The organism is Tsukamurella strandjordii (genome assembly GCF_039525985.1).
Classification (GTDB): Bacteria; Actinomycetota; Actinomycetes; order Mycobacteriales; family Mycobacteriaceae; genus Tsukamurella; species Tsukamurella strandjordii.
In genome coordinates this window covers 1-54347 of record NZ_BAAAII010000002.1, presented here as the reverse complement: position 1 = coordinate 54347, position 54347 = coordinate 1, and the positions used below count along the sequence as shown (strand labels likewise).

The 54347-nt window shown below is 68.6% G+C and carries 64 protein-coding genes, 2 tRNA genes and 1 pseudogene (1 of these 67 running past the window's edge); 38 read left to right on the top strand and 29 right to left on the bottom strand.

Annotated features, from left to right (window positions below; translation table 11 throughout):
- Both ABD108_RS01025 and ABD108_RS01020 read left to right on the top strand, forming a co-directional pair.
- On the top strand, positions 1 to 605 hold the final stretch of the coding sequence (locus ABD108_RS01025; protein ID WP_343929004.1) for a GNAT family N-acetyltransferase. The gene continues 634 nt to the left of window position 1, outside the view; 605 of the gene's 1239 nt are visible here — the last part of the coding sequence; its start codon lies off the left edge, out of view; its stop codon occupies positions 603 to 605.
- Complete coding sequence (locus ABD108_RS01020) at positions 605 to 1015, top strand: hypothetical protein (protein ID WP_343929003.1); 411 nt, start codon at positions 605 to 607, stop codon at positions 1013 to 1015. Before ABD108_RS01025 ends, ABD108_RS01020 begins: the two co-directional genes overlap by 1 nt.
- 27 nt (positions 1016 to 1042) lie before the next feature.
- On the opposite strand, the gene ABD108_RS01015 is transcribed toward ABD108_RS01020, so the two are convergent.
- The 6 genes from ABD108_RS01015 to ABD108_RS00990 all read right to left on the bottom strand — a co-directional run bounded on the left by ABD108_RS01015 (position 1043) and on the right by ABD108_RS00990 (position 7214).
- On the bottom strand, positions 1043 to 2125 hold the full coding sequence (locus ABD108_RS01015; protein WP_343929002.1) for an MFS transporter: 1083 nt from the start codon (positions 2123 to 2125) through the stop codon (positions 1043 to 1045).
- A 4-nt stretch (positions 2126 to 2129) separates the two neighbouring features.
- On the bottom strand, positions 2130 to 2387 hold the full coding sequence (locus ABD108_RS01010) for a hypothetical protein (protein ID WP_343929001.1): 258 nt from the start codon (positions 2385 to 2387) through the stop codon (positions 2130 to 2132).
- Positions 2388 to 2573: 186 nt separating this feature from the next.
- Positions 2574 to 3851: a sulfate adenylyltransferase subunit 1 gene (locus ABD108_RS01005; RefSeq protein WP_220655961.1), complete on the bottom strand. Its 1278-nt coding sequence runs from the start codon at positions 3849 to 3851 to the stop codon at positions 2574 to 2576.
- Positions 3851 to 4795 (bottom strand): sulfate adenylyltransferase subunit CysD, encoded by a 945-nt coding sequence (cysD, locus tag ABD108_RS01000; protein WP_425579753.1) that lies wholly within the window; start codon positions 4793 to 4795, stop codon positions 3851 to 3853. Before cysD ends, ABD108_RS01005 begins: the two co-directional genes overlap by 1 nt.
- The gene (locus ABD108_RS00995) at positions 4774 to 5496 is read right to left on the bottom strand and encodes a phosphoadenylyl-sulfate reductase (protein ID WP_343929000.1); all 723 of its coding nucleotides are present in this window, start codon (positions 5494 to 5496) and stop codon (positions 4774 to 4776) included. Before ABD108_RS00995 ends, cysD begins: the two co-directional genes overlap by 22 nt.
- Positions 5493 to 7214 (bottom strand): nitrite/sulfite reductase, encoded by a 1722-nt coding sequence (locus tag ABD108_RS00990; RefSeq protein WP_343928999.1) that lies wholly within the window; start codon positions 7212 to 7214, stop codon positions 5493 to 5495. Before ABD108_RS00990 ends, ABD108_RS00995 begins: the two co-directional genes overlap by 4 nt.
- Before the next feature lie 273 nt (positions 7215 to 7487).
- Here ABD108_RS00990 and hemW point away from each other — a divergent pair, with 273 nt between their 5' ends.
- The gene (hemW, locus tag ABD108_RS00985; protein WP_305111739.1) at positions 7488 to 8663 is read left to right on the top strand and encodes a radical SAM family heme chaperone HemW; all 1176 of its coding nucleotides are present in this window, start codon (positions 7488 to 7490) and stop codon (positions 8661 to 8663) included.
- Between the two features lie 3 nt (positions 8664 to 8666).
- Here hemW and ABD108_RS00980 read toward each other — a convergent pair whose 3' ends face one another.
- From ABD108_RS00980 to ABD108_RS00970, 3 genes are all read right to left on the bottom strand, one after another.
- Positions 8667 to 9404 (bottom strand): SIMPL domain-containing protein, encoded by a 738-nt coding sequence (locus ABD108_RS00980; RefSeq protein ID WP_343928998.1) that lies wholly within the window; start codon positions 9402 to 9404, stop codon positions 8667 to 8669.
- A gap of 63 nt (positions 9405 to 9467) precedes the next feature.
- Positions 9468 to 10094: an SIMPL domain-containing protein gene (locus ABD108_RS00975; protein ID WP_343928997.1), complete on the bottom strand. Its 627-nt coding sequence runs from the start codon at positions 10092 to 10094 to the stop codon at positions 9468 to 9470.
- A gap of 12 nt (positions 10095 to 10106) precedes the next feature.
- The gene (locus ABD108_RS00970) at positions 10107 to 10460 is read right to left on the bottom strand and encodes a type II toxin-antitoxin system VapB family antitoxin (protein WP_220655954.1); all 354 of its coding nucleotides are present in this window, start codon (positions 10458 to 10460) and stop codon (positions 10107 to 10109) included.
- A gap of 69 nt (positions 10461 to 10529) precedes the next feature.
- Between ABD108_RS00970 and hrcA the strand changes: the two genes are divergently transcribed.
- From hrcA to era, 10 genes are all read left to right on the top strand, one after another.
- Positions 10530 to 11564 (top strand): heat-inducible transcriptional repressor HrcA, encoded by a 1035-nt coding sequence (gene hrcA / locus ABD108_RS00965; RefSeq protein ID WP_343928996.1) that lies wholly within the window; start codon positions 10530 to 10532, stop codon positions 11562 to 11564.
- A gap of 114 nt (positions 11565 to 11678) precedes the next feature.
- Positions 11679 to 12848 (top strand): molecular chaperone DnaJ, encoded by a 1170-nt coding sequence (gene dnaJ, locus ABD108_RS00960; protein ID WP_220655952.1) that lies wholly within the window; start codon positions 11679 to 11681, stop codon positions 12846 to 12848.
- A 6-nt stretch (positions 12849 to 12854) separates the two neighbouring features.
- The gene (locus tag ABD108_RS00955) at positions 12855 to 13613 is read left to right on the top strand and encodes a 16S rRNA (uracil(1498)-N(3))-methyltransferase (protein ID WP_220655951.1); all 759 of its coding nucleotides are present in this window, start codon (positions 12855 to 12857) and stop codon (positions 13611 to 13613) included.
- Positions 13614 to 13639: 26 nt separating this feature from the next.
- Complete coding sequence (locus tag ABD108_RS00950) at positions 13640 to 14356, top strand: alpha/beta hydrolase family protein (protein ID WP_305111736.1); 717 nt, start codon at positions 13640 to 13642, stop codon at positions 14354 to 14356.
- A 68-nt stretch (positions 14357 to 14424) separates the two neighbouring features.
- Positions 14425 to 14865, top strand: a complete 441-nt coding sequence (locus ABD108_RS00945; RefSeq protein ID WP_343928995.1) for a hypothetical protein — start codon at positions 14425 to 14427, stop codon at positions 14863 to 14865.
- 75 nt (positions 14866 to 14940) lie between these two features.
- Entirely contained in the window at positions 14941 to 16026 is a 1086-nt protein-coding gene (locus ABD108_RS00940; RefSeq protein WP_305111963.1) for a PhoH family protein, read from the top strand.
- Positions 16023 to 16562 (top strand): rRNA maturation RNase YbeY, encoded by a 540-nt coding sequence (gene ybeY, locus ABD108_RS00935; protein WP_343928994.1) that lies wholly within the window; start codon positions 16023 to 16025, stop codon positions 16560 to 16562. Before ABD108_RS00940 ends, ybeY begins: the two co-directional genes overlap by 4 nt.
- Before the next feature lie 3 nt (positions 16563 to 16565).
- Positions 16566 to 17876 carry a hemolysin family protein gene (locus ABD108_RS00930; RefSeq protein ID WP_220655946.1) on the top strand — a complete coding sequence of 437 codons (1311 nt, stop codon included), beginning with the start codon at positions 16566 to 16568 and terminating at the stop codon, positions 17874 to 17876.
- 50 nt (positions 17877 to 17926) lie between these two features.
- Positions 17927 to 18196 (top strand): cytidine/deoxycytidylate deaminase family protein, encoded by a 270-nt coding sequence (locus ABD108_RS00925; protein ID WP_255585710.1) that lies wholly within the window; start codon positions 17927 to 17929, stop codon positions 18194 to 18196.
- Positions 18193 to 19158: a GTPase Era gene (gene era, locus ABD108_RS00920; RefSeq protein ID WP_343928993.1), complete on the top strand. Its 966-nt coding sequence runs from the start codon at positions 18193 to 18195 to the stop codon at positions 19156 to 19158. The genes ABD108_RS00925 and era overlap by 4 nt, the downstream gene beginning before the upstream one ends.
- Here the strand turns inward: era and ABD108_RS00915 are convergent.
- Together ABD108_RS00915 and ABD108_RS00910 are read right to left on the bottom strand one after the other, a co-directional pair.
- On the bottom strand, positions 19155 to 20072 hold the full coding sequence (locus ABD108_RS00915) for a hypothetical protein (protein ID WP_343928992.1): 918 nt from the start codon (positions 20070 to 20072) through the stop codon (positions 19155 to 19157). The genes era and ABD108_RS00915 overlap by 4 nt on opposite strands.
- Positions 20073 to 20115: 43 nt before the next feature.
- Positions 20116 to 20829: a hypothetical protein gene (locus ABD108_RS00910; RefSeq protein WP_343928991.1), complete on the bottom strand. Its 714-nt coding sequence runs from the start codon at positions 20827 to 20829 to the stop codon at positions 20116 to 20118.
- 62 nt (positions 20830 to 20891) lie between these two features.
- Here ABD108_RS00910 and recO point away from each other — a divergent pair, with 62 nt between their 5' ends.
- The 3 genes from recO to ABD108_RS00895 are packed head-to-tail and all read left to right on the top strand — an operon-like array spanning position 20892 to position 22889.
- Positions 20892 to 21695: a DNA repair protein RecO gene (recO, locus tag ABD108_RS00905; protein WP_305111732.1), complete on the top strand. Its 804-nt coding sequence runs from the start codon at positions 20892 to 20894 to the stop codon at positions 21693 to 21695.
- A complete protein-coding gene (locus tag ABD108_RS00900) occupies positions 21673 to 22485 on the top strand; it encodes an isoprenyl transferase (protein ID WP_220655941.1) in 813 nt (270 codons plus the stop codon). Before recO ends, ABD108_RS00900 begins: the two co-directional genes overlap by 23 nt.
- Positions 22482 to 22889, top strand: a complete 408-nt coding sequence (locus ABD108_RS00895; protein WP_220655940.1) for a hypothetical protein — start codon at positions 22482 to 22484, stop codon at positions 22887 to 22889. Before ABD108_RS00900 ends, ABD108_RS00895 begins: the two co-directional genes overlap by 4 nt.
- Position 22890: 1 nt before the next feature.
- Here the strand turns inward: ABD108_RS00895 and ABD108_RS00890 are convergent, their stop codons facing one another.
- The 4 genes from ABD108_RS00890 to ABD108_RS00875 are packed head-to-tail and all read right to left on the bottom strand — an operon-like array spanning position 22891 to position 25550.
- Entirely contained in the window at positions 22891 to 23646 is a 756-nt protein-coding gene (locus tag ABD108_RS00890) for a class I SAM-dependent methyltransferase (RefSeq protein ID WP_343928990.1), read from the bottom strand.
- On the bottom strand, positions 23643 to 24638 hold the full coding sequence (locus tag ABD108_RS00885) for a zinc-binding dehydrogenase (RefSeq protein WP_305111729.1): 996 nt from the start codon (positions 24636 to 24638) through the stop codon (positions 23643 to 23645). Before ABD108_RS00885 ends, ABD108_RS00890 begins: the two co-directional genes overlap by 4 nt.
- Before the next feature lie 27 nt (positions 24639 to 24665).
- Positions 24666 to 25088 carry an organic hydroperoxide resistance protein gene (locus ABD108_RS00880; protein ID WP_305111962.1) on the bottom strand — a complete coding sequence of 141 codons (423 nt, stop codon included), beginning with the start codon at positions 25086 to 25088 and terminating at the stop codon, positions 24666 to 24668.
- Between the two features lie 36 nt (positions 25089 to 25124).
- Entirely contained in the window at positions 25125 to 25550 is a 426-nt protein-coding gene (locus ABD108_RS00875; RefSeq protein ID WP_220655936.1) for a MarR family winged helix-turn-helix transcriptional regulator, read from the bottom strand.
- 208 nt (positions 25551 to 25758) lie between these two features.
- Between ABD108_RS00875 and ABD108_RS00870 the strand changes: the two genes are divergently transcribed.
- From ABD108_RS00870 to ABD108_RS00850, 5 genes are read left to right on the top strand one after another with little or no spacing between them, the layout of a single operon-like run.
- Positions 25759 to 27021, top strand: a complete 1263-nt coding sequence (locus ABD108_RS00870; RefSeq protein WP_343928989.1) for an alkane 1-monooxygenase — start codon at positions 25759 to 25761, stop codon at positions 27019 to 27021.
- Entirely contained in the window at positions 27018 to 27179 is a 162-nt protein-coding gene (locus ABD108_RS00865) for a rubredoxin (RefSeq protein WP_220655934.1), read from the top strand. The genes ABD108_RS00870 and ABD108_RS00865 overlap by 4 nt, the downstream gene beginning before the upstream one ends.
- Positions 27180 to 27199: 20 nt before the next feature.
- The gene (locus ABD108_RS00860) at positions 27200 to 27388 is read left to right on the top strand and encodes a rubredoxin (RefSeq protein ID WP_068529986.1); all 189 of its coding nucleotides are present in this window, start codon (positions 27200 to 27202) and stop codon (positions 27386 to 27388) included.
- Complete coding sequence (locus tag ABD108_RS00855; RefSeq protein ID WP_343928988.1) at positions 27385 to 28566, top strand: NAD(P)/FAD-dependent oxidoreductase; 1182 nt, start codon at positions 27385 to 27387, stop codon at positions 28564 to 28566. The genes ABD108_RS00860 and ABD108_RS00855 overlap by 4 nt, the downstream gene beginning before the upstream one ends.
- A complete protein-coding gene (locus ABD108_RS00850; RefSeq protein ID WP_220655932.1) occupies positions 28563 to 29171 on the top strand; it encodes a TetR/AcrR family transcriptional regulator in 609 nt (202 codons plus the stop codon). Before ABD108_RS00855 ends, ABD108_RS00850 begins: the two co-directional genes overlap by 4 nt.
- Positions 29172 to 29177: 6 nt before the next feature.
- On the opposite strand, the gene ABD108_RS00845 is transcribed toward ABD108_RS00850, so the two are convergent.
- Together ABD108_RS00845 and ABD108_RS00840 are read right to left on the bottom strand one after the other, a co-directional pair.
- Complete coding sequence (locus tag ABD108_RS00845) at positions 29178 to 29594, bottom strand: Fur family transcriptional regulator (protein WP_220655931.1); 417 nt, start codon at positions 29592 to 29594, stop codon at positions 29178 to 29180.
- Positions 29591 to 29932, bottom strand: coding sequence for an ArsR/SmtB family transcription factor (locus ABD108_RS00840; RefSeq protein WP_220658412.1), 342 nt, complete (start codon positions 29930 to 29932; stop codon positions 29591 to 29593). The genes ABD108_RS00845 and ABD108_RS00840 overlap by 4 nt, the downstream gene beginning before the upstream one ends.
- A gap of 158 nt (positions 29933 to 30090) precedes the next feature.
- Here ABD108_RS00840 and ABD108_RS00835 point away from each other — a divergent pair, with 158 nt between their 5' ends.
- Positions 30091 to 31494 carry a glycine--tRNA ligase gene (locus ABD108_RS00835; protein WP_425579752.1) on the top strand — a complete coding sequence of 468 codons (1404 nt, stop codon included), beginning with the start codon at positions 30091 to 30093 and terminating at the stop codon, positions 31492 to 31494.
- Positions 31495 to 31526: 32 nt separating this feature from the next.
- Here ABD108_RS00835 and ABD108_RS00830 read toward each other — a convergent pair whose 3' ends face one another.
- The 6 genes from ABD108_RS00830 to ABD108_RS00805 all read right to left on the bottom strand — a co-directional run bounded on the left by ABD108_RS00830 (position 31527) and on the right by ABD108_RS00805 (position 35760).
- On the bottom strand, positions 31527 to 32771 hold the full coding sequence (locus ABD108_RS00830) for a hypothetical protein (protein WP_343928986.1): 1245 nt from the start codon (positions 32769 to 32771) through the stop codon (positions 31527 to 31529).
- 51 nt (positions 32772 to 32822) lie between these two features.
- Positions 32823 to 33521, bottom strand: coding sequence for a DUF3558 family protein (locus ABD108_RS00825; RefSeq protein WP_343928985.1), 699 nt, complete (start codon positions 33519 to 33521; stop codon positions 32823 to 32825).
- 6 nt (positions 33522 to 33527) lie between these two features.
- Entirely contained in the window at positions 33528 to 34196 is a 669-nt protein-coding gene (locus ABD108_RS00820; RefSeq protein ID WP_425579762.1) for a DUF3558 domain-containing protein, read from the bottom strand.
- A gap of 36 nt (positions 34197 to 34232) precedes the next feature.
- Complete coding sequence (locus ABD108_RS00815; RefSeq protein WP_220655928.1) at positions 34233 to 34865, bottom strand: DUF3558 family protein; 633 nt, start codon at positions 34863 to 34865, stop codon at positions 34233 to 34235.
- Positions 34866 to 35252, bottom strand: a complete 387-nt coding sequence (locus ABD108_RS00810; RefSeq protein WP_220655927.1) for a hypothetical protein — start codon at positions 35250 to 35252, stop codon at positions 34866 to 34868. It abuts the gene before it with no gap.
- Between the two features lie 76 nt (positions 35253 to 35328).
- Positions 35329 to 35760 (bottom strand): lipoprotein LpqH, encoded by a 432-nt coding sequence (locus ABD108_RS00805; protein ID WP_305111713.1) that lies wholly within the window; start codon positions 35758 to 35760, stop codon positions 35329 to 35331.
- A 32-nt stretch (positions 35761 to 35792) separates the two neighbouring features.
- Here ABD108_RS00805 and ABD108_RS00800 point away from each other — a divergent pair, with 32 nt between their 5' ends.
- The 3 genes from ABD108_RS00800 to dnaG are packed head-to-tail and all read left to right on the top strand — an operon-like array spanning position 35793 to position 39555.
- Positions 35793 to 36272, top strand: coding sequence for a cold-shock protein (locus tag ABD108_RS00800; protein WP_305111711.1), 480 nt, complete (start codon positions 35793 to 35795; stop codon positions 36270 to 36272).
- 3 nt (positions 36273 to 36275) lie between these two features.
- Positions 36276 to 37592 carry a deoxyguanosinetriphosphate triphosphohydrolase gene (locus ABD108_RS00795; protein ID WP_220655924.1) on the top strand — a complete coding sequence of 439 codons (1317 nt, stop codon included), beginning with the start codon at positions 36276 to 36278 and terminating at the stop codon, positions 37590 to 37592.
- A gap of 34 nt (positions 37593 to 37626) precedes the next feature.
- The gene (gene dnaG, locus ABD108_RS00790) at positions 37627 to 39555 is read left to right on the top strand and encodes a DNA primase (RefSeq protein ID WP_220655923.1); all 1929 of its coding nucleotides are present in this window, start codon (positions 37627 to 37629) and stop codon (positions 39553 to 39555) included.
- 7 nt (positions 39556 to 39562) lie between these two features.
- Here dnaG and ABD108_RS00785 read toward each other — a convergent pair whose 3' ends face one another.
- Positions 39563 to 39805 carry a hypothetical protein gene (locus ABD108_RS00785; RefSeq protein ID WP_343928983.1) on the bottom strand — a complete coding sequence of 81 codons (243 nt, stop codon included), beginning with the start codon at positions 39803 to 39805 and terminating at the stop codon, positions 39563 to 39565.
- 33 nt (positions 39806 to 39838) lie between these two features.
- On the opposite strand from ABD108_RS00785, the gene ABD108_RS00780 reads away from it, so the two are divergent.
- Positions 39839 to 40582, top strand: coding sequence for a YggS family pyridoxal phosphate-dependent enzyme (locus ABD108_RS00780; protein ID WP_343928982.1), 744 nt, complete (start codon positions 39839 to 39841; stop codon positions 40580 to 40582).
- Here the strand turns inward: ABD108_RS00780 and ABD108_RS00775 are convergent.
- A complete protein-coding gene (locus ABD108_RS00775; RefSeq protein ID WP_343928981.1) occupies positions 40579 to 41745 on the bottom strand; it encodes a macrolide family glycosyltransferase in 1167 nt (388 codons plus the stop codon). The two genes, ABD108_RS00780 and ABD108_RS00775, sit on opposite strands and share 4 nt — an antisense overlap.
- Positions 41746 to 41934: 189 nt before the next feature.
- Between ABD108_RS00775 and ABD108_RS00770 the strand changes: the two genes are divergently transcribed.
- A tRNA-Ile gene (locus ABD108_RS00770) sits at positions 41935 to 42008 on the top strand.
- A 5-nt stretch (positions 42009 to 42013) separates the two neighbouring features.
- Here the strand turns inward: ABD108_RS00770 and ABD108_RS00765 are convergent.
- Positions 42014 to 42367 (bottom strand): hemophore-related protein, encoded by a 354-nt coding sequence (locus ABD108_RS00765; RefSeq protein WP_220655919.1) that lies wholly within the window; start codon positions 42365 to 42367, stop codon positions 42014 to 42016.
- Positions 42368 to 42683: 316 nt separating this feature from the next.
- Between ABD108_RS00765 and ABD108_RS00760 the strand changes: the two genes are divergently transcribed.
- From ABD108_RS00760 to ABD108_RS00730, 7 genes are all read left to right on the top strand, one after another.
- Positions 42684 to 42869: a hypothetical protein gene (locus ABD108_RS00760; protein ID WP_220655918.1), complete on the top strand. Its 186-nt coding sequence runs from the start codon at positions 42684 to 42686 to the stop codon at positions 42867 to 42869.
- A gap of 59 nt (positions 42870 to 42928) precedes the next feature.
- Positions 42929 to 43756: an adenylate/guanylate cyclase domain-containing protein gene (locus ABD108_RS00755; RefSeq protein WP_305111664.1), complete on the top strand. Its 828-nt coding sequence runs from the start codon at positions 42929 to 42931 to the stop codon at positions 43754 to 43756.
- A gap of 143 nt (positions 43757 to 43899) precedes the next feature.
- Positions 43900 to 45474, top strand: a complete 1575-nt coding sequence (locus tag ABD108_RS00750; protein WP_220655916.1) for a hypothetical protein — start codon at positions 43900 to 43902, stop codon at positions 45472 to 45474.
- A 91-nt stretch (positions 45475 to 45565) separates the two neighbouring features.
- Positions 45566 to 45638, top strand: a tRNA-Asn gene (locus tag ABD108_RS00745).
- A gap of 281 nt (positions 45639 to 45919) precedes the next feature.
- On the top strand, positions 45920 to 46489 hold the full coding sequence (locus ABD108_RS00740; protein WP_343928980.1) for a TetR/AcrR family transcriptional regulator: 570 nt from the start codon (positions 45920 to 45922) through the stop codon (positions 46487 to 46489).
- Entirely contained in the window at positions 46486 to 47478 is a 993-nt protein-coding gene (locus tag ABD108_RS00735) for an NADP-dependent oxidoreductase (RefSeq protein WP_343928979.1), read from the top strand. Before ABD108_RS00740 ends, ABD108_RS00735 begins: the two co-directional genes overlap by 4 nt.
- 95 nt (positions 47479 to 47573) lie before the next feature.
- Positions 47574 to 48422, top strand: coding sequence for an alpha/beta fold hydrolase (locus tag ABD108_RS00730; protein WP_343928978.1), 849 nt, complete (start codon positions 47574 to 47576; stop codon positions 48420 to 48422).
- Between the two features lie 134 nt (positions 48423 to 48556).
- On the opposite strand, the gene ABD108_RS00725 is transcribed toward ABD108_RS00730, so the two are convergent.
- On the bottom strand, positions 48557 to 48922 hold the full coding sequence (locus ABD108_RS00725; protein ID WP_343928977.1) for a hypothetical protein: 366 nt from the start codon (positions 48920 to 48922) through the stop codon (positions 48557 to 48559).
- A gap of 42 nt (positions 48923 to 48964) precedes the next feature.
- Here ABD108_RS00725 and ABD108_RS00720 point away from each other — a divergent pair, with 42 nt between their 5' ends.
- A complete protein-coding gene (locus ABD108_RS00720; RefSeq protein WP_343928976.1) occupies positions 48965 to 49747 on the top strand; it encodes an AraC family transcriptional regulator in 783 nt (260 codons plus the stop codon).
- Between the two features lie 4 nt (positions 49748 to 49751).
- On the opposite strand, the gene ABD108_RS00715 is transcribed toward ABD108_RS00720, so the two are convergent.
- Entirely contained in the window at positions 49752 to 51767 is a 2016-nt protein-coding gene (locus ABD108_RS00715; protein ID WP_343928975.1) for a superantigen-like protein SSL4, read from the bottom strand.
- 204 nt (positions 51768 to 51971) lie between these two features.
- On the opposite strand from ABD108_RS00715, the gene ABD108_RS00710 reads away from it, so the two are divergent.
- The 3 genes from ABD108_RS00710 (at position 51972) to ABD108_RS00700 (ending at position 53988) form a co-directional block, all read left to right on the top strand.
- Positions 51972 to 52793, top strand: coding sequence for a serine hydrolase domain-containing protein (locus tag ABD108_RS00710; protein WP_343928974.1), 822 nt, complete (start codon positions 51972 to 51974; stop codon positions 52791 to 52793).
- 134 nt (positions 52794 to 52927) lie between these two features.
- Entirely contained in the window at positions 52928 to 53443 is a 516-nt protein-coding gene (locus ABD108_RS00705) for a DUF3145 domain-containing protein (RefSeq protein ID WP_013127340.1), read from the top strand.
- Positions 53444 to 53571: 128 nt separating this feature from the next.
- Positions 53572 to 53988 carry a pyridoxamine 5'-phosphate oxidase family protein gene (locus ABD108_RS00700; RefSeq protein WP_343928973.1) on the top strand — a complete coding sequence of 139 codons (417 nt, stop codon included), beginning with the start codon at positions 53572 to 53574 and terminating at the stop codon, positions 53986 to 53988.
- Between the two features lie 73 nt (positions 53989 to 54061).
- On the opposite strand, the pseudogene ABD108_RS00695 reads toward ABD108_RS00700, so the two are convergent.
- Positions 54062 to 54347, bottom strand: a pseudogene (locus ABD108_RS00695) (beta-ketoacyl-ACP synthase); the annotation flags it as partial.

Sequence of the window (54347 nt, the reverse complement as noted above, 5' to 3'; positions counted from 1 at the left end):
TTCGCCGCGGCGGAGCCGTTGCCGGAGTCCTGGCGTACACGATGGCACCGAAATGGACGGACAGCCGGCCGGACTCGACCCTGAAGGTGACCGAGCTCCTCGGTATCGACGCCGCGGCCGAGCGTGACCTGTGGGCCTTCGCGATGAGCATCGACTGGGTGATGTGGGTCGAGGCACCGCAGCGCCCACTCGACGATCTGGTGACCACCGTGCCCGCCGATCCCCGGGCGGCGCAGGTATCCAATCGCACCGACTTCCTGTGGATCCGGCCCTTCGATGTGCCCGCGCTGTTCTCCGCGCGCACGTACGCGATGCTCGATCAACTGGTGCTGGACGTGACCGACCCCGGATACGACGGTGCCGGACCCGGCCCGGCGCACGGCCGCTTCCTCATCGACGGCGCCACCGGGGAATGCACGCCCACCGACGATCCCGCGGACCTCGCCGTGGACATCGCCGACCTCGGCCGCCTCTGGCTCTCCGACGAGCCGGTGTCCCGGCGCGTGGCCATCGGTGCGATTCGTGAGCTGACCGACGGTGCGGCCGCTCGCGCCGACCGTCTGCTGGTGAGCCCGCGCCGCCCGTGGGCGGTCGAGATGTTCTGATGCGTGATCCGTCGACCTCGCCGGAGTACCTGCGAGTGGAACGTGACATGCACGTGAGCGGGCTTCACTACGAATTCGCATCGCCGAGCGCTGACCGTCTGCCATGGAAATCGATGCTCGCCCATGATTTCCCGGCCGGCGATCTATGGCTGTCACTGAAGGGAGCGGGATCCGTAGCGATCCGCTTCGCGGACGCCGGCGACGAGGAGGAGCGGACCCACCTGGTCGCGGACCAGGTTCAGGACGCCGTCCTCGACTCCGCGCAGGTCGTCAGACCCGCCCGCACGTGGCCTCGTGCCGAGCGCGGCGGGAGCCCGTTGTGGGCACGGCTGCGTGACGGCGTGGCCGTGTGGGAGAGCGTGGATGGCAGCGAGATTCACCGGGTGGGAGAGCTGCCCGCGGGACGGTAGCGGGAAACTCGGGCCGGGACGTGAGGCTCACGTCGTTGGTGCCGCCGTGGCGCTCGGGCCGGCCACCTCCCCCTCGACGAAGTCCGTCCGCGTCCCGAGCCGGTTCCACGCGAGAAGCACCGTGCCGGCGGCGATCACCGCGCACACGACGAAGGCCGCGGACACCGGCCAGGGGTCACCGCCCGTCGAGGCGACGAGTGCGGCCGCGACGGCGGGCGCAGGGCCCGCGATCAGGGCGGCGGTGGGCTCCCGGACGAGGATCACGCCGCTGAGGCGGTGCTGGGGTTCGAACAGGGTGGTGAGAATGGCGCCCTGCGTGGCGTAGAGGGTGGCGAGGCCGACCGAGATGCCCAGCACCATCACGGCGACGATCACGAACTCGTTCCCGGTTCCCAGGGCGGGGAAGACGAGGAGGCCGAACACCGCGAATACGGCGCATCCCACGAGCCACACCTGCCTGCGCCCGTACCGGTCGCCCAGATGCCCCGCGAGGGGCGTCATCCCGATCGCGCCGGTGGAAGCGACCAGATTGGCCAGCAGGCCGAAGCTAGCCGGGAGATGCAGCGTCTTGGTGATGTAGGAGAGCAGGAAGACCTGGGTGAGCGAGGAGAACGCGAGATACGGCCCGTTGATGCCGAAGCCGACCAGAATCTCCCGCCACTGGGTGCGCAGGGCCTCGACCACCGGGAAGCGGGTGATCCGGCCCTCGTCCTTGAGCTCCCGGAACTCCTCGGTCTCCATGACGCCCGTGCGAATCCAGAGGCCGACGCCCAACGTGACCACACTCATCAGGAAGGGCAGGCGCCAGCCCCAGCTCATCAGCTGATCGTCGGGGAGCAGCGAGATGAGGGCGAAGACCGCGGTGGCGATCACGATGCCCGCGAAGACGCCCATGCCGGGGAGAGAAACGCGCAGGCCGAGGCGACGCTTATCGCCGTTCTCCGCCATCATCACCAGAGATCCGACGTATTCGGCGCCGGCGCCCATGCCTTGGAGCACCCGGCAGGCGGCGAGCAGGATTGGCGCTGCGATCCCGATCGACTCGTACGTGGGCAGCAGGCCGATGGCCAACGTGGCGACGCCCATGACCAAGAGGGTGATCACCAGCATCGGCTTACGTCCGACGCGGTCGCCGAAGTGGCTGAACAGCAGCCCGCCGATTGGGGCGGCCGAAGTAGCCGATGGCGAAGGTCAGAAGAGAGCTGATGACCTGCGTCGTCGGGTCAGCGGACGGGAAGAACAGCGGCCCGAAGACCAGCGCCGCGGCGAGCCCGAACAACGTGAAATCGTAGTACTCGACGACGCTGCCGATGATGCCCGCCCAGGCGGTGCGGGTGATGTTTCGCTGACGCGACTGGCCGGATCCGGGCATGGGTGAACTCCTGCAAACGAGACGAGCTCCGGTGGACGACCGGGGCGACGCGAGGTGATCCGACAGGGAATCGGACCTGCGATCTGCGCCACACTAGTTAAACATCCGATGTATAGATCGTCGTAGGAATTCACGAAAAAGCCCGCCGCCTCCGAGCGGGAGGCGGCGGGCTCGTTGTCCGAGTGGTCAGACCAGATGCGCCAGCGCGTCGCCCACCAGGCCGGCGGCGAGCGTGTTGCCGCTCTGCGGGTCGATCAGCAGGAAGCTGCCCATCTCCCGGTTCTTGTCGTAGTCGTCGGCGACGATCGGCTCCGCTGTCTGCACCGAGATCCGGCCGATCTGGTTGAGCTCCAGACCGTCTCCCGGAGCGACCGTGAGGTTCTGCTCGTCGAAGACCGCGTCGACACCGCCGATGATGGCCTGCGTGGTCCTCGTGCCGTGCTTGAGCAACAGGCGCGCACCGATGCGCAGCGGCTTCTCCGCCAGCCAGCACACGGTGGCCTCGAACTGCTGCCGTGGCTCGGGAGCATCTGCGGCCGAGACGATCACATCGCCGCGGGAGACGTCCACATCGTCGGCGAGGATCACCGTGACGCTGCGCCCGGTGTGGGCGGAAGCGAGCTCACCGTCGGGCGTATCGATCCGCTCGACCCGGCTGCGCGTTCCCGCGGGGAGCACCAGCACCTCGTCGCCCACGTCCACGGTGCCCGCGGCCACCTGTCCGGCGTACCCGCGGTAGTCGGGGTACTCGGGCGTGCGCGGCCGGATCACGTACTGCACCGGGAACCGGAACCCGATGGGTTTGATGTCCGGATCGGTCGGGATCGACTCCAGGTGCTCGATCAGCGACGGACCGTCGTAGTACGGCGTCTGGTCCGATCGGGAGGCCACGTTGTCGCCGTGCAGCGCCGACACCGGAATCGCGTGGACCGCATCGTCGGCCCAGCCCAACGAGCCGGTCAGCGCGCGGAACTCGGCCGAGATCTCCTGGAAGACCGCGGCCGGGTCTTCGACGAGGTCGATCTTGTTCACCGCCAGAACCAGGCGCGGCACGCCCAGCAGCGACAGCACGGCGGCGTGCCGACGGGTCTGCTCGATGACGCCCTTGCGCGCATCGGTCAGCAGGATGACGACCTGCGCGGTGGACGCGCCGGACACGGTGTTCCGGGTGTACTGCACGTGGCCGGGGGTGTCGGCCAGGATGAAGGACCGGTTGGGCGTCGCGAAGTAGCGGTAGGCCACGTCGATGGTGATGCCCTGCTCGCGCTCGGCGCGCAGGCCGTCGACCAGCAGCGACAGATCAGGAGTGTCGAGACCCTTGTCGACCGACGCGCGCGTCACGGCGTCGATCTGGTCGGCCAGCACCGACTTCGTGTCGTACAGCAGACGGCCCACCAGCGTGGACTTGCCGTCGTCGACCGAACCGGCGGTGGCCAGGCGGAGGAGTGCGGGGGCGCTGCTCATCAGAAGTAGCCCTCTTTCTTGCGGTCTTCCATCGCGGCCTCGGAGACCCGGTCGTCGCCGCGGGTGGCGCCGCGCTCGGTGAGCCGCGACGCCGCGACCTCGGCCATGATCTGCTCGTTGTTCGCCGCGGTCGAGAGGATCGCGCCGGTGGTGGAACCGTCACCCACCGTGCGGTACCGCACCGACAGGGTCTGGACGTCTTCGCCCTCGCGGGGGCCGCCCCACACGCCCGAGGTCATCCACATGCCGTCGCGGTCGTACACCTCGCGCTCGTGCGCGTAGTAGATCGAAGCCAGCTCGATGTCCTCACGGGCGATGTAGCGCCAGATGTCGAGCTCGGTGAAATTGCTGATCGGGAACACCCGCACGTGCTCGCCCGGTGCGTGCCGGCCGTTGTACAGATTCCACAGTTCGGGACGCTGACGCTTCGGATCCCACTGGCCGAAGGCGTTGCGCAGGCTGAAGATCCGCTCCTTGGCGCGGGCCCGCTCCTCGTCGCGGCGGCCACCGCCGAAGACGGCATCGAACTTGTTCTCAGTGATCGCATCGAGCAGCGGCACCGTCTGCAGCGGGTTGCGGATGCCGTCGGCCCGCTCCTCCAGCCGGCCGTCGGCCAGGTAGTCCTCGACCTTGGCCACGTGCAGGCGCAGGTTGTACTTCTCGACCATGCGGTCGCGGAAGTCCAACACCTCGGGCAGGTTGTGGCCGGTGTCCACGTGCAGCAGCGCGAAGGGCAGCGGCGCCGGCCAGAAGGCCTTGACCGCGAGGTGCAGCAGCACCGTCGAATCCTTGCCGCCGGAGAACAGGATCACCGGGCGCTCGAACTCGCCCGCTACCTCGCGGAAGATGTGAATGGCCTCGGACTCGAGCGCGTCGAGGGTGCTGAACTCCGCAGTCGTGGCCGGAGGGTTCTCGGAAATGGTCATGAGGCGTGGAGTCCGCATTCTGTCTTGGTCGAACCGGCCCAGCGGCCGCTTCGAGGATCGGAACCGGGGGCTGGCTTCTTCGTGCAGGGCTGGCAGCCGATCGACGGGTAGCCCTCGTCGACGAGAGGGTTCACCAGAACGCCGTTCTCGGCGATGAACCGCTCCATGTCCTCATCGGACCAGTCGACGATCGGATTCACCTTGAGCAGGCCGAAGCCCTCGTCGAAGGAGATGAACGGAGCGTTCGCGCGCGTCGGCGACTCCACCCGGCGGATGCCGGTGACCCACGCGCGGTAGCCGCTCAGCGTCTCCCGCAGCGGCACCACCTTGCGCAGGTTGCAGCACTGCGCGGGATCGGAGGCGAACAGGTCCTTCCCAAGCAGCGCATCCTGCTCGCCCACGCTGTGCTCGGGCGTCACGTTCAGCAGCTCCACGTCGTAGATCGCCTCGACCGCATCGCGCATGCCGATGGTCTCGGGGAAGTGGTAGCCGGTGTCCAGGAACAGCACCTTCGGCCGGTCCTGGACCTGCTTCGCGAGGTGCACCAGCACGCCGTCCTGCATGTTGGAGGCCACCACGAAGTCCTCGCCGAAGGTGTCCAGCGTCCATCGCAGCAGGGTGAGCGCGTCGGCGCCCTCCAGTTCCGTCGAGGCGCGCTCCGCGAGCTCGCGCAGTTCGTCGGCGGTCGCGCCGGTCAAGGGATTCGACGGGGCAGTCATCGCAAGTCCTCCTCAGCGGCCCGGAGCGTCCACTGCGCGAAGCGCTCATCGCCCTCACGCTGTGCCACGAAGTTCCGCACCACTCGCTCGATGTAGTCCCCGAGCTCCGTCGACAGCACCTTGTGCTGGCGCAGCTTGCGGCCGAACCCGCTGTCGAGCCCGAGGCTTCCACCAAGGTGAACCTGAAAGCCCTCGACTTGATTCCCCTCGTGATCGTCCACGAGCTGTCCCTTGAAGCCGATATCGGCGATCTGGGACCGCCCGCACGAGTTCGGGCAGCCGTTGATGTTCACCGTGATCGGGACGTCCAGCTGGGCGTTGATATCGGCCAGCCGCTCCTCCAGATCGGGAACCAGCACCTGCGACCGCTTGCGGGTCTCGACGAAGGACAGCTTGCAGAACTCGATACCACTGCAGGCCAACAGGTTCCGTCGCCAGTGCGAGGGGCGGCCGTGCAGTCCCAACGGCTTCAGTTCATCGATCAGCGAATCGACCTGATCATCGGGGACGTCCAACACGATGAGCTTCTGGTACGGCGTGAACGAGGCCCGGTCCGAGCCCACCCGCTCCATCGCCGCGGAGACCTTGGTCAGCACCGATCCCGAAACACGGCCCGCGATCGGGGTGAAGCCGACGGCGTTGAGCCCGTTGCGCAGCTTCTGCACCCCGATGTGGTCGATCGGGCGCTCGGGCTTCTCGGGGGCGGGACCGTCGATCAGCTTGCGGCCCAGGTACTCGGTTTCGAGGACCTCACGAAACTTCTCGATGCCCCAGTCCTTGATGAGGAACTTCAACCGCGCCTTCGCACGGAGCCGGCGGTAGCCGTAGTCGCGGAAGATCGAGACCACGCCCTCCCACACATCGGGCACCTCGTCGAGGGGGATCCAGGCACCCACGCGCTGGGCGAGCATGGGGTTCGTGGAAAGGCCGCCGCCCACCCACAGGTCCAGGCCGGGGCCGTGCTCCGGATGCACGACGCCCACGAAGGCCACATCGTTGATCTCGTGCACCACGTCCTGCTGGCCCGAGATGGCGGTCTTGAACTTGCGCGGCAGGTTGGAGTACTTCGGGTCGCCGATGTAGCGGCGCACGATCTCGTCGATCGCGGGCGATGGGTCGAGCACCTCGCCGAAGGACTCGCCGGCCAGGGGTGAACCGAGCACCACGCGCGGGCAATCACCGCAGGCCTCGGTGGTCTTCAGGCCCACCGCTTCGAGTCGCTTCCAGATCTCGGGAACGTTCTCGATCTCGATCCAGTGGTACTGCACGTTCTCCCGGTCGGAGAGATCGGCCGTATCGCGGGCGAACTCGGTGGAGATCTCGCCGAGTGTCCGCATCTGCTCGGCATTGAGCTTCCCGCCGTCGCACCGCACCCGCATCATGAAGTACGGGGCCTCGAGCAGGTCGATGTTCTCGTCACCGGTGTAGGTGCCGTCGTAGCCCTGCTCGCGCTGGGTGTACAGGCCCCACCAGCGCATCCGGCCGCGCAGATCCGACTTGTCGATCGAGTCGAAACCCTGCTTGGAGTAGATGTTCTCGATCCGGGCCCGCACGTTGAGCGGGTTGTCGTCCTTCTTGGTCTGCTCGTTCGCATTCAGCGGTTCGCGGTAGCCCAGCTTCCACTGGCCCTCGGACTTCCGCTGTACCGGGCGCTTGCGAGCGGGCCGCGCGGCAGCGGCCTCAGCGGAGGAAACGGGGGCGTCGGCAGTCGACGTCATGGAGACTCCTGGGATTCACGAAGATGGCGCGCCGGGCTGTGGCGCAAGAGCGGTGCGGCGCGCAGAAACGCCGGAATCAGGCCTGACAGCTGCTGCTGCAGACCCGCAGGTAATCAATGTGCCGGCGCGAAGCCAGCAGCTCACCCTGTCCATCCATCGAGATCATTGTGCCACCGGCTGGGCGAAAGTTGGAATCGGGGTGGTTCGAACCACATCGCGGTTCCCGCCGCCGACCGGTTCGGACCCGGCAGCCGCGACTGCCAGACTGGAGGAGTGACACAGTCCCTCGCCGCCCCCGCCCTGCCCTCACTGGAGGGCGGCTCCGCGCCGTTCGGGCTGTACCTGCACGTCCCGTTCTGCGCCACACGCTGCGGATACTGCGATTTCAACACCTACACCGCCGGTGAGCTGGGCGGATCGTCGTCCCCGCAGGCGTGGGCCGAGGCGATCGATGGTGAGCTGGCCCTGGCGCGCGCCACCGTCGGCGACGTGCCCGTGCGGACCGTGTTCGTGGGCGGCGGGACACCGTCGCTGCTGGGTGGCGACGGTCTGGCAGCCCTCCTCGACACCGCCCGGCGGCACTTCCGGTTCGCCGACGACGCCGAGATCACCACCGAATCGAACCCCGAATCCACCTCACCCGAGTTCTTCGGGCGGTTGCGTGACGCCGGATTCACCCGCGTCTCACTGGGCATGCAGTCGGCCGCCGCACACGTGCTCAAGGTGCTCGACCGCACGCACACCCCTGGCCGGGCGGTGGCCGCGGCGAAGGAGGCCCGCGCCGCGGGCTTCGAGCACGTGAACCTGGATCTGATCTACGGCACGCCGGGGGAGACCGACGCCGATCTCGCGGCCTCGCTCGACGCGGTGCTCGACGCCGGCGTCGACCACGTCTCCGCGTACGCGCTCATCGTCGAGGACGGCACGGCGCTGGCGCGCCGCATCCGCCGCGGCGAACTCCCCGACACCGACGACGACGTGCTGGCCCGCCGCTACGAGCAGGTGGACGCCGCGCTGCGCGGCGCCGGCTTCGACTGGTACGAGGTGTCGAACTGGGCGCGCAGCGACGCCGGACGGTGCCACCACAACGAGCTGTACTGGGAGGGCGCGAACTGGTGGGGCGCCGGCCCGGGCGCCCACGGGCACATCGCCGGGACCCGCGTGTGGAACATCAAGCACCCCGCCCGCTACGCCGATGCCGTCGGCCGCGGCGAACTGCCGTTGGCCGGGCACGAGACACTCACCGCGGAGGAACAGCACGTCGAGGACGTGATGCTGCGGGTGCGGATGCGCTCGGGCCTGCCGCTCACGGTGCTCGGTCCGGATGAGCGTGAGCGCGCCGACGCCGAGGTCGCCGAAGGCAACCTCGTCCGCGACGGGGCGGCCTACGTGCTCACCGACGCGGGGCGGCTCCTCGCCGACGGCGTGGTGCGCCGCATCCTCGACTGACGATCAGGCCAGCGACCACACCACGGTGACGGTCACACTCAGCGACTGCTCGCCGGATTCGATCGGGACCGGCGCCGCGGCCGCGCCCTGGACGCCTCCCGGTGCCGAGAAGTCCCGGGTGCTCGGCGTGCGCGCCGACGGGACCTCGCTCACCGTCCGGACCTCGCCGAGCTTCCCGCCCGCCAGCTTCGCGTACTGCTCCGCGCGGGTCTTGGCCGCGGCGAAGGCCTTATCGCGGGCGGTGGCCTTGAGGGCGTCGTCGTTCTCGATGTCGAAACCCACCGAGTTGATCCGGGTGCCGTTCCCGCCCGCGGTGGCGAGATCGCCGAGCAGCTTCGACGCGGAGTCGAGCTTGCGCACCTTGATCGTGAGCGACTGCGTCGCCTCGTAGGAGGTGATCGACTGGTCCGGGCCCGTGCGCGCGGAGACGTCGACGTTCGCGGTGGCGATGTCCTTGCGGTCCACGCCGTTCGCGGCGGCCGCATCGATCACCTTCTGCGCGCCCGACGACGACTGGTTCATTGCCGTGCTCACGTCCGCGGCCTGTTGCTGCACCGCCATCTTCACGGTGAGCACATCGGGTTTGCCGGAGGCCTCACCGGTGCCGACCGCCGTGATCTCACGCGGAGAACCGTTGGGATCGGACGAGGAGCAGGCGGACAGCGCTCCCACGGCGAGCGCGGCGGCCGCCAGCGCGCCTGCGGCCCGCCGGCGCAGCGGAGTGGACTTCGGCTTCGTCATGCCCCGATGGTGCCAGCGACGGAAGGCCGCCGGGCCGAATCGGTCGTTACCTCAACGCACCTTTCAGTGCGACAACTCCCATTCCACCGTCACCTGCGCGCTCACCGAGCGCTCGCCGACGGCCATCGCGGGACCGCTGTCGCTCTGCTTCGAGGCGAACATCACGCCCGACATCGGGCCGGGACCCGCGGGTTCGTCGGCGATCGACCGCACCGGACCCAGCGCGGCGCCGGCCAGGCGCGCGTACTGCTCCGCCCGGCGCCGGGCATCGGCGAACGCGGCCTCCCGGGCCCGTTCGAGCGGACCGTCACCGTCGGACACCGCGAAGGTGACCGACTCGATCCGGGCGGCGTCGCCCGCGGCGGCCGCCGCGGCCTGCAGCACCGCCGCCGCTCGACCGGTGTCGCGCACGGTGACGGTGAGCGACTCCGACGCCGCGTACCCCTCCAGTCGCCGGTCCTCCCACGGCCCGGTCTCGACGGCCTGCAAGCCGACGTCGGTGGTGGCGATGTCCCCGTCGGCGACGCCCGCCGCGCGGACGGCCGCCACGACCGCGTGTGCCGCGGCCGAGGCGCCGGAGAACGCCGCGGCGACATCGCTCGCGCGCGTCTGCACGCCGATCCGCGCGATCACCACATCGGGGACCGCGGGGGCGGAACCGGTACCGGTCTGGCGGATGGTCGAGGTCATGAGGAGTCCCTTTCAGTCACGCCGCGCGTGTTTGCCCTGCCTGACCGAGGATGCCGCACGCGGCGGGGTACCGGGGGCGAGCGCATGCACCCGGCAGTGCAGGACCTGCCGCCCGCGGAGCGCGGAGCGCACGGCGCGGTGCAGACCGTCCTCGAGGTACAGGTCGCCGTTCCACTGCACGGCGTGCGGGAACAGGTCACCGAAGAAGGTGGAGTCCTCCGAGAGCAGCCGGTCGAGGGCGAGGACCGCGGTGGTGGTGATGAGCTGGTCCAGGCGCACCTGCTGCGGCGGGATCTTGGACCACTCCCGATGAGTGAGGCCGTGATCGGGGTACGGCTTTTCGTCGAGAACGCCCTTGAAGATCACCGTTCGACTCTAGCCCGCGTAAACTGGACCTTCGAGGATGAACCAGGCCGATCGGAGGTGACGCGCTCGATGTCGAGCACCGAGGACCGTCGTTTCGAGGTGCTGCGGGCGATCGTGGCCGACTACGTCGAGACGCAGGAGCCCGTGGGGTCGAAGGCGCTCGTGGACCGGCACCAGCTCGGAGTGTCCAGCGCCACCGTCCGCAACGATATGGCGGTGCTGGAGGCCGAGGGCTACATCACCCAGCAGCACACCAGCTCCGGGCGTATCCCCACGGAGAAGGGCTACCGGCAGTTCGTCGACCGGATCGCGCAGGTCAAGCCGCTGTCGACGGCGGAGCGCCGGGCGATCCTCCAGTTCCTGGAGACCGGCGTCGATCTCGACGATGTGCTGCAGCGCTCCGTCCGGCTGCTGGCCCAGCTCACCCGTCAGGTCGCGGTGATCCAGTACCCGGTGATCAGTTCGGCGCGGGTGCGGCACCTCGAAGTGGTGGCGCTGGCCCCCACGCGGCTGCTCCTCGTGGTGATCCTGGACTCCGGGCGCGTGGAGCAGCGGCTCGTCGAGCTGGGCGGCCCCGCGTCCGACGAGGAGCTCTCACGGTTGCGTGAGCTGTTCGGCGCGGCCGTGCACGGCAAACTGATCCCCGACGCCTCGATGGCCGTGGCCGATCTCGCGCCGCTCGCGCCGCGGGACATGCGCGACGCGGTCATCCGCGTCTCGACGGTGCTGGTCGAGACCCTCGTCGAGCGGGCGGACGACCGCCTGGTGCTCGGCGGCACCGCGAACCTCACCCGCAACGCCGGAGATTTCGACGCCGTCTCCGGATCGCTGCGCAGCGTCCTGGAGACGCTGGAGGAGCAGGTGGTGGTGCTCAAACTGCTCACCGCGCGACAGCACCCGGGCACCGTCTCGGTGGCCATCGGCTCGGAGACGCAGGACGAGAACCTGCGCGGTGCCTCCGTCGTGTCCACCGGCTACGGCTCGTCGGGCGCGGTCTTCGGCGGCGTCGGCGTGCTGGGCCCCACCCGGATGGACTATCCGGGGACGATCGCGTCCGTCGCCGCGGTCGCCCGCTATGTCGGCGAGGTGTTGGGGGCTCGCTGACCAGGCCGAATGGCCGCATCGCCATACGTGGTGGAATCATGAGTTGAGCGGAGCGCTATCAGGTCTCCGCGCCCGAAGTTCGAGTACCGAGTTCGTTGTGAGGAATTAGCTGCTGTGGCCCGTGACTACTACCGCATCCTGGGCGTCGATTCGAAGGCCTCCGATCAGGAGATCAAGCGTGCCTACCGGAAGCTGGCCCGCGAGCTGCACCCGGATGTGAACCCCGACGATGCGGCCCAGGAGAAGTTCCGCGACGTCTCCGACGCCTACGAGGTGCTCAGCGATCCGGACAAGCGCCGCATCGTCGATATGGGCGGCGATCCGCTCGACAGCTCGCCCGGCGGCTTCGGCGGCGGCGGGTTCGGCGGCGCGAGCGGCTTCACCGGCGGCCTGGGCGATGTCTTCGAGGCCTTCTTCGGCGGCGGCATGGGCGGCGGGGGCGGTCGAGGCCCGCGCGGCCGCGTGCGTCCCGGCAACGACGCGTTGATCCGCATGGAGCTCGATCTCGAGGAGTGCGCCACCGGCGTGAGCCGGGAGATCACGGTCGATACGGCGGTGCTGTGCGACAAGTGCCAGGGAGCCGGGACCGAGGGCGATTCCAAGCCCACCACCTGCCCCACCTGCCAGGGTGCGGGCGAGGTGCAGTCCGTGCAGCGCTCCTTCCTCGGCCAGGTCATGACCTCGCGACCCTGCCCCACCTGCTCGGGGGCCGGCGAGGTCATCCAGAACCCCTGCACGAAGTGCGCCGGCGACGGCCGCGTGCGCACCCGCCGCACGCTCACGGTGAAGATCCCCGCCGGTGTCGGTGACGGCATGCGGGTGCGGCTCGCCGGGCAGGGCGAGGTGGGCCCCGGTGGCGGTCCCGCCGGCGACCTGTACGTGGAGGTCAGCGAGCGCGAGCACGAGGTCCTGGTGCGCGACGGCAACACGCTGCACGTGACCGCCCGGGTCCCGATGTTCGACGCCGCGCTCGGCGCCTCGGTCACCGTGCCCACCGTGATCGACGGTGAGCTCACGGTCGAGATCCCGGCGGGTACCCAGCCGGGTGACACCAAGGTGCTCCGCGGCCACGGCATGCCCCAGGTCAACTCGCAGAACCGCGGCAACCTGGTGGTGCACTTCGACGTGGTGGTCCCCTCGCGGCTGGACAAGAAGCAGGCCGAGAAGCTGCGCGAGTTCAAGGCGCTGTTCCCGGGCGAGGAGCCGCAGGTCGCCGGTCGCGGTGGAGCGGACCAGTCCAGCGGGCTGTTCTCGCGCCTGCGCGACACCTTCGCCGGACGGTAACCGCAGGTGGCGGCCACCGTCTTCCTCGCGGAGTCGTTGCCCGCGCCCGGCGCGGAGTACCTGCTCGACGGTGACGAGGGCCGACACGCGGCGGCGGTGCGACGGATCCGGGTGGGGGAGGAGCTCGTGCTCTCCGACGGTGCGGGCGGTTTCGCCCGGTGCACGGCCGAGTCGGTCGGCAAGTCCGATGTCACGCTGCGCTGCACGCAGACGTGGACGGTGCCGGAGCCCTCGCCCCGGGTGATCGTGGTGCAGGCGCTGCCGAAGTCGGATCGCGCGGAGCTGGCTGTGGAGCTCGCGACCGAGGCCGGCGCCGACGAGATCGTGCCCTGGCAGGCCGCGCGGTGCGTGTCGCGGTGGGACGGTGCGAAGGGCAAGGCCGACAAGGGCGTCGCCCGGTGGCGTGCAGTGGCACGGTCGGCCGCGAAACAGGCCCGGCGAGCGTATGTTCCGCGTGTGCACGATCTGGTGACGACGCGGGAACTCATACCGCTACTCACCAGTATGGATGCGAATGTAGTTGTCTTGCATGAAGGTTCAGCGGTGCCGATCGGGCAAGTTGACTTCTCAGTAACAACAACCGTCGTTATTGTAGTGGGACCGGAGGGTGGAATCAGCCCCGAGGAACTGGATGCCCTGGTCACCATGGGTGCGCAGCCCGCGCTCCTCGGTCCCACGGTGTTGCGGACGTCGACGGCGGCGGCCGTGGCGCTCGGGGCCCTCGGCGTCCTGACCGACAGGTGGGAGCAGACCCCACCGGCTTAGTGCCCGACTGGGAAGGCTTCAACACGATGGCGCGTCGCATCTTCTACGGCAGCGAGGAATCGCAGCACGGGCACTTCTACCCGGGTGACGACTCGAAGCCGCTGATCACCCTGGTGCACGGCGGATACTGGCGGAACCTGTACTCGATGAGCATGGAGTCGAAGGTCGCCAAGGACCTCAACGACCGCGGCTACCCGGTGTGGAACGTGGAGTACCGCCGGGTCGGCGAGCCCGACGTGAAGTGGCCGATCCCGGGTGACGACGTTCTCGCCGCGATCGACTACGGCACGGAGAAGCTCGCCAAGAACGGGCATATCGTGGCGGCGCACAGCGCCGGGGCCACGCTCGCGGTCTGGGCCGCGGCGCAGCGTCCCGACCTGCTGGGTGTGATCTCCCGCGGCGGCGTACTCGACCTGATCGAGCGCGGCGACGGCGATCAGTCGATGCGGCTGCTCTTCGACCTGGGACCGAATGCCAATCTGCGGCTGATCAAGCGCACCTTCGCGCAGGCCAGCCCGGTGGCCCAGATGCCCTTCAAGACGCCCGTCCGCGCGCTCCACGGCCGCTTGGATGAGCAGGTTCCCTACCAGCTCTCGGAGTGGTTCCTCTCGCAGGCGCAGGAGAACGGGATGGATGCCGAGCTCACCATGATCGAGGGCGAGGGTCACGACGACTTCCTCGAACCGGGCTCGAAGGGGCACGCGGCCACTCTCGCCGCCATCGAGGAACTGTCTGTGCGCTGAGTAACCAATCTGAGGTGGGCGGCGATTTAACGATCGTGAACCTTCCGCACGACAGATTGGAGAGCACGATGAACATCCGCACTCGCACCCTCCTCGGAGCCGCTGCTGCAGGAGCGATCGGACTGGGAGCCCTCACCGCAGGAGCGGGCGCCGCCGGCGCCGCCCCGGGAGCGACCCCGCAGATCTGCTCGCAGGGCGCTGACCTCGTGGTTTTCGGAGGCAACCAGGCCGGACAGTATCCCAACATCGACCAGCGCGTTCCGGGCGTCGGGTACGCCCTCGCCAATCTGCCGGCCGGCGCCACGGACTGGACCGGAACGCTGCAGCGGCGCGATGTGGTGACCGGGAAGTCCGGATCCGCCGGTCCCGTCGCACAGCCCTGGATCGGTACGAACACCATCCAGTTCTCGCAGCTGCGCACGGGTCCGGGGACCAAGGCCGTCACGATCACGGTGAAGGGACCGGAGGGCCAGACGCTGAGCTGTTCGGGCCGATTGGTCGTGACCTAGGCCGGACACCGGAATCTCAGAGGCGGTACCACCCTCCGGGGGACTAAACTGGAGATATCCACCCCGGGAGGGATGGTGCCCCACCTCTTCGACGAAGGATCGACGCACCGCGTGCCAGACCGCAACAGTTCCGAAATCCGCGCCCAGGCAGTGACCCCGGCGCGGTCCACCATCGAGATTCCCATCGAGCTGACCTTCGGACTCCTCGGCCCCGCGGACGCCAACCTGCGCGCCCTCGAAGGAGCGCTCGACGCCGACATCCACGCCCGCGGCAACGTCCTCACGCTGTCCGGTGCGCCGGCCGACGTGGCGCTCGCGGAGCGGGTGCTGGCCGAGCTGCTGGCCGCCGTGCGCAGCGGCGTGGCGGTGAGCCCCGAGGAGGTGCGCCGTTCGGTCGGCATGATGACCGACGGTTCCGGCGAGTCGCCCGCCGAGGTGCTCACGCTGGACATCATCTCGCGCCGCGGTAAGACGGTGCGCCCGAAGACCGTCAACCAGAAGAAGTACGTCGACGCGATCGACGAGCACACCATCGTCTTCGGTGTGGGCCCCGCCGGTACCGGCAAGACCTACCTCGCGATGGCCAAGGCCGTGCAGGCCCTGCAGTCCAAGCAGGTCAGTCGCATCATCCTGACCCGTCCCGCCGTCGAGGCCGGTGAGCGCCTGGGCTTCCTGCCCGGCACGCTCAACGACAAGATCGACCCGTACCTGCGGCCGCTGTACGACGCGCTGCACGACATGATGGACCCGGAGGCGATCCCGAAGCTGATGGCCGCGGGCGTCATCGAGGTGGCGCCGCTGGCCTACATGCGCGGCCGCACCCTCAACGACGCGTTCATCATCCTCGACGAGGCGCAGAACACCACCGCCGAGCAGATGAAGATGTTCCTCACCCGCCTGGGCTTCGGTTCGAAGATCGTGGTGACCGGCGATGCGACCCAGGTCGATCTGCCCGGTGGTGCCACCAGCGGGCTGCGGGCCGCGGTGAACATCCTGCGCGGTATCGACGACATCCACATCGCCGAACTGTCGAGCGCCGATGTGGTGCGGCACCGCCTGGTGGCCGAGATCGTGGACGCCTACTCCGAGTTCGAGGAGCAGCTCGCCTCCAGCAAGGTCCGCCCCACCTCGGGTGCGCGCCGGATGCCGGGCCGCCGATGAGCATCGAATTCGCCAACGAGTCGGGGTTCGACGTCGACGAGTCCGAGTTGGTCGCGGTGGCGGCCTTCGCCATCGCCGCGATGGACGTGCACCCGGGTGCCGAGCTGAACATGCTCGCCGTCGATCTGGACACCATGGCCGACCTGCACGTGAAGTGGATGGACCTGCCCGGCCCCACTGATGTGATGAGCTTCCCGATGGACGAGCTCACGCCCGGCGGGCGCCCCGACATGCCCGAGGCGGGCCCCGCCACGCTCGGCGACATCGTTCTGTGCCCCCAGTTCGCGGCCGAACAGGCCGAGGCTGCGGGACATTCCACCGCGCACGAGCTGAACGTGCTCACCGTGCACGGCGTGCTGCACCTGCTCGGCTTCGATCACGCTGAGCCGGAGGAGGAGCGCGAGATGTTCGGCCTGCAGGACAGCATCCTCGCCGAGTACTACGCCGAGCTGCGCGAGAACGAGCGCCGCGTCAAGCAGGCCGCCCGCGACGAGAAGCTGCTGGGCCGCACCGGATTCCTCGGCCGGCGGGACTGATCCGTGAGCTCGTCGATCCTGCTGGTCGTCGGCGTCGTGGCACTCGTCCTGCTGGGTGGGCTGTTCGCCGCGGTCGACGCCGCGCTGCTCACCGTCTCGCCCGCCCGAGTCGAGGATCTCGTCGAGGACAACCGGCCGGGCGCGAAGCGGCTGCAACGCGTGCTGCAGAACCGTCCGCTCTACGTCAACCTCGCGGTGCTGCTGCGCACCGCCTGCGAGATCTCCGCCACCGTGCTCATGTTCATGGTGATGGACCGCTACCTCTCCACGGCGTGGACGGCCGTGATCACCGCCGTCACGATGACCGTGGTCAGCTACGTCCTGATCGGTGTGGGGCCGCGCACCCTCGGCCGCCAGCACGCCTACTCACTGGGTTGCGCTGCGGCGCTGCCGATGCAGGTGATCGCCACCCTGATGGGGCCGATCACCCGCTTGCTCATCCTGCTCGGTAACGCCGTCACACCCGGCCGCGGCTTCCGCAACGGCCCGTTCGCGACGGAGGTCGAGCTGCGCGAGCTCGTGGACATGGCGCAGCAGCGCGGCGTGGTCGACGAGGACGAGGGCAAGATGATCCAGTCGGTCTTCGAACTCGGCGACACCGCTGCCCGCGAGGTGATGGTGCCGCGGCCCGAGATCGTGTGGATCGAATCGGATAAGACGGTGTCCCAGGCGATCCGGCTCGCCGTGCGCTCCGGCCATTCACGCATCCCCGTGATCGGCGAGAACGTCGACGATGTGCAGGGCGTGGTGTACCTCAAGGACCTCGTGGCGCTGCCCGACGGCGTGGACACGCACGCGATCGAGGTGGGTACGCTCGCCCGCGCCGCGGTCTTCGTGCCCGATTCCAAGCCCGTGGACGCCTTGCTCCGCGAGATGCAGCTCACCAACAACCACATGGCCGTGCTGGTGAACGAGTACGGCTCCATCGCCGGCTTGGTGACCATCGAGGATGTGCTGGAGGAGATCGTCGGCGAGATCACCGACGAGTACGACGCCGACGAGATCGCGCCGGTCGAGGACCTCGGCGACGGGATCTACCGCGTGTCCGCGCGCCTGGACCTCGAATCGCTGGGGGAGCTGTACGACGAGGACATCGAGGAGGACGAGGTCGACACCGTCGGCGGTCTGCTCGGACTGTCGCTCGGGCGTGTGCCGCTGCCCGGCAGTGAGGCCCGCGCGCACGGCCTGCTGCTGGAGGCTGAGGGATCCACGGATCGCCGTGGGAGGATGCGGATAACCACCGTCGTGGTGCGCCGCGCCGACGACGACAACGAGACCACCGCCGCCGAGGCGGACGAGAAGGAGACCGTGTGAGCGACCTCAGCGAGGAGGACCGCAAGCTCGTCACGCTGGCGCGCGGCGCCATGGGCCGGGCGGGTGCCGATCACGGCGCCGCGGTGCGGGATGCGGACGGCCGGAGCTACGCCGGTGCGCCCGTGGCCCTGTCGTCGCTGTCGCTCACCGCCCTGCAGGTGGCGGTGGCCTCCGCGGTCAGCTCCGGCGCGCAGGGGTTCGAGGCAGCGGTGCTGATCGGCGAGGTCGACGGTGCCGACCCCGGCGTGGCCGCCCTGCGCGAGGTGACGCCGCAGGCGCACGTTCTACTGGTGGACGCGGCCGGGGAGGTCCGACGATGACCGACGCTCCTGATGCGGTCGAGCAGGAAGACGGCGACGAGACGGAATTCCGTTCGGGGTTCGTCTGTTTCGTGGGACGGCCGAACACCGGCAAGTCGACGCTGACGAACGCGCTCGTGGGGACCAAGGTGGCGATCACCAGCTCGCGGCCGCAGACGACGCGTTCCACCATCCGCGGCATCGTCAACCGCCCGAACTGCCAGCTGGTGCTGGTGGACACGCCCGGTCTGCACCGGCCCCGCACGCTGCTGGGGCAGCGGCTCAACGATCTGGTGCGTGACACCTACTCCGAGGTCGACATCATCTGCCTCACGATTCCCGCGGACGAGAAGATCGGTCCCGGTGACAAGTACATCCTCGATCAGGTGCGGCACATGGCGCGGCGCACGCCGCTGCTGGGCGTGGTCACGAAGATCGACAAGGTGGGCCGCGACAAGGTGGCCGAGCAGCTGCTGGCGGTCTCCAAGTTCCTCGGCGAGGGCAGCGATGTGATCCCGGTGTCGGCCGCATCGGGGGAGCAGGTCGAGGACCTGGTCCAGTTGCTGGCGTCGAAGATGCAGCCCGGTCCGGCGTTCTACCCGGACGACGAGGTGACCGACACCGACGACGACACCATGATGGCCGAGCTGATCCGCGAGGCCGCACTGGAGGGCGTGCGCGACGAGCTCCCGCACTCGCTGGCGGTGGTGATCGAGGAGGTGCTCGAACGCGAGAAGACCGAGGCGCAGGAGAAGTCCGGCAAGCCGGGGATGCTCGATGTGCACGCGTTGCTCTACGTGGAGCGGCCCTCGCAGAAGGCCATCATCATCGGCAAGGGCGGTTCGCGCCTGAAGGCCGTGGGCACCGAGGCGCGCACGGAGATCGAGAAGCTGCTGGGCCGCAAGGTGTTCCTATCGCTGCATGTGAAGGTCGCCAAGGACTGGCAGCGCGACCCGAAGCAGCTGGGCCGCCTGGGCTTCTAGCGGGCGAGCATCTCGGCGACGGGGATCTCGACGAGCTCCGAGTAGCCGGTTCCGCTCCAGCGGTAGAGGGCAGAGACTGTCGCCACGAGGAAGTCGTCGCCGTGGCGCGCCACCGTCGGATGCTGGAAGGGAACGGGCGCGATCGCGACGGGCTGGAGCGTTTCGGGGTGCAGCCGGACGAGGAGTCGGGCGTCCTCGTCCTCGGGGTGCGGGCACGGCTCATCGAACTCCCACCACTGGCTCCGATCTCGGTCGCCGGGCACCCAAACGACGGTCCATGGCTCGCCATCGAGTGCTGCGTAAGTGCGCGGTGGTTGCGGCTCGCCGCTGATGAGCTGCACCGTGAGATCGCGCTGAACCTCGTAGCCGTCGACCCATTGCACACGTGGGGATCCATCGCGGTCCTCGACAGCCGCGAGCCCCGCATGGGAGCCGTTGATCCGTACCGGCCGCCCGGAGAGGCCGCCGGGGTTGGGGCCGAGCTCGTGCAGGACGGGGCCGACATCGACGGACCCGCTGGCGCCGACCCGGACGAGCCGATGATTCCGGTCCTCGGGGTCCGTCGCGCCGTTCGACATCAGCAGCAGGAAGCCGTCGGCGGCAGTGATCGCCGATTCCATCCATCCGCCCTCGAAGAGGAAGGGAGGCAGCTCATCTGCGCCATCAGGAAGCAGGTGCAGGCGTGAACTCTCCCTCCGGTTGATCACCAGGAGTCGCCCGCCGTGCCCGCGCAACACCCGATCCGGTGCCTCGTCGCAGACCTTTCGCACGTCGTCGCCGGCGATCCGATAGAGGCCGGTGGGCCTGCCGATCCAGCAGGTGCTGCCGTCGCACCAGATCGGCGGCGCGCCGCTGAAGCCGCCGACCGGTTCGGGGAGGACGTACTCGCGGATGTCGTTCGTGCCCAGGTCCAACCGCACGACGATCGGGCGTGACCAGTCGGCGATCCATGCGACGTCACCGTCGACCGCTACGGCGCCCGGTAGAAGCCTTGGGGGTCAGGTCCGGCGGGGGCACGGCGAGGTCGAGGTCGACGATGGCCGCCCACTCCTCCCGAGCCTCGTCCGGGCCGGTCGTCTCGCGCCCGCCGAACCACTGCGGGCAGGTTTCCACGTCCCTGTACTCGTACGTTCCCGGGATCGCCTCCCACCGACCCAGTTCGTGGTTCACCCGCATCAGAACCGATTCGATCTGAACGCGAAGGATCCTGCCGCGCACGGATTTCGGTTTTCCGTAGTAGACGTGGTCCGCGTAGACGGAGCCGCGTACACGTTCGACGCCGCCGGGCGGTCGCGGCGACATCCAGGAGACCTCCCACCCGGGTCCCTGCAGCGTCGTCGGCCAGCACAACGTCTTCGTCTCGCCTCGGCGGCCGAACGGGGTGGGTTCACCCTCCGATATCGCGGTGCCGATGAGTTCGCTCACGGCGGCGTCACTGGGGTCGTGCTCGCTCTCCTCGCGGAAGGCGATCCGGTATTCGCCGATCTCCCCGACGACGGGCGGTGTGGGGGAGCCGTCGCCGAGCATCCAGCTCGCGATGCTGAGCCGCAGGGGGAGTGCCGCGTGCGGGCGGTCGTGGGGGCTGATCACGCCGACTCCGGCGCGTCGACCTTTCCGTTCGAGTTCGTCATGTCGTATCTCCTCGTGACGTTCCACCGCCCAGTCTGCCATGGGCGCCGCGACACGAGCGGCACACGGGACCGATGTCGGTCCGAGGTGGGATGATGGAGGGTATGAGGTCGTACCGGGACAGCGCTGTGGTGCTGCGGCAGCACAAGCTGGGGGAGGCCGACTACATCCTCACGCTGCTGACCCGGGAGAACGGCCTGGTCCGGGCGGTCGCCAAGGGGGTGCGCCGTCCGCGGTCGCGGTTCGGTGCCCGCCTGGAGCTGTTCGCCCACGTCGATCTGCAGCTCTACCCCGGGCGCAGCCTGGACACGGTGACGCAGGTGCATTCCATCGCCGCCTACTCGGGTGATCTGGCCGGCGACTACGGGCGGTACACCACGGCGTGCGCCGTGATCGAGACCGCGGAACGGCTCGCGGGTGAGGAGCGCGCCCCGGCGCCGGAGCTACACCGGCTCACCGTCGGTGCGCTGCGGGCGATCGCCGGGGGCATGCGCGACCGTGAGCTGATCCTCATCTCCTTCCTGCTCCGCGCGATGGACGCCGCGGGCTGGGCCCCGGCGCTCACCCTGTGCGCCCGCTGCGGCGACGACGGCCCGCACCGCGCCTTCCACGTGGCGGCCGGCGGCGCGGTGTGCGTGCACTGCCGCCCCGCGGGGTCGGCGGTTCCGGCGCAGGGCGTGCTGGACCTGTTGGTGGCTCTGGCCAGGGCAGATTTCGATTTCGCCGAGACCACGGGGGATCGGGTGCGTCGCCAGGCGAACGGTCTGGCCGCGGCGCACCTACAGTGGCATGTAGGACGGCAGTTGCGATCGCTGCCCATGATCGAGCGGCATGCGCCGCACAGTTCGGCCTCGGCGACGGGAGCCGGGGGAACGGAGGTAGACGGTGCCGGGATTGCGACGGGCTAAGGCCAAGGCCGCCCCCACCGCCACGTCGAGCACCGTCCGGCCGCCGGACCCGCATCCTTCGGGTGCCACGCCCCCGGAGATCCCCGCGGAGCTGGTGCCCAACCACGTGGCACTGGTGATGGACGGCAACGGCCGCTGGGCCCAGGACCGCGGTCTGCCGCGCACCAAGGGGCACGAGCAGGGCGAGGCGGTGCTCATGGACACCGTGTGCGGGTGCATCGAGCTGGGGGTGAAGAACCTCTCGGCCTACGCCTTCTCGACCGAGAACTGGTCGCGCAGTCCCGACGAGGTGCGCTTCCTCATGGGCTTCAATCGTGATGTGATCCGCCGCCGCCGCGATGAGATGAACGAGATGGGCGTGCGCGTGAAATGGGCCGGACGCCGTCCCCGCCTGTGGCGCAGCGTGATCAAGGAGCTCGAGGTCGCGGAGGAGCTCACCAAGAACAACACCGTGATGACGCTCACGATGTGCGTCAACTACGGCGGCCGCGCCGAGATCGTCGACGCCACGCGTGAGATCGCCCGCCGTGCGGCGGCGGGGGAGATCAAGCCGGAGGGCATCACCGAGCAGACCTTCGCTCACTACCTGTACCAGCCGGACATGCCCGATGTGGACCTGTTCCTGCGGCCGTCGGGCGAGAAGCGGTCGTCGAACTTCCTGCTGTGGGAGAGCGCCTACGCCGAGTACGTGTACCAGGACACGCTGTTCCCCGATTTCGATCGCCGCAACCTCTGGGAGGCGTGCCTCGAGTACGCCAAGCGGGACCGGCGATTCGGCGGCACCAAGTGACGGACCCCACCGCGCGCTTCGACGTATTGCGCCGGCGGCTGGAGGCGGCCCTCGGGACCGTCGTCCCCCTCCGCCGGGACGCCGAGGGGACCATCCGCATCGAATTCGGCGAAGCACCGGCCTCCGTGCAGGTCGACGAGTTGTCGGAGGGGCTGGACTTCTACTCCGTGACCCAGGTGATCGCTTTGGACCTGCCGCTGTCCGACCGGTTGGTCGCCGATGTGGAGGCGGCCGGTGAGTCGATTCAATTCGGGACGCTGCGGTTGATGCGGCGCGAGGTCTCGGCCGATCTGGTGCTCCAGTACTCGTTCCCGGCAAGCGAACTCGGCGGCGATGCGCTCCGAGACTTCGTGGCCTTCCTGCTGTCGCAGGGTTTGAACACCCGCAAGCGCCTCCTCGGCTGAGTCAGGGCAGGCGCGCCGCAGTGGTCACGATCAACTGCGGCGCCACGTGCACCGCGGGATCGTCCGCGGCGGCGAAGAACTCGTCGAGGTCCGCGCCCGCCACGCCGCCCTCGCGCAGCCGGTCGGCGACCGGCCGGATGAGCGCGGCCCAGCGGTCCACGCCCGGCCCGCCGCCGAACCGCGAAATCCGGGTCTCGACGGTGATGTCCGTGCCGCCGGACGCTGCGATGAGTCCGGCTGCGGCGGTGGCGAAGCTGAGCGACATGCCACCGTGCTCCGCCCAGGAGTGATAGCCGTCGAACACCCGCCGCACCGCCTGCGGTGTCACCGGGTCCAGGTGCAGGGCCAGCGGTTCGGTGATCACGACGTTTCCGTGCGGTCGTACCCAGGAGCAGATCCGCGCGAGCGCCGCAGCGGGATCGGGCAGGTGGGCGAGCACGTACCGCGCATGCACCACGTCGTAGGCGATGCCCTCGGTGGGCGACCAGGTCGACAGATCGGCAGCCACCACGGCGAGGCCGCCGGTGTCGGCGCCGATCGCGGAAACGTCCCGGTCGAGGGCGGTGACGGTGCCCTCGGGCGCCACCTCTCGTGCCAGGCGGCGGGCGAGATCGCCCGTGCCGCAGCCCACATCGAGGATCGATCCGTTCGACGGTGGGCACAGCCGGGCGATCGTCGCCACGGAGAAATCGTCCGACGAGGCGCCGATCGCCGCCAAGCGGGAACGGTCACCGGCGCCGCCTTGGCCGAGAGTCACGGGCGGAGCAGGATCTTGCCCGAGCGCCCGGGGCGCCCATTCGCGGTCGCCGCGTCGGCGATCCGGTCGAAGTCGTAGATCCCGTCCACGGGCAGCTTCAGGGTGCCTGCGGCGGCGCCGCGCACGATCTCCTCGACCAGTTCGCGACGTTTCGCGGGCGCCATCTCCTGGCTCACCGTGCGGCCCCAGAAGCCCTTGATGGTGAGCTCCTTGAAGATCACGTCGTTCACGGGGATCTCCAGCAGTGCGGTCTGTCCCGCGCCGGCCGCGCTCATGGCGCCGAAGGAGACGAGGGTGCCGCGCTGTCCCAGCAGCCGGGCCAGGTCGGTGCTCGCGGAGCCGCCCACCGAGTCGACCGCGGCGGCGTATCCCGTGTCGCCCGCGAGGGCGGCGGCGCGCTCGCGCCAGTCGGGGGTGTCGGTGGCGATCACGTTGGAGATGCCGAGCGCTGCGAGTTCCTCGACCGCCGCCGACCGCCGGACCAGACCGGTCACGTTGACGCCGCGGGCCGCGGCGAGCTGCGCGAGGAGCCCGCCGACCATACCGTTGGCGGCGTTCTGCACGATCCACCCGCCGGGCTGCACCTGGAGGTACTCCAGCAGCGATGCGGCGCTGAAGGGCATCGCGAACAGTTGGGCCGCAGCCTCGTCGGGGATGGCGTCGGGAACGGGCAGCACGGTGTCGGCGTTGGCCACGAAGTACTCGGCCCAGGTGCCGAACGCGCCGCCGGTCATCACCCGCTGGCCCACGGACAATCCGGTGACGCCCTCGCCGAGCGCCTCGATCACGCCGACGGCCTCGGAGCCGCTGCGGGCGGGGAGGGTGGGCTTGTAGCCGTAGTCGCCCTTCACGGTCCACAGGTCGTGGTTGTGGATGGAGGCGAGCAGGGTACGGATCAGTACCTGACCCGAACGGGGCTCGGGCGCCGGGATCTCCTTGACGCTGAGCACGGTTGCGGGATCGCCGAATTCGTCGTGCATGAGTGCGCGCATGATGGTCTCCTCAGAGGGTTTCGAAGGTCAGTCGTCGGCGACGGTCACGGTGACGTCGACGTTGCCGCGGACGGCATTGGAGTACGGGCACACCTGGTGCGCGGCATCGGCGAGCTCTTGCGCGGTGGCCGCATCCAGCTCGGGAATGATCACTTCGAGCGTCACGACGAGCGCGAATCCGCCGTCACCGTTCGGGCCGATGCCCACGCGCGCACCGACACTCGAGCCGTCGATCGCGACCTTGCGGGTACGTGCCACGAGCTGCAGTGCGGAGTGGAAGCAGGCGGCGTAGCCGGATGCGAAGAGCTGCTCGGGGTTCGAGCCCTCGCCGCTGCCGCCCATGCCGACGGGGATCGCGAGATCCAGGTCGACCCGGCCGTCGTCGGTGCGGACGTGGCCGTCGCGGCCGGCGCCCGTGGCGATCGCCTCGGCGGTGTACTTGACGTCGATCATGCTGTGACTCCTCGTGATGGGGGATGAATGAGATCAGTCGTGGACCGCGCAGAAGCGCTTGGCGAGGTCGCGGAGGGTCTTCGCTTCGTCGGGGGACAGGTTGAAGCGTTCGCGCACCTCGCGCTGCACCGCCGCAACCCGGGGCTGCATCGCGCGCCCGGAATCGGTGACGTGCACGGTGACCATTCGCTCGTCCTCCTGGTCGCGGCGCCGCTCCACCAGCTCCATCGCCTCCAGGCGGCGCAGGAGGGGCGACAGTGTTCCGCTGTCCAACCGCAGGCGCTCGCCCAAGGCGGAGACGGTGATGCCGTCCTGCTCCCAGAGCGCCAGCAGCGTGACGTACTGGGTGTAGGTCAGGCCCAAGGTCGACAGTCCCTCGCGGTACGCGTTGGCGGCGACTTTCGAGGCCGAGTACAACGCGAAGCACACCTGTGAGTCCAGCAGCTCCTCGTGTTCCACTCCTTGAATATTGCACACAACTGGATTGTGCGCAATCGAAATCGACCGATGTTCGCGGTCGCTCCACGCTCGCCGACCTGCAGCTTTACAAATCAGCGAAATGTGTCCACGAACTGCTTGACAAACGCCGTGAATATGTCAAATACTGAGCGCAGAGCTTATGACCTCAGTCACAGCCCCGCGAGGGGCGATCAGTAAGGAGGGCACCGTGAAGGGCCTCGCTTATATCGACGCCGACGGCAAAGAGGCCGTCTGGACGGACCACAAGAAGCGACTGTGGCTGTGGGGACTCTTCGTTCCCACCGCGCTGTTCTTCGCCGTGGGCCTGATGTGGCTGCTCGGCCTCGGGCAGACCCCGCTGATGTACCTGGCCCCGGTGCTCTGGTGGATCGGGCCGCTCCTGCTGTACGTGATCCTCCCGATCGTCGACATCAAGGCCGGTGACGACGGCGAGAACCCGCCGGAGGAGGTGATGGAAGCCCTGGAGGATTCCAAGTACTACCGCTGGCTCACCTACATCTTCCTGCCCTTCCAGCTCGCCTCCCTGGTGGCCATGTGCTACTTCCTCACGGCCGACAACCTCACCTGGCTCGGCGGCGTCTACGCCGCCGGCGGCGGGCTCAGCCTGATCAGCAAGATCGGCCTCACCCTCAGCCTGGGAGTCGTTGCCGGTATCGGCATCAACACCGGCCACGAGCTCGGCCACAAGAAGCCCGAGAACGAGCGCTGGATCGCCAAGCTCACCCTGGCGCCGGCCATGTACGGCCACTTCTTCATCGAGCACAACCGCGGCCACCACGTGCGCGTCGCCACCCCCGAGGATCCGGCCAGCGGCCGGTTCGGCGAGACCTTCTGGGAGTTCCTGCCGCGCAGCGTGTGGGGCAGCCTGAAGTCCTCGTGGGAGCTGGAGAAGACCCGCCTGAAGCGGCTCGACAAGAGCCCGTGGACGCTGAAGAACGATGTGCTCAACGCCTGGCTCATGACCGTGGTCCTCTACGGAGTGCTCACCGCGATCTTCGGCTGGTACGTGCTGCCCTTCCTGATCATCCAGGGCGTCTACGGCTTCAGCCTGCTCGAGTCGGTCAACTACCTGGAGCACTACGGCCTCATGCGGCAGAAGCTGGCCTCCGGCCGCTACGAGCGCTGCGCCCCGCGGCATTCGTGGAACTCGGACCGCATCATCACCAACGTCTTCCTGTACCACCTGCAGCGGCACAGTGATCACCACGCCAACCCCACGCGTCGGTACCAGACGCTGCGCTCCTTCGAGGAGGCACCGTCGCTGCCGCAGGGCTACGCCACGCTCATCGGTCTCACCTACTTCCCTCCGCTGTGGCGCCGGATGATGGACCACCGCGTGCTGGAGCACTACGACGGCGACATCACCAAGGTGAACATCCACCCCCGTGTCCGCGACAAGGTGCTCGCGCAGTACGGCGCCACCGCCGCGGGAGAGCAGGCCGCCGCATGAGCGCCTTCAAGTGCCCCATCTGCGACTACGTGTACGACGAGGCCGCCGGCGCACCTCGGGAGGGATGGCCGGCGGGCACCGCCTGGGCCGATATCCCGGACGACTGGAACTGCCCCGACTGCGGGGTCCGCGACAAGATCGACTTCGAGCCCGTCTAGAGCGGGGGATTGGAACCATCATGAGCGACGCACCCTTCAAGCTGTTCCGTTGCCTGCAGTGCGGATTCGAGTACGACGAGGCCGAGGGCTGGCCCGAGGACGGCATCGAGCCCGGTACCCGCTGGGACGACATCCCCGACGACTGGTCCTGCCCCGACTGCGGTGCCGCTAAAGCCGACTTCGAGATGGTCGAGGTGGCGCGGGGATGAGCGACGGCGTGGTGATCGTCGGCACGGGCGTCGCGGGCGCCACCGCGGCCCTGGCGCTGCGGTCCGGCGGATACGACGGAGCGGTCACGCTCGTCGGGCGCGAACCGCACCTCCCGTACCGGCGTCCCACGCTCAGCAAGGACGTGCTGCTGGCCGGCATGGAGGTCGAGAAGGCCCTGCTGAAGCCGGCAACGCACTGGGACGAGGCCGGCATCGCCGTGCGGACCGGAGTCGCCGTGACCGGCGGGGACACCGGGGCCCACACCCTGGAGCTGTCCGACGGTGCCGCCCTCGGCTACGACTCGCTGGTGCTGGCCACCGGCGGCGCGGCGCGCCACCTCCCCGGCCTGGAACCGGGACCGCGCGTGAAGTACCTGCGCGACTACGCGGACGCGGTCGGGCTGCGCGACGAGCTCGGCCGGGCCGGCTCCGTGATCGTCCTCGGTGCCGGACTGATCGGCTCCGAGGTCGCCTCCGCCGCAGCCAAACTGGGGGCCACGGTCACCGTGATCGAGCGGGCGCCGCTGCCGCTCGCCCGGGTGGTCCCGCCGGCGATCGGCCGGCGTCTGGGCGCGCTGCAGCGCGGCGCCGGGGTCGACCTACTACTCGGTGTGCGGCCCGGGGCGATCACCGTCGATCCCGACCAGGTGGCCGTGGCGCTGCCCGACGGTGCAGCGGTGGTCGCGGACCTGCTGGTGGTCGCGGTCGGCAGCGCACCCGACACGGGACTGGCCGAGCGCCTGGCCCTGCGGGTGGACGACGGTATCCTGGTCGATGAGCGGTACCGCAGTTCCGCCGAGGACGTCTACGCCATCGGCGACTGCGCGCGGGTGCCCAACCCGATCGAGGGCGGCACCTACCGCGCCGAGAACTGGTCGGCGGCACAGGATCAGGGCACGGCGGTGGCGCAGGTCCTCCTCGGTGGAGCGCCGGCGGCCACGGTGCCCTGGGGCTGGTCGAACCAGTTCGGGGCGGTACTGCAGTTCGCGGGATGGCCCGCGGCAGAAGACGCGCTGGAGGTGGACGGAACCGTGGAAGCGGCTGAGGGCGGCACCTTCGTGGCGCGATGCAGCAGGGACGGAGCCCTCGTGGGCGCGGTGGCGATGGGCCGCCCGAAGGAACTGCGCGCCGTCCGCGGCGAGCTCGCCGAGAAGATCACGGGGGCGAGGGTGCCATGACCGCCGTCGCGACCGGGAACGATCTGCCCGCCGCCGCCAAGCCCACCGTGCGCGATCAAGCGCTCGACGCGGTGAGCACGGTGCTGCGCGGTAAGGACTGGTCGGCGGTCACCATGGCCGCGGTCGCACGGCAGGCCGGCGTCAGCCGGCAGACGCTGTACAACGAGTTCGGGTCCCGCAAGGGACTGGCGGTCGCGTACGTGACCCGGTTCGTCGACGGGCTGCTGGCGTTCGTCCAGCAGCGCGTCGACGCGCACCCGGGCGATATCGACGCCGCGATCGAGGACGCCATGCGCGGCGTCTTCGAGATCGGAATGGGAGACCCGGTGGTGGTCAACATCGCCGGTCCGAACCCGCACCGCGACCTCGTGGGAATCGTCACCGTGGACGGCACCCCGATCCTCAAGCGCGCCTCCGCAGGCCTCGCCGAGATCCTCGCCCTGAGCTGGGCGCAGGTCCGCCGGGCCGATGCTCAGGTGGCCGCCGGTGTGCTGGTGCGCCTTGCCTTCAGCCACCTCACCATGCCGCTGGAGGGGCCGGAGGAGGCCGCCACCGAGGTGGCCACCGCGCTCTCACCCTTCTTCGACCGGGCCCTGCGCGACTGAGCCGGGTCAGCCGCGGCAGTCGGCGCAGCGCCCAAAGATCTCCAGTGTGTGCGTGACATCGCTGAAGCCGTGGGCGGCAGCGGTTTTCGCGGACCACGATTCCACCGCGCGGTCGGTGACCTCCACCGTGCGGCCGCACTCGCGGCACACCAGATGGTGATGGTGATGCTCGCCCGAGCAGAGCCGGAACAGCGCCTCGCCGCTATCGGTGCGCAGGGTGTCGACTGCGCCGGCCTCCGCCATCGCCTGCAGGTTCCGGTACACCGTGGTGAGCCCGATCGACTCCCCGTTGGTGCGCAACTGCTCATGCAGTTCCTGGGCCGACTTGAATTCCGAGACCGAGCGCAGCGCCTGCGTGATGGCACCGCGCTGTTTGGTGGCGCGCACCCCCGTCGCCTTCGCGGTGTTGCCCGTCATCGTCATGCCCCCTGCCGTTCCGTGGCGTGCGCCACGGCGTCGACCACGATGTGGGCGAGGTGGTCGTCCACGAGGCGGTAGGTGATCTCGCGGCCGTTGCGCTCGCCGCGGACCACGCCCGCGGATTTGAGGACCCGCAGATGCTGGCTCACGAGGGGCTGGGTGACGCCGAGCATGTCGACGAGCTGATGTACGCACAGGTCGGTGCGCATGAGTTCGAGCACGATCGAGATCCGCACCGGCGCCGCGAGGGCGCGAAGCAGGTCTCCGGTGGCGGCGAGGATCTCGGGCTCGGGTTGTGCGCTCGCCTCGTCGACCGAGCAGTCCGCGATGTCGGTAGGAATGGGGACACCTCCTGTTATCGCCAACCATTTTCATATGCGAAGTCGGCTACGTCAAGCCGCCCTGGTGGAGGCCTCCCATCGCGGCATTGCGGGCCGGTCGACCGGTAGAGTCGACACGTTCGTACCTGCCTGTCGAGACGTCGGAGATGAAGCGCGCCGTGGCCAAAGCAACCAAAGTCGATACCGTCGCCAACCTGTGCAAGCGCAGGGGACTGGTCTTCCAGTCGGGTGAGATCTACGGCGGCACGAAGTCGGCGTGGGACTACGGGCCGCTGGGCGTGGAGCTCAAGGAGAACATCAAGAAGCAGTGGTGGCGCAACATGATCACCTCGCGCGACGACGTGGTGGGTCTGGACAGCGCGATCATCCTGCCCCGCCAGGTGTGGGTCGCGTCCGGCCACGTCTCGGTGTTCAACGATCCGCTCGTCGAGTGCCTGAACTGCCACAAGCGGCACCGTCAGGACCACCTGCAGGAGGCCTTCGCCGAGAAGCGTGCCGCCAAGGGGGAGGAGATCAACCCCGACGACGTGCCGATGACGGAGATCGTGTGCCCCGACTGCGGCACCAAGGGCCAGTGGACCGAGCCCCGCGACTTCAACATGATGCTCAAGACCTACCTCGGCCCGATCGAGTCGGAGGAGGGCCTGCACTACCTGCGGCCCGAGACCGCACAGGGCATCTTCGTGAACTTCAAGAACGTGATGACCACCGCGCGCAAGAAGCCGCCCTTCGGCATCGGCCAGATCGGCAAGAGCTTCCGCAACGAGATCACGCCCGGCAACTTCATCTTCCGGACCCGTGAGTTCGAGCAGATGGAGATGGAGTTCTTCGTCAAGCCGGGTGACGACGACGAGTGGCACCAGTACTGGATCGACTACCGCCTCAAGTGGTACACGGATCTGGGTATCGATCCGGAGAACCTGCGCCTGTTCACGCACCCGCAGGAGAAGCTGAGCCACTACTCCAAGGGCACCGTCGATATCGAGTACCGCTTCGAGTTCACGGGCAGCGAGTGGGGTGAGCTCGAGGGCATCGCCAACCGCACCGACTTCGACCTCGGCACCCACACGAAGCACTCGGGCGAGTCGCTGGAGTTCTTCGACCAGCAGTCGGGCGAGCGGTACACGCCCTACGTCATCGAGCCCGCAGCCGGCCTCACCCGCTCGCTGATGGCCTTCCTCGTGGACGCGTACACCGAGGAGGAGGTGCCGAAGGCCAACGGCGGCACCGACACCCGCGTGGTGCTCAAGCTCGACCGCCGCCTGGCGCCGGTCAAGGTGGCCGTGCTGCCGCTCTCGCGCGACGAGAAGCTCTCGCCGAAGGCGCGTGAGCTGGCCGCCGAGCTGCGTCAGTTCTGGAACGTCGACTTCGACGACGCGCAGGGCATCGGCAAGCGCTACCGTCGCCAGGACGAGATCGGCACGCCGTTCTGCATCACCGTGGACTTCGACACGCTCGAGGACAATTCGGTGACGGTGCGCGAGCGCGACACCATGGCGCAGGAGCGTGTGCCGCTGGCGCAGGTGCGCGAGTACCTCGCCGCCCGCCTGCTGGGCTGCTGAGCCCTACCGGCCGGTCGCCAGTGCGGCGCTGATCAATTCGGGCGAGGGTCTCGCCTAGGGGGTTTGTCGGCGGTGGTCTCGGGGCGCCATTCGCCGAGCACCCCGGGGCCCACGAGCGGGTTGGTGCCGATGATCTCCTCCCCGTTGGTCCGATTGATCAGGTAGCCCGGTGTCCGGTGCCGTCCGTCGCCGGAGCCGCGCTGACCGCCCGCCGCGCCGGGCGTTCCGCCGAGGGGCATGGAGGTCGCACGCGCACCCGAGGCGGACGGCCCGGACACCGCTGCGGTGGATGTGGCGGACCGCAGCGCTGAGCCCTCCGACCGCAGGCCGAGCGGCGATGGGCCGCCGCCTCCAGCGCGCAGGCCGCCGGCGCCGCCGCCAGGTGAACGGCCCCCGCCTGTCGCGGCGCTCGCGGCCGGCGAGAACAGTGGAGTCAGATTCGAGCCACCGCCGTCATAGCGGTCGGTCCGTACGGTGCCGTTCTCACCGGCGGCCGGGATACCGTCGGTCGATCCGGCGGACTCGGGCGTCCCGGCGGGGCTGGTCCCGGGAGGCTGCCCGGTTCCCGAGGTCGACGGTGCGCCAGGGGCTCCTGCAGCGCTGTTCGTCGCGTCCGCAGTGACGCCGTCGGCCGTGACGCCGTCGGCGGTGGCGGTGGAGGGGTCAGACGGAGTCGACGCGGCCGTGTCCGTGCCGGCCCCTCCGGACGACGACCCGCTCGCCGGGGTTCCGCCGGACGCGGATCCGCCGGGTGCGCTGATCGGCGCCGGCCCCTGCGGGCCGGAGGTGCCGGTGTCCCCGTCGAACGTCGGCTTCTTCACCTCGTCGCCCAGCGGGAGCGTCGAGGCATCGGCCTGCACGGGCGAGGTGTAGACGGAGCGGAGCTGCGCCGCCAATTCCCCACCGACGCCGCCGGAATCGGTGTCCCGCACAGAGCAATCGCGGAACTGCTCGTTGGTCCTCGTGGCCGTGTCGGAGAGGCCGTTGACCTGATTGATCACTCCGGCCGCCGACACGGCCGATTCATAGGAGGCCTTCACATAGTTGCCGACCACCTCGAACGAGCGCGGAGCCGGATCACCCAGCCACTTGGACGCCTGCGAGGCGACATCGCGTTCCAGCTCGGCGATGCTGTCCATCTGGGCGAGGGAGGCGGCGAGGATCACTTCCTTATCGGCGGCGATCCCGGCCCCCGACAGGCTTTGGGCGAACAGGCGGATCTGGAACCGCGACCACCCGTCGAAAGGAGTTGCACCTACCGTTTGGAAGTCCGCCATATTGATTGGACGCATGTGCGCGTTGATCGGTTCCCGATCTCCGCCCGGACGCTACGGCGCTTTCGAGATCGCGAGGGTGGCGAACGCGATGGCGGCGTCACACTCACGCGTCAGCCCGGGGGAAGCACGGAGAGGGAGCGCGCCGGTGATGACGACAGCCGCCTCAGAGAGGAAGACGGCGGTGCAGTCGGTGGGCGTGGTCGCGACCGCCAGGCGGCGGCCCTGCACCATCCGGTCTGGCTGCCAGGAGCGGAAGTTCTGATCGCGCTTGTAACCATCCAGGGTGTCCTGATTGCCGACGATCTGCGAGAAGTTCAGGTATTCGCGATCGCTAGGGCTCGACCTGACGCCACTCCAATCGCATCCGCGAAAGTTGGGCGATCGAGATTTGCCAGCATCTCTGATCGTGGTCGGATCAATGTTGAGGACGCGGAGTTCCTGCGAGGTGTAAGCGATGCACGGTTCGAATCGAGTCCCGTCGTTGCGCTCGTTGGTCCGGCCCTCGACGGTAGTCGCGAACGGCAGTGGTGCCGTCGGCGCTGCCGTTCGGCTTGGAGTTGCTGGTGCGGCCGTCACCTCGACTTGACTGTGTCGACCGGCGTTCACGGGATTGCCCGGAACGGACGTCGTGCAGCCGCTGAGCGCGAGCGTGCACGCGATGCCGACAGCAGGAATCCAGCGCCAAATGCTGGTGTCAGCGCACCTGCGGTTCGGACGCAATGCATGGCCCGCCTGGCTACCGTCTGCCACGGTGTTCTACGGGGCTTTCGAGATTGCGAGGGTCGCGAAGGCGACCGCTGCGTCGCACTCTCGTACCAGCCCAGATGAAGGGTACGGCGTGATTGTTCCGGTGATGACCACGGCGGCCTCGGAAATGAAGGCGGCTGTGCAGTCGTACTTCGTCGGTGCGACAGCTAGTCGCCGCCCCATGACGATACGGTCGGGCTGCCATGGTCGGAAGTTCTGCTCGCGCTTGTAATCATCCAGGGTGATCCGTTTGCCGACGATCTGTGAGTAGTTCAGGTAACTTCGATCCGACGGGCCCGCTTTGACGCTTGTCCACTCACAGCCTCGGAAATTGGGCGATCGGGATTTGGCGGCGTCCGCGAGTGAGAACGGATCGATGTTGAGCGCGCGAAGTTCCTGTGCCGTGTAGGCAGTGCAGGGCTCGAAGCTGGATCCGTCGTTGCGTTCGTTCGTTCGGCCCTGGATCGCCGGTGTGAACGGCAGTGGTGCCGTGGGCGGGCCTGTCTGGCTCATCGTTGGCGGCGCATCTGTCTCTTCAGCTTGGCTGTCTCGATCGGCGCTCACGGGAGCGCCCGGAACGGAGGTCGTGCAGCCGCCAAGCGCGAGCGTGCACGCGATGCCGACAGCAGGAATCCAGCGCCAAATGCTGGTGTCAGCGCACCTGCGGTTCGGACGCAATGCATGGCCCGCCCGGTTACCGTCTGCCACGGTGTTCTACGGGGCTTTCGAGATTGCGAGGGTCGCGAAGGCGACCGCAGCATCGCATTCACGTGTTAGTCCAGGTGATGGGGAGAGGGCTATTGCCCCGGTGGTCACGACGGCGGATTCGGATATGAATGCGGCGGTGCAGTCGTATTTCATTGGTGCGACGGCGAGGCGTCGTCCCATGACGACTCGGTCAGGCTGCCAAGCGCGGAAGTTCTGTTCGCGTTTGTAGGCGTCGAGAGAGATCCTCTTGCCGACGACCTGCGAATAGTCGAGGTAGGTCCGGTCAGCAGGGCCAGCCTTGATGCTTGTCCAGTGGCAGCCGCGGAAGTTCGGTGAATTGGACTTAGCGGCGTCCTGCAGCGAGGCTGGCTCGATGTTGAGGTCGCGGAGCTCCTGCGCTGAGTATGCGGTGCAGGGTTCGAAGCTGGACCCGTCGTTGCGTTCGTTAGTTCGACCCTGGATCGTCGGCGTGAAGGGCAAAGGCATTCTCGGCACTCCGGTCAGGACCTGTGCTGATGGCACCGCTGTCGCCGTGTTTCGGCTGTCGCCGCTGGCGCTCACGGCTTCGCCGCGCAGGGATGTCGTGCAGCCCGTGATTGTTAGGACAAGCACGACGCCTGCGGCATAGCTTCTGCGCATTCAGCCGCCCGCCTGTTGAGCGACCTGGCTTATGTTGTCGGTCCCCTCACTCTCGCGCCTCTCCAGATCGCGCCGGAGTCGTCGCATTCCGTCGGCCATTCCCTCTGCGGCGCTAGCCTGCGCCATCATTCGGTTGTAGATCGAGTGTTCGTGCGTCACCACAGCCACGCGGACGTTGTTGGTCGCCGCAACGCCTTCGACTGTGTCGCCCAGGTAGTTGTGGGTACCCACGTCGTACACATCTCTCGCAGCAGTTCGTAGGCGCTCGGCATGCCGTTCGAGAGCCCTCGCGATCTCTTCCTGCGGGTTTCCGTCGACCACCATCATCGGGCGAGCCTTGGCCCGCTCGCGGGCGATCGCGATCATCGCTTCCATCTCCGGGTCCACGCACGCCTCCGCCAGTCGAGTCCTCATGTATTGGACGCGCCAGCTCAGCGATCGGTTCCCGATCGGTTGGTCATGGTCAGCTACAGGTGACCTCGACGCGGAACTTCTTGGTGCTCAGGTCCGCGGCACGTGCTTCGCCGGTGATCGTGTAGCGGTTGCCGGCCCGCGAGGTGGTGGCCGAACCGATTTGTCCGAGGGGCGTGTTCGTCACCGTCATCACGTTGCCGCCGGTCGCGATGAACAGAGTGTTCACCCGCGGCGGGTTGCCGTCGGTGATCATCGCGCCCACGCCCCGCGCGGTCTGCACGCTGCCCGAGCCGATCGAGATCGAATCGCCCACTCGCTGGCATCCCGCGTTCACGTACTCGGCGGCGTCCTGCCGCTTCCCGTCGACCTCGACCACCGTGCTGGAGTCGATGTTGGGGGAGGTGCACGCCGATGCGGCGACGAGGGCGCCGGCGATGGCGGCGCAGGCCGCCGCGCGGGCGGTCAGGGGACGGATTCGCATGGACACAAGGTACCCGTGGGATACTCATTCCCATGACGAGCGGCAAGGTTGTTCATTTCGACACGCAGCGTGGCTTCGGCTTCCTCGCCCCGGCGGACGGCGGCGAGGATGTCTTCCTCCACGTCAACGACATCGACTTCGACGAGTCGGCGCTCCGTCCCGGTACCGAGGTGACCTTCGAGGTGGAGAAGGGCGATAAGGGCCTCAAGGCCGTGAACGTGGCCGTGGTCGGCGGCGCGCCCGCCGCCGCTCCCCGTCGGGACCACCGCGACTCGCGCGATCACCGCGACTCCCGCAACGACCGGGGCGATCGGCCCGAGCGCCGGGAGGCTCCGCGCCGCGAGGCCGCGCCGCGCGCCGCCGCTGCCGGGGCGCTGGGCATGCAGGCCTTCCTGGACGAGATCACCGAGCAGCTGCTCGACTCCTCCGATGACCTGACCGCCGGCCAGATCATCGCGATCCGGCAGCGCTTCGCGGACTTCGCGTTCGCGCGCGGCTGGGTCACCGAGTAGCCGGTGCCGCTGCTACCCGGCCCCGCCGCGTACCAGCCCGCGGACGTCGAGCGCATCGTCTCCGAGGCGCCGAAGACGGCGGGCCTGGAGACGGATTCGGAACCCACGCTGTTCTCCGGCCCGCAATGGGAGGCGCCGCGGTGGGAGGGGCACAGTTCCGCCTTCGCCCGCGATCGGGCCCGGGTGCTGCACTCGGCGGCACTCCGCAGGCTCGCGGACAAGACTCAGGTGGTGGGTCCGCGCGAGGGCGATACGCCGCGCACCCGTCTCACTCACTCGCTGGAGGTCAGCCAGATCGGCCGCGGCATCGCCCTCGGCATCGGCTGCGACCCCGACCTCGTGGACCTCGCCGGCCTGGCGCACGACATCGGCCACCCGCCGTACGGGCACAACGGCGAGCGCGCCCTCGACGAGCTGGCCACCGACATCGGCGGCTTCGAGGGCAATGCACAGAACCTGCGCATCCTCACCCGGCTCGAACCGAAGGTGCTCGACGCGAACGGCGAGTCCGTCGGCCTGAACCTGACCCGCGCCGCACTCGACTCGGCCACCAAGTACCCGTGGCTGCGCCGGGAGCCGGGCGGAAAGTTCGGCGTCTACGACGACGACGCCCACATCCTGGACTGGATGCGCGGTGGTGAGGACGGACCGCACGGCCGGCGCCAGTGCCTCGAATCCCAGGTCATGGACTGGTCGGACGATGTGGCCTACTCGGTGCACGACGTGGAGGACGGTGTGCTGTCGGGCCGCCTGGATCTGCGCGCACTGGCCTCCGCTGAGGAGGTTCGCAACCTGTCCGGGTTCGGCGCCACCAGCTTCCGCGGCGTGGACGCCGCCGAGCTGGAGGAGGCGGGAGCGCGGTTGGCGGCCTTCGACGTGGTCGCCGACGCCACCCGCTACGACGGCAGCCTCGCCTCGTCGGTCGCGCTCAAGCGGATGACCAGTGAGCTGGTCGGACGGTTCGCCTCCGCGGCGATCAACGCCACGCGCACCGCCACCGGCGACCGACCGGTGTGCCGTTACCAGGCCGATCTCGAAGTGCCGCGCACCGTCCGTGCCGAGGTGGTGCTACTCAAGACGATGGCGCTGCAGTACATCTACTCCAACCAGAAGCACCTCGCGATTCAGCAGGGGCAGCGGATGCGGATCCACCGCGTGGCCGATTGGCTGATGGGGGCGTCACCGTCGAACATCGACCCGCTGTACTCGCCCGCCTACCTGGCCGCGGACACCGACGCCGCCCGGCTGCGCGTGGTGGTCGATCAGATCGCCTCGATGACGGAGACGCGCCTCGAGCGCATCGACGAGGCCATCGACTGAACCGGTCCGGACTCCGAACGACTAGACTCGTCTCGTGGTCGGCAGAATCCCGGAGCGTGACATCGCGGCGATCCGCGACCGCGCGCGCATCGAGGACGTGGTCGGCGAGTACGTAGCGCTCCGGCCCGCCGGCGTGGGGTCGATGAAGGGCCTGTGCCCGTTCCACGACGAGAAGACCCCCAGCTTCCACGTGCGCCCCACGCAGGGCTTCTTCCACTGCTTCGGCTGCGGCGAGGGCGGCGACGTCATCTCCTTCCTGCAGAAGATCGAGCACGTGCCCTTCGTGGAGGCCGTGGAGCAGCTCGCCGACAAGGTGGGCATCCAGATCAGCTACGAGGGCGGCACCCCCGGACCGAAGCAGGACCGTGGCACCCGGATGCGGCTCGTGGCCGCCAACGCCGCCGCGCAGAAGTTCTACGCCGAGCAGCTCCGCAGCCCCGAGGCGGAGATCGCCCGCACCTACCTCAAGGACCGCGATTTCTCCGAGGAAGACGCGGCGTTCTACGGCTGCGGCTACGCGCCCTCGGGCTGGGACACCATGACGAAGGCGTTGCTGCGCCAGGGATTCGACGTCAAGGAGCTGGAAGCCGCCGGCCTGTCGAAGCAGGGACAGCGGGGTCCGATCGACCGCTTCCACCGCAGGCTGTTGTGGCCGATCAAGAACCTCGGCGGCGACGTGATCGGCTTCGGAGCGCGCAAGCTGTTCGACGACGACAACCTCGGCAAGTACATGAACACGCCGGAAACCATGCTGTACAAGAAGTCTCAGGTGCTGTTCGGGCTCGACCACGCCAAGAAGCACATCGCCAAGGGGCATCAGGTGGTGGTGGTCGAGGGCTACACCGACGTGATGGCGATGCACGCCTCGGGCGTCGAGACCGCCGTGGCCTCCTGTGGTACCGCCTTCGGCGAGGATCACGTCTCGTTGGTACGACGACTCATGATGGACGACAGCTACTTCCGCGGCGAGGTGATCTACACCTTCGACGGTGACGAGGCCGGTCGCGCCGCCGCCATGAAGGCCTTCGAGGGTGACCAGAAGATCGCCGGACAGTCGTTCGTGGCGATCGCCCCGGACGGTATGGACCCGTGCGAACTGCGCCAGCGCCACGGCGACGAATCCGTACGCGACCTGATCGCGCAGCGGGTGCCCATGTTCGAGTTCGTGGTCAAGACACTGATCGCCGAGTTCGATCTCGATACCGCCGAGGGCCGCGTGCACGCCCTGCGCCGGTCCGTGCCCGTGGTGGCCCGGATCAAGGACATGTCCCTGCGCGACGAGTACGCCCGGCAGCTGGCCGGCTGGGTCGGCTGGGACGATGTGGCCCAGGTGCTGCGCCGGGTGCGCGAGGAATCCGCGAGGATCCGACGGGGCGAGGGGCGCCCCGCCCCGGGCGCGCCGGCACCGTCGACCAACCGGGTGCGTGACGTTCCGGCCGCCCCGGTCCCGGAGACCCGTCCCGCCGGGCCGCAGCGGCCCAATCCGGCCGACCCGGTGCTCTGGGTGCAACGCGAGGTGCTCAAATGCGCCCTGCAGGCCCCGGCGCTGGCGGGCACCGTTTTCGACGCGCTCTCCGACGACATGTTCACCGACCCCGCGTACCGGGCCATCCGGCTCGCCATCGAGGGCGCGGGTGGTATCGCCGCGGGTCTGGGCGGCGCGGAGTGGGTCGACACGGTGGTGCGGCACGCCGACGGTCCGGTGCTGGAGGCACTGGTCACCGAGCTCGCGGTGGAACCGCTCGAGGTGCAGGGCGAGCCCTCGCCGCGGTACGTCGAGGGGGTGCTCGCGCGCCTGCAGGAGGTGTGGGTCGGCGGCCAGGTGGCCGATCTGAAGTCCAAGCTCAAGCGCATGTCGCCCAACGCCGACGACGATTACAACCGGCTGTTCGGCGACCTCGTGGCGCTCGAGTCCTACCGGCAGAGCCTGCTCAAGCTGGCCGTGGGCGACACGGGCTACTAGTCAGCCGCTAATCGAGGTCGGTTTTGGGGGAGTAGACCACCGTATCGGCGTCGATCTCGCGCATCGTGCGCATCTTCGGATCGGGGTGCAGCGAATCGGCGAGCTTGCGGCGGCCCACCTCGACGGCCTTCTTCGTCACCGGGCTGGTGGCGATGGCCTTCGCGGTGCGGTTGATCTGCTCGTACCGACGACGCCCGGCCTTGGTGCCCAGCACGTAGCCGGCACTTGCGGCGATAACCAGACGGATCATGAGGCCACTGTACCCGCCGGATACCCTGCCCCCATGACCTCGTACCCGCCCGCGCAGACCGTCGAGGAGTTCGCGGCGAACCTCGCCGCGGTCCGCGCCCGGATCGACGCGGCAGCGGCGCGAGTGGGGCGCGCACCGTCGGACGTGCGACTGCTCCCGGTGAGCAAGACGGTGCCGCAGGAGCGGCTCCGGCTCGCCGTCGCGGCCGGCTGCCGGGAGCTGGGGGAGAACAAGGTCCAGGAGGCCAAACGGAAGTCGCAGGAGATGGCCGACCTCGACGTGGCGTGGGCGGTGATCGGGCACCTGCAGACCAACAAGGCCAAGGACGTGGCGGCCTTCGCCGCCGAGTTCCAGGCGCTCGACAGCGTGCGGGTGGCCGAGGCGCTGGACCGCAGACTCCAGCTCGAAGGGCGCGGCCTGGATGTGTACGTGCAGGTGAACACCTCGGCCGAGGAATCGAAGTACGGGCTCGCACCCGACGCGGTGCCCGGCTTCCTGCGTGAGCTGCCCGCGTTCACGGCCCTGCGGGTGCGCGGGTTCATGACGCTCGCGGAGTTCTCGTCCGACGAGGCGCGGGTGCGCGAGTGCTTCCGGAGACTGCGGGGCATCCGCGATCGTGCCCTCGACGTCGATCCCGGTCTGACGGAACTGTCGATGGGGATGTCCGGCGACTACGAGGTCGCGATCGAGGAGGGGGCCACCTGTGTTCGGGTGGGGCAGGCCATCTTCGGTTCACGGGCGCTCCCGGACAGCCATTACTGGCCGTCCGGGGGTTAGCCGGCGGCGGTGTCCGCCGTCGCGGCGGAGCGATCGCGCAGGATGCCCTCGATGAGGTCGGCGGCGCGGTCGGTGCCGCCGAGTTCGGCGGTGTCGCGCTGCCATTCGCGCACGCGCTCGGCGACCGCATCGTCGGCGACGAGATCGAGGAGGGCGGTTCGTAGCGCCGCGGGGGTGGCGTCCGCGGTGTCGAGGCGCCGGCCCACCCCCAGCTCCACGAGACGATCGGCGTTTTGGAACTGGTCCGCCGCCTGCGGCACCGCGATCATCGGCACCCCGTTGATCAGCGCCTCGCTGCACCCGCCCATTCCGGCGTGGGTGATGAAGGCATCGGCGCGACGCAAGACCGCACGCTGCGGCACCCACGAGCGGATCTCGACCGAATCGGGGACGGCGCCGAGATCGGCGGGGTCGACGAACGGGCCGATCTGAATGATGGTGTGCCAGCCCGGAAGATCGCCGAAGGCGGCGATGCAGGAGCGGTAGAAATCGGGGCGGCGGGTGAAGGTGGACCCGAGCGAGACCAGCAGTAGCCGATCGCCGTCCGGGACCTCGACCGGCTCGTCCGCGGTGCGCGTCGTCGCGAAACACGGTCCCACGAAGGTGACTCGCTCCTGATCCACCCGATCCAGGTGGGGTTGCATCGCGCGGGTCAGCGCGGCGATGGCGCGGTCGGACGCTCCGGCGAAGTCCGTCGGAGCGCCGGAGTCGTGGCCCTCCGCGCGCAGCCATGCGGCGAACCGCTCGTGCCACTCGTCGGCGCCGGGGAGCGCGCGCATCGCGGCTCCGACCTCCTCGTGATAGCCGTCCCAGGCGATCGTCGACGACGCCATCATGACGGCGGGCAGGCCGCGCGATGCGGCGTACACGCGGCCCGCGAACGCCGCACTGTCGAACAGGAGCAGGTCCGGTGGGTCCGCGTCGAACGCCGCGCGCAGCTGCGGAAGCATGTGGATCGCGTCGTCGAGGAAGACGTTCATGGCACCGAGGGGGCCCTCGGGTAACTTCGCCTCGTCGCCAGGGATGAGCGATCCGTAGTCGATCAGGTCGGCACCGGCGCCGACGATGGGTTCCGCCATCCGCGAGTCGTTGACGTACGAGACCCGGTGGCCGCGGTCCACCAGTTCTCGGATCACCTCCAGGCTGGGCATGATGTGCCCCATTGCCGGTATTCCGACCATCACGATGTGCGCCACGGCGATTCGATCCCTCCCATGTACCAGGTGATCCGATCCTGGCAGGGGCGGTTTGCAGTCCGCAATGGGAGATGTCACAGAACGAGCCGCCGGGCCGCCCGGGGCGGGGGAGCGCGCCGAGTACGATGTCCACGCCGACGGTGACCGTCGGAATCGGGGGCAGTAGCTCAGTCGGTTAGAGCCGCGGACTCATAATCCGCTGGTCGTGGGTTCGAGCCCCACCTGCCCCACTACATCAGTACTTCGCGCAGTTGGCGGCGACCAGGTTGATGCGCTTGTTGATCTCACCCTGATGCGTCTTGTACAGCGACGCCAGCTGCGGGTTCTGCGCGGCGAGCTGCTGGATGCGAGCGTTGCGCTCGGCGGGCGGGAGCGTGAGCACCTCGTCGGCGGTTGCGCGTCCACCCGGGACCTGATTGAGCAGGGGCAGGGCCTCGGGGGCGAGATCGGCCACGGCCCGCTCCACCTGCCCGACGTTGCACTGGGTCCCCGGAACGGGATCAGCGGGTGCTGCGGCGGCGGTGGCGACGGGGGCGGCGATGAGGGCGCCGATGAACGCGGTAGCGGTGGCGAATTTCCAAGTCTGCATGGTGTTTTCCTTTCGTCATGCGACGACTCCGGATGAGGTGTCGCCACGAAGCTACCGACGCGCGGCTGAGGAACCCCGGAGAGATTTCTCAGGCATTCACAGGCCAATCCGGTAACGCCGGGGATTCGGCGGCCCGCACCTGCAACGACAGCGTGTGGGCTGCGCACATGTTTGCGGGACCAATGTCGGGGTCCGGCTGTGGTGAGCGCGTGCGCTCGGCACTATCGCCCCTGCGTGTCGTTGGCGAATCCGCGACGGTGGGCGAGAACACGTCCTAACGTGTGTTCTAGATCACTGATCGGTCGAGGAGGGTGACGTGCTGGATCATTACGACGTTCGCAGCGGGGAATTCCACCTGGGGATTCGCCCACCGGCCGCGCGGCGCGCGAGTCTCGGGATATGGCGCGCCGTGAAGGCCGTTCTCAACGCGGCGGCCGACCTCGACGCCACCGTGTACGGGGCACGCCTGCACGCCCGGATGAGCTGCGAGCTGCGGCCCTAGCCTCACCGTCGGCGACTACTGTTACGTTGCGGGAAGACCGCGACGGGAGAACATCTGCCATGGCCGACGATCCACTCGACGTGCCCGCCCACGATTCCGAGAGGGTGGCGCCCGAGCCGAAGAAATCCGTCTTCGCCGCGGGTGCCCGCGCTGCTCGCGCCGCCAATCACAGCAAGACCGCGACCAACCTCGTCCGGGTCGCGCGCGAGAGCCTGCCGGGCGGCCCCAAGAAGGACCTCTTCCACCCCGACGCCGAATCGACCGAGCGCCTGTCGAGCCTCATCGACCGCATCGTCGGTGACGAGCCGACGGTGACCCGCGAGCTCGGGAACCTCGCCACCGCCACCTGGCAGGCTCTCATCAGCCGGCGCGACCGCGACTACCTCCCGCCGCAGCCGATCACCATCCTGTTCACCGATCTGGTGAGCTTCTCGACCTGGGCGCTGCACCGCGACGACGACGACATCGTCCGCCTGCTGCACGACGTCAACAAGACGACCAAGGACCTCGTGGAGCGGCACGGCGGCGTGATCGTCAAGACCATGGGCGACGGTGCGCTGGCCGCGTTCGACGGCGATACCGCCATCGAAGCGGCGTACGAGGTGATCGAGGCGGTCGGAACCATCCACGCCGCAGACGGCTATCGCCCCACCCTGCGGGCAGGCCTGCATACCGGCACGCCCCGCCGGGTGAAGGGCGATCTGATCGGCGTCGACGTGAACATCGCCGCCCGCGTCGCGGAGGCGGCGAATGGGGGAGAGGTACTCGCTTCGGAGACGGTTTTCACCGTGGCCGATCGGAGCAAATACCAGGTGCGACCTCGGCGTTTCAAGGCCAAGGGTGCTCCCCAGAAGCTACAGGTCTTTTCTGTACGCCCCCTGTATTGAGCCTGCGGGAGAACCCTGAGTTTCGATTCATTCGCGACATCTTTGTAACGAACGGTGTCATCGTCGAGATACAGCGTGTGACTTGAGTCGAAGACAACAGGGGCAGCATCGCGGCCCCGTCGCAACCCAAGGATGGGAACCGCATGAACAAGAAGAAGATCGGCGCCGCCTCGTTCGCCGTGGTCGCCGCTGCCGGGCTCCTCGCGGGCTGCAGCAAGTCGACCGACGGCGATAGCAGCCCCGTTGCCTTTTCCCCGGTGACCGGTGATCAGTTCACCGCCAACCCCGGTGCCTTCCAGACCGACGGCATCGCCGTCCCGCCGTCCGGCGTCACGATGGTGGGCAACCCCGTCGCCGCGCAGGCCGTCGCGAACTCGGGTCTGCCGCAGGGCACGATCACCTCGACCACCAAGAACACCACGGTGTACTACCCGCCGGCCCCGGCCATCCCGGGCCTGCGCCCCAAGCCGCAGCCGGCTCCGCCCGCGCCGATGGTGCGCCCGGTGGACTACCGCCCGTGGCAGTACACCCCGCAGGAGATCGCGGTCTACCAGCAGATCTGTGAGACCGGTCGCTGGAACGACTACCGCGCGGGCACCGAGGTGCAGAGCCAGACCTGCTACACCCTGTACGGCCGTCAGCTCGGTGTGAAGCCGTGGACTCCCGGCCAGCCCAAGCCCTGGCAGCGCCCGGACTACCCGAAGCCGTGGTTCGAGGCGAACTTCAAGGTCGACGTGCCCGTCATGTGGATCTACCCGCCGAGCTGGACCCAGCCCAAGCCGCAGCCGCTGATCTCGGTGTCGATCGGCATCAACCTGCCGGGCAACCCCTACGTCCGGGTGAACCCGCGCTACAACGAGCCCTTCTACCCCGTGTGGGCGGTCACCCCCGGCCGCGTCGTCGAGGTCCGTGACCAGGCCCGCATCGTCGCGCCGGTCTACACGACCACCACGACCACGACCACCACCACGACGACCACCACGACCACCGCTCCGGTGGCCCCCGGTGTCGTGCTGGCGCCGCTCCCGACCTCGGCCAAGGTGACGGCTCTGACGGCCGTTCCGGGCGCCCAGGTGGCCGGCAACGTCAACACCGACGCCTCGGTGACCGTCCCGACCGCTGCCGCGGTCAAGGGCGCCACCATCCAGGCGGGCACCAAGGCCTCGCTGGACGCCGGTGTGGGTTCGAAGGTCGACGCGACCGTCGCCAAGCCCGACGTGGCCGCGGGCAACGCCGGTGCGACGGTGAGCGCCGGTGCCGGTGCCACCGTGGGCAACGGCGGCGTGACCGGTGGCGCCAACGGCGGCGCGACCGCCACGGTGCCGGGTGCGACCGCAGGTGCGACGGCGACCGGTGGTGCCACCGCCGGTACCACCGCTCCGAAGGCCACCGAGACCCAGGCTCCGACGCAGACGCAGACGAAGGCCCCGACGCAGACGCAGACCGAGGCTCCGGCCCCGACGCAGACGCAGACCAAGGCCCCGACGCAGACGCAGACCGAGGCTCCGGCACCGACGCAGACGCAGACGCAGGCTCCGGCCACCACCACGACCCCGCCGGTGACCCCGCAGGCGACGGTCTCGACGGTGGCTCCGAAGCAGACGGCCCGCACCACTGCACCGGCTCAGGAGCCGACCGTGACCAAGCCCGCCACGGGCACGACCACGGCCGCCACCTGCACCCCTGAGCAGGCTGCCGAGGGCACCTGCAAGCTGTAACCCGCTAGCGCCTCGGGGAGACCTTCGGCAGGCCTCTGACCTGCTGATTGGTCTCCCCGAGTGCGTTGCGCTAAAGTTCTCTCTCGGTCAATCCCCCATAGCTCAATTGGCAGAGCATTCGACTGTTAATCGAAGGGTTACTGGTTCGAGTCCAGTTGGGGGAGCAAAGAAACCCGCAGGCGACTGCGGGTTTTTCTGTATCTAGAACGACCCCGTCGGGGCGGCGCCCCGCCATCCATTTCGCGGTGGCCGAACGGGCTTCCATCAATCTCGGGGCCCTCTTCGGTGTGCGGTCCTCCCCGTGCTCCTGAAGTGAGCCGGTTCACGAACGGTCGCAATTGAAGTACACTCATAATATTATGAACGTAATGCCATCCGTGCTACGAGGAGGAGGGCCCACATGGCGAGGTACAGTCCCGAACACAAGGAGGCGACTCGGCGCCGGATGGTCGAGGCGGCCGGGCGGCGGTTCAAGAGCAACGGGATCGACGGCTCGGGCATCGCGACCCTGGTCGCGGACGTCGGCCTGACGAACGGCGCCTTCTACGGTCACTTCTCGTCGAAGGACGATCTGGTCGCGAACGTCGTGGCGCAGCAGCTCGCCCAGCAGACCGCTGTCCTGAACGCGTTGCCAGCAGGGCGCGAGTCGGTCGAGACGTTCGTGGGCCAGTACCTGTCCGGAGCGCATCGTGACGACCTGGCAGGCGGCTGCCCTTCTGCTGCGCTGCTGGATGAGATCGGCCGGTGTGACGCCTCGGTCCGGGAGGCTTACACCGACGGAGTCACGGCGATGATCGAGGCGATCGCACGCCATCTGGACGATGGAGATTCGAGACGAACCGAAGCGCGTGCGATCGGACTGCTCTCGCTCCTGGTCGGCGCGCTCCAGACCGCCCGCGCGGTCACCGATCCGGAAGTCTCCGAGCAGATCCTGGCCGCTGCCTTCAGCAACGCCATGATCATCGCCGGTCTCTCGAGCAACCCCGCACCGCCGACGCGACAGGAACAGCGATGAAGGCCTTCGTCGTCACTCACTACGGCCCCGACGGGCTTGAAGCAGCTGACGTCCCCGCGCCCAGTGTCGGGCCTCGCGACGTCCTGATCGATGTCCGAGCGGCGAGTATCAACCCGCTCGACACGATGATCCGTAACGGCGAGTTCAAGCAACTCCTCAAGTACAAGCGGCCCTTCGTACTCGGCCACGACCTATCCGGGGTCGTCACCGAGGTCGGCGCGAGCGTTCGCGAGTTCAAGCCCGGCGACGAGGTGTACGCCCGACCGCGAGACCTGCGCATCGGCGCCTTCGCCGAGCAGATCGCGGTCGCCGTCGACGACATCGCGCTCAAACCCGCCTCCTTGTCGTTCGCAGAGGCTGCAGCGGTGCCGCTCGTTGCACTCGCCGCTTGGCAAGCCCTGGTCGACGTGGCGGACGTCCGATCCGGACAGAGGGTGCTCGTTCACGCAGGGGCCGGCGGGCTCGGCTCTACCGTCATCCAGGTCGCCAAATACCTGGGAGCGCATGTTGCGACGACCGTGAGCACCAAGGATCTCGACAGGGCCCGGGCGCTCGGCGCAGACGAGGTCATCGACTACAAGACACAGGACTTCGCCGACGTGCTGTCCGATTACGACGTCGTGCTGGACTCCCTCGGCGAAGAGAATCTCGAGAAGTCACTGACCGTCTTGCGCCCAGGGGGTCTCGCGATCAGCGTTGTCGGCCCACCTGATCCGGCCTTCGCCGCCCAACTAGGGCGACCGCTCTTCAGGCCGGTCATGGCTCTGCTCAGTCGCAAGATCCGGCGCCGAGCGAGCAAACTCGGCGTGCGCTACTCGTTCTTCTTCATGCGCGCCAGCGGCCCCCAACTCGCCGCACTCGCCGCTCTGTACGACGCGGGGAGCCTATGTCCCGTCCTCGATCGGACATTTCCCTTCGCCCAGACACTCGACGCCATCGCCTATGTGGAGCAGGGAAAGGCCAACGGCAAGGTCGTGGTGACCCGATGACGGCCCCCGTGTCCCGCCCTTCGTGATCACCGATCAGCACTAACCATCCCTACGACACCTCCGCCGCACCCTGAAGGAACCCCATGAGCGAGAACATGAACGAAGCAACGAACACGTCGTACACACGGGCGCCGAACCGAACCGTCAGCGTAGGCGACACCACGTACGCCTATCGCGAGCTCGGCCCGAAGGGCGGCGTACCCGTCGTCTTCTTCGTCCACCTCGCGGCGACCCTCGACAACTGGGACCCGCGCATCGTCGACCCCATCGCCCAGAACCGGCACGTGATCGCCTTCGACCAACGTGGCGTCGGAGCCTCCACGGGACGCGTGCCCAGCACTCTCGAAGAAGCCGCCGACCACGCCTTCGAATTCATCACCGCCCTCGGCCACAACAAGATCGACATCTTCTCCTTCTCGATGGGCGGCATGATCGCCCAGGACCTGATCGTCAAACACCCCGACCTCGTCCGCAAACTCGTCCTGACCGGCACCGGACCGCGCGGTGGCAAGAACATCGACAAGGTCGTCGGAGTGACCTACTGGGACATCCTCCGCGCCACCCTCACACGCTCGGACCCGAAGGAGTTCCTCTTCTTCAACCGCGACGCGACCGGGAAGGCCGCTGGCAAGGCGTTCATCAAGCGGCTTAACGAACGCACCGTCGACCGGGACCAGGAGATCAGCCTGACGGCACTGCGAACCCAGTTGAAGGCCATCCAGAAGTTCGGTCGCTCCGCTCCTTCTGACCTGTCGGCCTTCACTCAGCCGACACTCATCGCCAACGGTGACCACGATCGGATGGTCCCCACCGTCCTGTCGGAAGACCTGCACAACCGCATCCACGGCAGTCAACTGCTCATCTACCCCGACTCCGGCCACGGAGGCATCTTCCAGTTCCATGAGAAGTTCGCACCCGCTGCCGCCGAGTTCCTGGCCAGCTGAGGTCACCGGGGCCGCGTCGTCGGAACCGCCTCGGCGGCGGGGCCTGGAGAAAGCGGGCATGGAACACGAGGGGACACTGCGCTCGTATCGGGTGGTGCGCGGGCAGCGGCGCGATCACCACCTGTTCGCGTACGTCACCGAGTGAGAGCCGCAGCCGCGCCCAGCGCCGCCAGAAGCCCGATGTCGAGACGTTTCACCTGCTCCAGCCGTGGCCCCGCCCCGATCGACTGGGCGAGAGCCAGGTACGAGCCCAGCGAGACTGCTCCCGCGACCACTGCGGGCTTCCGGTGGTCGGGCCGCAGAGCGGCGTGGATCAGGCCTGTCCCGAGTAGCCCGAAGAACGTGGCGCGATGCCGCAGGAGCAGCTCGGTATCGGTGTCCGCGACTGCGACGCCGTACGTGCTCTCGACGCGGTCGCGGGAGAGCACGGCGACGGTGGGGATGAGATGGGCGATCCCGACTCCGGCGAGCAGGGTCCGTCCGAGCGAGTCTTTCAGCACGAGTACCTCCGGTAGTGAGTGCGTGCCACCTAGCATCGGCTCATGACTGCCACCGCGCTTCCAGAAACGTGCGCCGCCGTGAGCACCCTCTGGGTCTCGCCGGCGACCGCGGTCTACCTGGGGGCACCACTGGGTCTGGCGCCGCATTCGACATCGGTGCACTGCCTGGTGCTCGGCGTCGACGGACCGATCACGGTGCGGGTACCCGGACGCAGCGACATCGTCGGCCGCAGCGTGCTGGTGCCACCGCGCGAGGTCCACCAGGTGATTCCGACGAATGAGTCACGAATCCTGTTCTGTTACAGCGATGCCACGGCCGGCCGCGGCCGCGATCTGCTCGACGCGATGGGGGAGCGCACCGGGGGATTCGGCGTGCGGCACCGGGCCGAGAGCGCGCTGATCGACCTCTGCGCAGGAGACGCGCCCGGCGGGGCGGACATCCTCCGCACCGCCTTCCCCGCCCCCGACGGGCCGCTCGACGCGCGGATCGCGCGCACCGTCGAGCGAATCCTGCGGGAGCCGACACGGTCGGCGGACGAACTGGCGCAGGCCGAGAGCCTCTCGCGCGCACACTTCCTGCGCCTGTTCGGCGCGCAGACCGGTACCAGCTTCCGGCGCTACCGGTTGTGGGCGCGGATGCTGCACGCCGCGGCCGCCATCGCCGACGGTGCCGACCTCACGCGCGCCGCCGCGGACGCGGGCTTCGCCTCACCCTCGCACTTCAGCGACTCGTTCCTCCGGATGTTCGGGCTCACCGCGACGACGCTCACCCGGTCGGGTGCGACGCTCGTGGTGAGCGACGACCCGTCCGGGTGGGCGAAATAGCGGCCTAGGCCGCCTTGTCGGTGGTGCTGGCGCCGGACGAGGCCGTGTTGCCGGCCGAGGTGTCCGCCTTGGCGGGCGCATCCGACTTCTCGACCTTCGACGCGGAATCGCTCGAAGAGGTCGTGCTCTTGGATGCCGACGTGTCGTTCGATCCGGTGGTCGTGCCGGTGCCGGACCCGGTTGTCGGGGAGGCGGTTTCCGCCGAGGACGCCGGCGTCTCGACGGGAGTGCTGGGCGTGGACGGCGCCGTCGTGTCGTTCGGCGCGGTCTCCTTCGGCGTAGTGACCGTCGTGTCCTTCGGGGCAGTGGTCCCGGAGGCGGCCGCCGGGGCCTTCGCCTTGCCCTGATCCGCACCCACTCGCGAGGCGATCGATGCGACCGATTCGCCGCCCTTCTCCAGCGAGTGCGCGCCGGTGGCCGGCGCGTCCGCCTTGAGCGCGGTGGCGGTGGATCCCGCAGTCGAGGTCGACGGTGCGGTGGTGTCGGCGAGCCTCTTGGACAGATCGAGAATGCCCGACGCGGTGCCGTTCACGGCCGGGCCGTACTGGCTGGTGGCGAAATCGGAGATCGGCTTGAGCAGCAGATCGGAGAAGCCCTTGTAGACCGGCGTCAACAGCCCGGTGAGCGGGTTGAGCACCAGCGCGTCGATGCCGAGGATCTGCGTGAGCGATCCCACGCCCAGACCGCCGGTGATGGTCGAGATGATGCCGTTCATGGGGTCGGTCGGGAGCAGGCCGGTCGGGATGAGGCCGGCGCTGGAGTTCGGGCCTACGGTGTCGCCGATCTTGAGGTCGGTGAACAGCTTGATCCCGAACAGCGACGGCGAGGCGATGCCCATGCCCGCGGTGCCGAAGCTGAGTCCGCCGAGGCCGTAGATCAGCGGCAGGGGGATGCCGAGCGGGTTCTGCAGCAGCATCAGGTTCTGGCCGTTGTTGATGTTGAAACCGTTGGTGCCGATGTAGTTCCCGGTCGTCACGTTGAGATTGGTGAGGCCGAAACCGATCGGGGTGTTGATGTTGTTCAGCGTAAAGCCGATGGGGTTGTAGATGCCGTTCTGCGTGGGCAGCAGCACATTCGCTCCCAGCGTGCCGGCCGAGAGCAGGTTCAGCGGAAGCTTGAAGCCGGCCGCGCCGATCGGCACCGAGATCACCGTGTCGGTACCGCCCAGCGCGGCGGGCAGCTTCAGCGCGGCAGTGGGGGCGGCACCCCACCAACCGATCTGGCCGCCGAGCGGGAAGTTGTAGGTTCCGTCGCCCTGCGGCACCCAGATGGTGCCGCTCGGCAGAGAGCCAGTGGGCATGATCGGGATGTCGGGCAGCGTGACCGGCGGGATCAGCGGCGGGAGGCCGGGAAGGGTGATCCCGTTCAGCTTCAGGCCACTGGGGGTCTTGACGAAGGTATTGAGGAAGTTGGTCTGCCCCGACATTCCGAGCAGGCCCCAGTTGTAGGCGCTGGTGTACTTGCTCTGCGTGGCCTCGAGCCCGTCGATGAGCTGGCTGAGCGGCGGAAGCTGATTGAGAACACCGCCCAGGACCGGCAGATTCATGACGCCCTCGATGGCATTGCCGGCGCCGATCAGCAGATCCCCGCCGGGAAGCTTGCTGGGCAGGGGGAGCGCCACCGTCTGGCCGCCGGGCAGGACGATGTTCGGCACCACACCCGGCACACCGGTGGGCAGCGTGAGTCCGCCGATGTTCCTGAGGATCTGGGGAAGCTCGGTGATCTTGGTAGCGTCCGACTTCACGAAGCTGGAACCGAAGGTGGGGAGGAGTCCACCGCTGCCGGCGCTGATCGGACCCCACACGCTGTTGATGTTCTTCTGCGCGCCGTCGGACGCCTTGAGGAAGTTGTCGAGCGCATGCGAGTAGTCGCTGATCGCCTGGCTGTAGTTCGGAGCGGTCGCGGCCTGCGCGGGCGCGCCCATCATGCTGATTCCGGCAGTGGCGCCGACGGCGCCCGCTGCCAGCGCGGCGCGCCTGGCGGCCAGCTTCTTCGACGACTTGCGGTGCTTCGCTGACATGGGTCGGTCCTTCCAAGGCAAATGCAGACGCGAACGGTGCGTCCACGGGGCAGCCTAGGTCTGTTGAATTCTGAACAAACGCCAAATGTGCAGCCGCAAAGGAATTGTCATATTTGCAGGTGAGGTGCGGTGCTCAACTAACGATCGGATCGTCTGTCTGGTGTGGCCGGCGGGTAGGGTGACCACGTCGATCTGAGGAGGGAAATGAGTCTCGCGGAACTGGCCGAGTGGCCCGTCGAGAACGCGGCCGGAGCGCTGCTGCGCACCGACGAGGCGCGCACCGTCGACACCTACGGCGACCTCGACGCGGAATACGAACTCGCTTCGGTCACCAAGCTTCTCGTCGCCTACGGCGTCCTGGTGGCCATCGAGGAAGAGGCGATCACGCTCGATCAGCCCGCCGGACCGCGGGGGAGCACCGTCGAGCACCTACTCGCGCACGCCTCCGGCATCGCCTTCGACTCCGCCGATGTCCAGGCCCCGCCGGCCACCCAACGGATCTACAGCTCGTACGGCTACGAGCTGCTCGCCGACCTCATCGCCGCCGAGGCCGATATTCCCTTCCCGGACTACCTCGACGAGGCCGTCTTCGCTCCACTCGGCATGACGAGGACGCGACTCGCCGGGCCCGCCGGACACGGTGCCCGATCGACGGTGGCCGATCTGAGCCGCTTCGCCGCCGAGATCGCCGCGCCCACGCTGCTCGATCCGCGCACCGTCGACCGCGCGCAGGCGGTCCACTTCCCGGGCCTGCCGGGCTTCGTTCCCGGCTATGGGAAGTTCGCGAACAACACGTGGGGTCTGGGCTTCGAGGTCAAGGGGGACAAGCGCGCCCACTGGACCGGCACCCGGAACTCGCCGCGCACCGTCGGGCACTTCGGGCAGGCGGGCACGTACCTGTGGTTCGACCCCGATCTGCGGCTCGCGGCGGTGGTGCTCACCGACCGTCCCTTCGGCGCCTGGGCCAAACCGCTGTGGTCGGAGTTCAACGACCGGCTGATTTCTCAGGAACTTCAAGGCGAGTAACTGGCGCAACACGCGCATCATGGTGCACAATGGCTTCATAACTACATCGGTGTGATAAAGCGCAGCTGGTAGCTCCGCGGTTCGACAGACGGCTTGGGGAAGACGTTCTCGTCGAAACGAAGAAGGTGGCAACCATGCAGCAGCTGAGTCAGTTTGCAGAGGTGACGACTGGAGTCGTGTGGATCCACGCGGCACCTGCTGCTCTATGCCCACACGTCGAGTGGGCACTGTCGAGGACCCTCGACGCGCGGGCCACGCTCAAGTGGACCGCGCAGGAGGCCGTCCCCGGCATGCAGCGCGCCGTCGTCGACTGGGTAGGCCCGGTCGGCTCCGGTGCGCGGATGGCGAACACGCTCCGGGAGTGGAACTCCCTGCGGTTCGAGGTCACCGAAGACCCCTCCGAAGGGGTCGACGGTGAGCGGTTCTGCTATGCCCCGGGCCTGGGCCTGTGGCGCGGCACGATGAGCGCGTCGGGCGACACCCTGCTCGGCGAGGCCCAGCTGCGCTCGCTCATGCTCGAACAGGGCGGCGAGGGCCTGCAGACCGCCATCGACTCCCTCCTGGGCACCGCCTGGGACGACGCGCTCGAGCCCTTCCGCATGGGCGGCCAGGGCGCCGAGGTGACCTGGCTGTCCCAGGCCGTCGGCTAGATCACCAGACCTGCCTGATACCCGGCCCGGGCGGGCGAGCGCGGCGCGAAAGCGATGGCGCCCCGCCGGGACCGGGACACCGGCCGAACCGACCGCCGCGTGTCGGGCCCCTCTGCCACCATGGGGTCATGGCACTCACAACGTCGGAGAAGCAGCAGTTCCTCGCACAGCCCCTCGTCGCGGCCTTCTCGGTCGCCGAACCCGGCCGCGGCCCGCTCACGGTGCCGGTCTGGTACGCCTACGAACCCGGCGGCAAGCCGTGGATCACCATCAGTCCGCAGTCGCGCAAGATGCGCGCGATCGAGTCGACCGGCCGGTTCACGCTGATGGTCGACACCGTGACCCCACGCACCATGTACGTCAGCGTGGAGGGCCCGATCTCCGAGATCCGTGCCTCCACCGAGGAGGAGATCCACTCGATGGCCTCGCGCTACCTCGAAGGCGCCGAACTCGAGGGCTACCTGCAGTTCTCCCAGCAACTGGGGGAGCACGCCACCGTGGTCCTCGAACCGGAGCACTGGCTCGCCGCCGACCTCACGATGTAGTCCGGGGTGGTCCGGGCGACAACAGAAAACCGGCCGCCGGGAAAATCCCGACGGCCGGCCTCTGGAGTGAAGCTCAGTACTTACCGAACGCCAGCGCCACGTTGTGGCCGCCGAACCCGAAGGAGTTGTTCAGTGCGTAGTTGATCTCGCCCTTGCGTGCCGAACCGTGCACGACGTCCAGGTTGATCTCGGGATCCTGGTTGTCGAGGTTCAGGGTCGGTGGGATGATGCCGTCGCGGATGGACAGCACCGTCAGTGCCGCCTCCAGCGCGCCCACAGCACCGATCGAGTGGCCCAGTGCGCCCTTGGGCGCGTAGACCGCCGCGTCGGTACCGACGACCGCGTTGATGGCCTTCGAC

Bases quoted from the DNA above. Each gene is read 5' to 3' on its own strand.
- ABD108_RS00785 (WP_343928983.1), bottom strand. From the start codon at position 39,805: ATGATCCGTCTGGTTATCGCCGCAAGTGCCGGCTACGTGCTGGGCACC.
- ABD108_RS00995 (WP_343929000.1), bottom strand. From the start codon at position 5,496: ATGACTGCCCCGTCGAATCCCTTGACCGGCGCGACCGCCGACGAACTG.
- hrcA (WP_343928996.1), top strand. From the start codon at position 10,530: ATGTCGAGCACCGAGGACCGTCGTTTCGAGGTGCTGCGGGCGATCGTG.
- ABD108_RS00765 (WP_220655919.1), bottom strand. From the start codon at position 42,367: ATGCAGACTTGGAAATTCGCCACCGCTACCGCGTTCATCGGCGCCCTC.
- ABD108_RS00740 (WP_343928980.1), top strand. From the start codon at position 45,920: ATGGTCGAGGCGGCCGGGCGGCGGTTCAAGAGCAACGGGATCGACGGC.
- ABD108_RS00925 (WP_255585710.1), top strand. From the start codon at position 17,927: ATGGGCCGGGCGGGTGCCGATCACGGCGCCGCGGTGCGGGATGCGGAC.
- ABD108_RS00855 (WP_343928988.1), top strand. From the start codon at position 27,385: ATGAGCGACGGCGTGGTGATCGTCGGCACGGGCGTCGCGGGCGCCACC.
- ABD108_RS00755 (WP_305111664.1), top strand. From the start codon at position 42,929: ATGGCCGACGATCCACTCGACGTGCCCGCCCACGATTCCGAGAGGGTG.
- ABD108_RS00815 (WP_220655928.1), bottom strand. From the start codon at position 34,865: ATGCGCAGAAGCTATGCCGCAGGCGTCGTGCTTGTCCTAACAATCACG.
- ABD108_RS00800 (WP_305111711.1), top strand. From the start codon at position 35,793: ATGACGAGCGGCAAGGTTGTTCATTTCGACACGCAGCGTGGCTTCGGC.
- ABD108_RS00865 (WP_220655934.1), top strand. From the start codon at position 27,018: ATGAGCGCCTTCAAGTGCCCCATCTGCGACTACGTGTACGACGAGGCC.
- ABD108_RS00775 (WP_343928981.1), bottom strand. From the start codon at position 41,745: ATGGGGCACATCATGCCCAGCCTGGAGGTGATCCGAGAACTGGTGGAC.
- recO (WP_305111732.1), top strand. From the start codon at position 20,892: ATGAGGTCGTACCGGGACAGCGCTGTGGTGCTGCGGCAGCACAAGCTG.
- era (WP_343928993.1), top strand. From the start codon at position 18,193: ATGACCGACGCTCCTGATGCGGTCGAGCAGGAAGACGGCGACGAGACG.
- ABD108_RS00885 (WP_305111729.1), bottom strand. From the start codon at position 24,638: ATGCGCGCACTCATGCACGACGAATTCGGCGATCCCGCAACCGTGCTC.
- ABD108_RS00910 (WP_343928991.1), bottom strand. From the start codon at position 20,829: ATGGCAGACTGGGCGGTGGAACGTCACGAGGAGATACGACATGACGAA.
- ABD108_RS00735 (WP_343928979.1), top strand. From the start codon at position 46,486: ATGAAGGCCTTCGTCGTCACTCACTACGGCCCCGACGGGCTTGAAGCA.
- ABD108_RS00780 (WP_343928982.1), top strand. From the start codon at position 39,839: ATGACCTCGTACCCGCCCGCGCAGACCGTCGAGGAGTTCGCGGCGAAC.
- cysD (WP_425579753.1), bottom strand. From the start codon at position 4,795: ATGCGGACTCCACGCCTCATGACCATTTCCGAGAACCCTCCGGCCACG.
- ABD108_RS00990 (WP_343928999.1), bottom strand. From the start codon at position 7,214: ATGACGTCGACTGCCGACGCCCCCGTTTCCTCCGCTGAGGCCGCTGCC.
- ABD108_RS00700 (WP_343928973.1), top strand. From the start codon at position 53,572: ATGGCACTCACAACGTCGGAGAAGCAGCAGTTCCTCGCACAGCCCCTC.
- ABD108_RS01020 (WP_343929003.1), top strand. From the start codon at position 605: ATGCGTGATCCGTCGACCTCGCCGGAGTACCTGCGAGTGGAACGTGAC.
- ABD108_RS00845 (WP_220655931.1), bottom strand. From the start codon at position 29,594: ATGACGATGACGGGCAACACCGCGAAGGCGACGGGGGTGCGCGCCACC.
- ABD108_RS00805 (WP_305111713.1), bottom strand. From the start codon at position 35,760: ATGCGAATCCGTCCCCTGACCGCCCGCGCGGCGGCCTGCGCCGCCATC.
- ABD108_RS00860 (WP_068529986.1), top strand. From the start codon at position 27,200: ATGAGCGACGCACCCTTCAAGCTGTTCCGTTGCCTGCAGTGCGGATTC.
- ABD108_RS00715 (WP_343928975.1), bottom strand. From the start codon at position 51,767: ATGTCAGCGAAGCACCGCAAGTCGTCGAAGAAGCTGGCCGCCAGGCGC.
- ABD108_RS00945 (WP_343928995.1), top strand. From the start codon at position 14,425: ATGAACATCCGCACTCGCACCCTCCTCGGAGCCGCTGCTGCAGGAGCG.
- ABD108_RS00980 (WP_343928998.1), bottom strand. From the start codon at position 9,404: ATGACGAAGCCGAAGTCCACTCCGCTGCGCCGGCGGGCCGCAGGCGCG.
- ABD108_RS00730 (WP_343928978.1), top strand. From the start codon at position 47,574: ATGAACGAAGCAACGAACACGTCGTACACACGGGCGCCGAACCGAACC.
- ABD108_RS00720 (WP_343928976.1), top strand. From the start codon at position 48,965: ATGACTGCCACCGCGCTTCCAGAAACGTGCGCCGCCGTGAGCACCCTC.
- ABD108_RS00975 (WP_343928997.1), bottom strand. From the start codon at position 10,094: ATGACCTCGACCATCCGCCAGACCGGTACCGGTTCCGCCCCCGCGGTC.
- ABD108_RS01005 (WP_220655961.1), bottom strand. From the start codon at position 3,851: ATGAGCAGCGCCCCCGCACTCCTCCGCCTGGCCACCGCCGGTTCGGTC.
- ABD108_RS01015 (WP_343929002.1), bottom strand. From the start codon at position 2,125: ATGCTGGTGATCACCCTCTTGGTCATGGGCGTCGCCACGTTGGCCATC.
- ABD108_RS00850 (WP_220655932.1), top strand. From the start codon at position 28,563: ATGACCGCCGTCGCGACCGGGAACGATCTGCCCGCCGCCGCCAAGCCC.
- ybeY (WP_343928994.1), top strand. From the start codon at position 16,023: ATGAGCATCGAATTCGCCAACGAGTCGGGGTTCGACGTCGACGAGTCC.
- ABD108_RS00830 (WP_343928986.1), bottom strand. From the start codon at position 32,771: ATGGCGGACTTCCAAACGGTAGGTGCAACTCCTTTCGACGGGTGGTCG.
- ABD108_RS00950 (WP_305111736.1), top strand. From the start codon at position 13,640: ATGGCGCGTCGCATCTTCTACGGCAGCGAGGAATCGCAGCACGGGCAC.
- ABD108_RS00710 (WP_343928974.1), top strand. From the start codon at position 51,972: ATGAGTCTCGCGGAACTGGCCGAGTGGCCCGTCGAGAACGCGGCCGGA.
- ABD108_RS01010 (WP_343929001.1), bottom strand. From the start codon at position 2,387: ATGCCCGGATCCGGCCAGTCGCGTCAGCGAAACATCACCCGCACCGCC.
- ABD108_RS00705 (WP_013127340.1), top strand. From the start codon at position 52,928: ATGCAGCAGCTGAGTCAGTTTGCAGAGGTGACGACTGGAGTCGTGTGG.
- ABD108_RS00750 (WP_220655916.1), top strand. From the start codon at position 43,900: ATGAACAAGAAGAAGATCGGCGCCGCCTCGTTCGCCGTGGTCGCCGCT.